Origin of the sequence: Pseudomonas sp. Pdm06 (assembly GCF_014851795.1) — a bacterium.
GTDB lineage: Bacteria > Pseudomonadota > Gammaproteobacteria > Pseudomonadales > Pseudomonadaceae > Aquipseudomonas > Aquipseudomonas fluorescens_AA.
This window is the reverse complement of record NZ_JACVAH010000006.1, coordinates 1-56,294: the sequence shown is the minus strand read 5'-3', so window position 1 is coordinate 56,294 and position 56,294 is coordinate 1. Positions and strand designations below refer to the sequence as shown.

Below are 56,294 nucleotides of genomic sequence, written 5' to 3'. Positions count from 1 at the left end.
AATATGGCGATGACCAGGCCCGAAGTCGCCCAGGCCAACAGCATGGAAAAGCTGTAGGGCAGGCTGCCGGCGGGAAACAAAGGCAGGCGCAGCAGCGGCGCGTCTTTGATTTTCAGCGCCGGGTCCGGTAGCCGCCAGACCACGACAATCGCCAGGGCGGCCAACAGCAACTGCAACCAGAAGCTGCCGGGCGTGGCGCTGGGATGGACGAACAGGAACAGACTGGTCAACGCCGCCCCCAGGCCAAAACCCAGGGAGGTGCTGGCGGTGACCCGGTTGGCTGGCGAGCGGGTATCGCGAGTTGCCATGAGCTCTGTCATATAGGCGGTCGACGTGGCCGAGGCCAGCCCCGTGCCGACCCCCATCATCAAGCGCGCCACGCCCAGCGCCACCAGGCTCGGCCAGAGCAACGTCACCAGCGTCGCCAACATCGACAGCCCGAGCGCCACCAGGATCAACGGCTTGCGGCCCACCCGGTCGGCCAGTCCACCGAACGCCAGCAGGACCGGCAACACCCCCAGCACATAACCGGAAAACGCCACCGCCGTGGCCCCGGCCCCGGAGCCGGACAATTGCGCGTAGGTGGTGTACAGCGGCGCCTGCAGGTTGACCGCAAGGGTGATCAGGCAGAGGCCGAAAGCCAGCCCCCAGGAATGTCGATGCTGTGGGTTCAAGAGTGTTCCTTAAAGGGTGCGCATGAAGTCCCGGGGACTATCGCCGCCGGGCACAACGCAAACAAGGAACAGACGCCGGTCATTTGTGTTTAACTGTTTTCTAGAAAATCGAGAACACTTGGCCAAGAGTGCCCGCCGTGGACCTGAAGATTGATCGCAACACTGCCGAGCCCATGATCCGGCAGCTCGTGACGCACCTCACGGGCTGGATCAACGCCCATGGCATTCGCCCCGGCGCGCGAATGCCGTCCATTCGCCAACTGGCCCGGGAAAATGGCCTGAGCCTGTCGAGCGTGATCAAGGCCTATGACCAACTGGTTGCCAGCGGGGTGCTGGAGTCTCGCCATGGCGCGGGCTTTTTTGTCGCGCAACAGGTGGCCCTGCCGGTGGAGCCGATAGCTGAAACGGATAACCCGTCGTGGCGGTTGTTCGACAATGAATCGACGCAGCTCAAGCTCGGTTGCGGCTGGCTGCCCGATGCCTGGCGCGACGACACCGACCTGGGCCAGGCGATCCGCCAGGTGGTGCGCAGCGACAACCACGCGTTGTTCAACTACAGCACCCCGTTGGGTTCGCCTCATCTGCGCCTGCAGCTTCAAAAACGCCTTGGCCTGATCGACATTCACGTCGACCCGGCACAGATCATCACCACCCAAGGCGCCAGCCAGGGCCTCGACCTGCTGGTGCGAACCCTGCTCAAGCCCGGCGACCTGGTGCTGGTGGAAAGCCCCGGCTACTACAACCTGTTCAATCTGCTGAAGCTGCAGGGGGTCAAGACCGTGGCGGTGCCGAGGACTGCCCAGGGCCCGGACATCGCCCGCCTGGAACAGCTTCTCGGCGAGCACAAACCCTCGTATTTCTTCATCAACAGCATGTACCAGAATCCCACCGGCACCAGCCTGGCGCCGAGCGTGGCCTATCGTCTGCTGCAACTGGCGACGGCCCATGACTTTCGCCTCATCGAGGACGACATCTACGCCGATTTCCAGAATGGCCCGACGTCCCGCCTGGCTTCCCTGGATGCCCTGGACCGGGTGATCTACCTGGCGAGTTTTTCCAAGACCTTGTCCAGTTCGCTGCGCATCGGTTATGTGGTCGCCCAGCCCGACATCATCCGACGCCTGGCCGAAGTCAAGATGATTACCGGCATCGGTTGTTCGCTGCTGGCGGAAAACGTGGTAGCGACGTTGCTGGCCAACGGTGCTTATCGCAAGCTGATCCAACGCTTGCGCCAGCGCCTGAACAAGCAGATGGCAAGTACGCTGCGCCAACTGGACCCGGCCCACTGGGAGGTGTTTGCCGAGCCGATGGGGGGGATGTTCGTCTGGGCCAGGCCTCGGTGCCTGGCGGCACAACGGGTGCAGCAGATCGCCCGGGAGTTGCAGATCCAACTGTCCCAGGGCTCGACGTTCCTGCCCCAAGGGGAGGCGTGCGATTGGTTGCGGTTGAACGTGGCCTATACCCAGGATCATCGTGCGCAGACGTTTTTCCAGCGGGTCGCACAGGAATCGATTGGGGCGGGCCAGTAGAGTGTGGGGAGATTGTTCTGGCGCTATCGCGAGCAAGCTTTGCTCCCACTGAGGGAGAGTAGCGGCCAATCATAAGACTTGTACGCTGAAGATCCCTGTGGGAGCAAAGCTTGCTCGCGATGGCTGACTAAATAGTTACGAAATATCCGACGTTAATGGGAATAAATATCAAACAGCAATGAGTTGCTGTATCTTTCGCGACACATTCTTGTCAGCCTCCCGATGTGGAGGCTTTTTTCCATTAGGATTGTGCATCGATGCGTCGGATTCTCGTTTCACTGTGTGTGTTCCAGGCTTACTCCGTTTCCACCTGGGCTGAACAGCCAGTCCCTGCCAAGCCGGCCTCCCTTGAGTTGCAAGCCACGGATATCGTCGGTAACGCCGACTATGAATCAGCACAGGGACCGGTGAAGGGCTATCACGCCACCCGTTCGGCCAGTGCCACCCGTACCGACACGGCGATCCATGAAACCCCGCAATCCATTTCCGTGGTGTCCCGCGACGTGGTCGAAGACCTTGGCGCCACGCGCCTGCAAGATGCCCTCGATTACGCCGGCGGCGTAGGCCGGGCCAACAACTTTGGCGGCCAGGGCCTGACCACCTTCACCGTCCGCGGTTTCACCACCGGGGAGTTCTACCGCAACGGTTTCCCGATCAACCGTGGCTACCCAAATATGCCGGACGCCAACACCATCGAGCGGCTGGAAGTCCTGCGTGGCCCGGCCACCATGCTCTATGGCCGTGGCGATCCGGGCGGTACCTTCAACGTGGTGTCCAAGCAGCCGTTGGCCGAGCGCACGGTGACCCTGGGCAGCCAGGTCAGCGACCAGGGGATGCGTCGCGGTACGCTGGATGCGTCCGGCCCATTGGACGAAGAAGGGCGCCTGGCTTATCGCCTGAACGTGATCGGCGAGGGTGGCGATACGTTCCGCGACCACGTCGAAACCGAACGCTACGGCGTCGCGCCGGTGGTCTCCTGGCAGGTCAACGACACCACGCGACTGACCTTCGAAGGCGATTTCATGCGCAACAACCATCCGCTGGACCGGGGCTTGACCCATTACGCCGGCCAGCGCGGCACCGCCTCGCGCGATACGTTCTTCGGTGAAAAAGACGCCGGCAAGCTGCACAACGACAACAACATGCTGCAGGTGCGCTTCGAGCACATGCTCAACGACGACTGGACCCTGGCCGGCGGAACCCAATGGCTCGACGGCACCCTGCAGGGCAATGCCGTCGAAGGCAACGGCATCGCCGCCGATGGCCGCACCCTGGGGCGCAACTTCAACTACCGCAAATTGGAATGGACCGACCGCGACACCCAACTCAACCTCACCGGGCATTTTTCCACCGGCGGGTTTGAGCACACGTTGTTGACGGGCATCGAGTATGAAGACTACGACTACCAATCCATCATCCAGCGTTCCTCCGGCGCTGTCGGTGCCTACCCGATCGATATCTTCGACCCGGTGCATGGCCAGCCACGCCCGGCACTGACGCGCAAGCCCACCGATGACCAGGAAAACCTCAAGACGTTTGGCGTGTTCGTCCAGGATCAGGTGGCGCTGACGGAGCGTTTGAAGTTGTTGGCGGGGGCGCGTTTCGAGCGATTCGAGCATCAGTATGAGAGTTTCGTCCCCCAGAACCCGCCTGGTAGTCGGAACTGGGACGTCACCGACAGTGCCGTCACCCCACGCCTGGGTATGATCTACGACCTGACTGACACCGTGGCGGTCTATGCCAATACCGCACGCTCGTTCAAGCCCAACACCGGTGCCAGACTCCAGGGTGGAGGGTTCAAGCCGGAAGAAGGCAAGTCCTACGAAATGGGTGTCAAGTGGGAAGCGCTGGATCGCCAGTTGAGCGTCGACGCGGCGATCTACCAGATTGAAAAGCGCAACGTCCTCACGCCCGACCCGCAGGATGCAACATTCAACGTGGCCGCTGGCGAAGTGCGCAGTCGCGGATTTGACTTGAACGTGGCGGGCAATTTGACGCCGCAATGGCGGGTGATCGGTGGCTATGCCTATGTAGATGCCGAAGTGACCAAGGACATCAGCATCCCGTCCGGCACCCGCTTGCTCAACGTGCCCAAGAACTCCTTCAGCCTGTTGAACGTCTACGAGTTCCAGGACGGTGGCCTCAAGGGCCTCGGTCTTGGCGTAGGTGCCAAGTACGTCGATGAGCGGGCCGGCAATACTGCGGCCAGCACCTTTACCATGGACAGCTACACCGTCGTGGACTTGCTCGGCTACTACAAGGTCAACGAGCGAATCCGCCTCAACCTGGACCTGAAGAACCTGTTTGACGCCGACTACGAAGAGGGTGCATTCGGTGGCGTCTATGCTTACCCGGGTGCACCGCGGACGGTACAGGCCGGAATTTCCTACACCCTTTGAAGCCGCGCGCAGTCGCAGTCCAAGTGGGAGCGAGCTTGCTCGCGATGGCGTCGGGTCAGTCAATGAGAGGCTGACTGACTGGACCTCATCGCGAGCAAGCTCGCTCCCACAGTTTTTCCTACCACTTACCGGTGCTCATCCCGCCGTCCACCGGCAGTATCGCGCCAGTCGTGAAATCAGCGCCCGCCAGGTACAACACGGCCTCGGCAATTTCCTCGATGGTGCCCACGCGACCGGCCGGGGCCAGGTTGTCGAGGAAGTCGCGGTGCGCCGGGTCATGCATGGGTGTGTCGATGATGCCGGGGGCGACCGCGTTGACCTTGATGTTGTGGGGCGACAGTTCCAGGGCCAGCGCACGGGTCATCTGGTTGACGCCGCCCTTGATCAACACGGGCAGCGCAGCCGGCACCTGGATGTTCGGTTGCAGCGCCACGGCGGCTGAAATGTTGATGATGAAGCCGCGCTGGCGCCCGATCATGTGCGCCGCTGCGGCCTGGCTGGCGTAGACGAGGCCTTTGAGGTTGGTGTCCAGCAGCGCGTCCAGGTCCTGGGGGCTGTATTCGACGAAGGGTTTCGGCAGGAAGAAACCGGCGTTGTTCACCAGCCCGTCAACGGCGCCAAACGCCTCGACAGCTTGGGCGATGAGGGCGGTTGAAGTGGCCGGGTCAGCGATGTCGCCGGCCACGGCCATGAAACCGGCCGGGTGGCCGAGCTGGGCGGCGGCAGCGTCCAGCCCGGACTGAGAGCGGGCATTGCCCACCACGTTATACCCCCGGGCCAGGAACGCCTTGACCAAACCCAGGCCGATCCCGCTGGAAGCGCCGGTGATGATGACGGTTTTGTTGAGGCTCATGATTGACTCCTGATCATTGAATGGAACCGATGCGCCTGTATGGCGGTGGTTGAGCTCAGGGTATTGATGCCTCAGGGTTTGATAAATAAGGCTTCTGGTACTTGAGTTGATACGTCATGTAATCAATGGCAAGGGCAGCACCTAACCCCTGTGGGAGCGAGCTTGCTCGCGATAGCGTCAGGTCGATCGGGAGTGATGTTGACTGACACGCCGCCATCGCGAGCAAGCTCGCTCCCACAGTGTTGTTGGGTTGTTGGGTTGGCAGGCAGAAAAAAGCCCGGTCAGTTGGACCGGGCTCGGGAGGGGCAGAGCGTTTATTCCTTGGGAAGACTTCGATACTCCGTCGTGGTCATGCCCGCGTAGCCCCAATTATCTGTATCCACTTCCTCGATCACGATATGGGTCAAGTGAGGGTCCTTGCCCAGCACGCGCTGGAGGGTTTCGGTGATTTCGGCAATCACCTGGGCTTTCTGTTCACGGGTGACGCCATCTCGGGTAATTCGCACATTGACGAAAGGCATGTTGCACTCCAGCTGATGGGAAATGGACGCAGGACAACGCCTGCGTGTTGCAAGACCACTGTATTTATACGCCACGGGCTGATAAACAGGCCTTTGGAAACTTCAGTTGATACGCGGTGTAACGAATCATGAAGCGGCATTTCGAAGACCTGCAGTTGGGTAGCATAGAACTGTTCTGCCTCGCGGCGGAGGCGGGCAGTTTCACGGCCGCGGCGCAGTTGGCGGGGGTTACCCCGGCGGCGGTGAGCCGCTCGATCTTTCGCCTGGAAGAGCGCCTGGGCTCACGGCTTTTCGTGCGCACCACCCGCAGCATCCGCCTGACCGAAGCCGGCAAGACCTATTTCGAACAATGCCGGCAAGCGCTGACGCAACTGGTCGAAGCGCAACAGGAAATGATGGGCGCGCAATCGGTGCCGTCTGGGCAGTTGCGTATCAGCCTGCCCACCACCTACGGTCATCACCGCATCCTGCCCTTGCTCCCGGCTTTTCGGGCGCTGTACCCGCAGGTCAGCGTGGACCTGCACCTGAGCAATCGAAACATCGATTTCGTTGCCGAAGGTTATGACCTCGCCATCCGGGTACGGGCCCAGCCGGACTCATCGATGATCGCCCGGCTGCTGGAAGACGCGAAACTGGTGGTGGTCGCCTCCCCGGATTACCTGCGCAAGGCCGGCACGCCGCAGGTTCTTGAAGACCTGGACGACCACGAGTGCATCCAGTTCGAATTGCCCAGCAGCGGGCGACGGATTTCCTGGTTGTTCAATGTCGAGGGCAGGGAAAAGGAGGTGTTCGGCGAAGGAGGGTATTGCTGTTCCGACGATGTGCTCGGCGGCGTGACGCTGGCCAAACATGGCGCCGGCTTGTTCCAGACCTACAAATTCATCGTGGAGCAGGAGCTGGCCAATGGGCAATTGGTGGAGGTACTTGCGCCTTTTTCGGGGCGCTCGCGTCCGTTTACCTTGCTGTATCCCCATGGCCGGTATGTGCCGCAACGGGTGCGTGCCTTCGTGGACTTCCTGTTGGAGTACCGGCAGCACTGGTCCGGAGCCTGACAAAACCCCCTCCCCACAATGAATCACATCAGTTTTGCGTTCAGCCAGCGATCAGAACCGAAACGCCTGACGACCGATCAACAGCCACTTGCCATCTTTCTGCTTCTGCCAGATCTGGAAGTTCTCGATTTCCGTCGGTACCACCTCAGTGCCTTTGAGCGCCTGTGCCGAGAAATGATTGCGCACTAGCGCAGTGTCCCCGGACAAGGTGATTTTCTGGTTCTGCATTTCCAGGGTCTTGAATGCGCTCTTGCCCGTTTCGATGTCGGCGATGAAGGCTTTCTTATCCTGAATGTTGCCGCTGGAGTGCCCGTAGGTGAGGTTCTCGGCGGCCAGGGCCTGGAGTTGGGGGATGTCTTTATGCAGCATGGCCTGGGTCAGGTGGTCGACGGCCTGGGCCACTTCCTGCTCGGCCGATGACGTGGCTGCCGCTGCGTAACCGCTGAACAGGCAAAAGAAGCTGACGATCAATGTCGCTTTTTTCATGGGGATTTCCTTGTTGTTGTAGGTATCAGGAACGCGAGCGATGCGTGCTCGTCTGTCATCGTACAACTTGTCTCTGAATAGGGAAACTGCCGAGTGAATGTACGTTGCGTTTTCAATAAAGAGATTACGATCAGGTTCCTTGGCATGCCCAGCCGTTATCATCTCGCTGGTTGTACGCCGCTCCTGCGCGGACGAACTCGAAACAGAAGGAATCAGGATGTCCCCGACACTTTCAGACCGCTATCGCGGATGCTTACTGGGCTTGGCGTGTGGTGACGCCGTTGGCACTACTGTTGAATTCCATCCACGGGATTCCTTTACCCCTGTGACCGACATGGTTGGTGGCGGCCCCTTCAGTCTCAAACCTGGCCAATGGACCGATGACACATCGATGGCTTTGTGTCTGGCTGAGAGCCTGTTGCAAAAGCGTGGTTTTGATGCGGCAGACCAGATGGGCCGATACCTCAATTGGTGGCATTGGGGTTATCTGAGCTCCACTGGTGATTGCTTTGACATTGGCATGACCGTTCGCGGTGCACTGGAACGCTATCAGTCCCATGGCGACCCATTCGCGGGGGATACCGCTGCTGATACGGCTGGCAATGGCTCGCTTATGCGCTTGGCACCGGTTGTGTTGTTCTTTTATCCGGATCGCAAACGCATTCGCGATTTTGCGGCTCTGAGTTCGCGTACAACCCATGGGGCAACAGAGGCGGTGGAGTGTTGCCAGGTGTTGGCTGATGTCATTGCCAACGCATTGACCGGTGCTTCAAAGGCGGATGTGCTGCGTGTGTTATCCGAGCAACTGACCGAGGCTAAAGTGATAGCGCTCGCCCAAGGGGCGTATCAGGGAAAAGTTCGGAGTGAAGTGTCAGGCACCGGTTATTCGGTGGCTTCCTTGGAAGCGGCGCTGTGGTGCTTTCATCAGACGGACAGTTTCACTGATGCGGTGCTGGCCGCGACGAACCTGGGCGACGACGCTGACACCACCGCTGCCATTGTAGGTCAGGTGGCGGGGGCATTTTATGGGGTGCAGGCTATTCCCTCCGATTGGTTGCAGAAGTTGTGGATGCGACAGGAGATCGAAGCCATGGCAGAGGCGTTCCACTCGCAGGTCTGAGCCGCTTTTCAAGTAAAAGGTTTTACGGCTCGATGTGGATCTTGCGGAGTCAGCCAGCAGCATGGGCAATGTGGCTCCGCCTTCACAACCCTTCGCGAACCGCCCCACGAATCCCCTCCAGCAACATGGTGAACGCCGGATTATCGTTGTCCTCGCGCCACACCAGGTGCAACTCGCTCTGGACCCCTTCGCCCAGGTCGATCTCACGAAACACCACCTGCTTGAACACCACGCTGGTGGCGCACCGCGGTACCAGGGCCAGGCCCATGCCGGCGTTGACCAGGGCCAAGATCGTCAGCGACGACCCCAACCATTGGACGAATTGTGGCGCGACCCGGGCCGAGCGGAGCATGCCGGTGAGCAGTTCGTTGAAGGGCGGGTAGGCGGAGTGCGAGTACATGAGGAACGGCTGGGCGTCCAGGTCCTGGACGCTCACCGTGTCGGCAGTCGCCAGGGGATGTCCGGCGGGTACCGCCAGCACGAAGGGCTCGCGCACCAGGCACTCGGTGGCATAGCCCGTTTCCAGCAGCGGCGAGCGGACGATCCCCAGGTCGATGCGCCGGGCGCGCAAGGCTTCGTGCTGCTGGTAGGTGTTCATCTCCGCCAGGACGATTTTGACTTGGGGCTGTTTCAGCCGGGCCTCGGCAATCACTTTGGGCAAGAACTCGTACACCGCGCTGCCGACGAAGCTGATGGTCACCGAACCGATGTCGCCCTGGGCGAAACGCCGGGCCGCCACGGCGGCTTGTTGCGCCTGTTCCAACAGGTTCTGCGCTTCGATGAAGAACGCCCGGCCGGCGGCGGTGAGTGCCACGCTGCGGGTGCTGCGGGTGAACAGTTCGACGCCCAGGTGATGTTCCAGCAATTGGATCTGCCGGCTCAGCGGTGGCTGGGTCATGTTCAGGCGTTCGGCGGCGCGACGGAAGTTGAGTTCGGTCGCCACAGTGGTGAAGCAGCGCAACTGGGCCAGTTCAAACATTGATTCAATCCAGGTATCAATCAAGTGCCAAGTTAGATTAGACGGGAACAATCCACCGCGTCCATCATCGTCCCGTTCCCCACAAAAACAATGATCGGGAGGCACCCCTTGAATAACGTAACGGACTCCACCCATGACAGCACCCTGGCGCTCGCGGCGGCCAAGGTCAAACGTCATGTACTGCCGTTGGTGGTGGTGATGTTCATCGTCAACTACATCGACCGGGTCAACATCGGTTTCGTGCGCAGTCACCTGGAAACCGACCTGGGCATCGGCGCCGCGGCCTATGGGCTTGGCGCCGGGTTGTTCTTCGTCGGCTACGCGCTGTTCGAAGTCCCGTCCAACATGCTGTTGCAACGCTACGGCGCGCGGGCCTGGCTGACGCGCATCATGTTCACCTGGGGCGCGGCGGCGATGGCCATGGCCTTTGTGCAAGGTGAAACCAGCTTCTATGTGCTGCGCTTCATTCTTGGCGCCGCGGAGGCGGGCTTCTTTCCCGGCATCATCTACTACTTCACCCAGTGGCTGCCCGCCAACGAGCGCGGCAAGGCGATGGCGATCTTTCTCAGCGGTTCGGCCATCGCCTCGGTGATTTCCGGCCCGGTGTCTGGCGCCTTGCTGCACATCAGCGGGATGGGCCTGCATGGCTGGCAATGGATGTTCCTGATCGAAGGTTTTGCCTCCATCGTGCTGTGCGGGTTTGTCTGGTTCTGGCTGCAATCGCACCCGAGCCAGGCCAAATGGCTGACGGCTGAAGAGAAAGCCGTATTGATCGCCGCCATCGCCGAAGAGCAGCGGGCCCGGGAAGCCGCGCAAGTGATCAAGCCGTCGATGTTCAAGTTGTTGGCCGACCGACAGATCGCGCTGTTTTGTTTCATCTACTTTTCCATCGCCCTGACCATCTACGGTGCCACGTTCTGGCTACCGAGCATGATCAAGAAAATGGGGAGCCTGGGGGACTTCCAGGTCGGTTTGCTCAATTCCATTCCGTGGATCATTTCCATCGTCGCGATGTACGGCTTTGCCGCCCTGGCCGGTAAATGGAAATTCCAGCAGGCCTGGGTCGCGGTGACGCTGGTGATCGCTGCGTTCGGCATGTTCATGTCCACCACCGGCGGGCCGATCTTTGCCTTTGTCGCGATCTGTTTCGCGGCCATTGGCTTCAAGGCCGCGTCGGCGTTGTTCTGGCCGATTCCCCAAAGTTACCTGGATGCCCGTGTCGCGGCGGCGGTGATCGCCTTGATCAACTCCATCGGCAACCTCGGCGGCTTCGTCGCGCCCACGGCTTTCGGTTTCCTGGAACAGACCACGGGCTCCATCGAGGGCGGCTTGTATGGGTTGGCCGCCACCTCGCTTGTCGCCGCCGTGGTGATCTTTTTCGCCCGCACCGCGCCGAAGCGCGACACCCCGAACTCACTGTCCGGCCGGCCCGAAACCGTTGCCGAAGCGAATCAGCCGGAAAAATCGCAAGCCTTGAAACCTGGCCCATCGGGAGCCGCTGTATGAAGATCAAACGCGTCACCGTGACACCCATCGCTTTTCGCGATCCACCCTTGCTCAACGCCAGCGGCATCCATGAGCCGTTCGCGCTGCGCTCGATCATCGAGATCGAGAGCGACAACGGTTACATCGGCCTGGGGGAGAGCTACGGCGATGCCCCGGCCCTGGCAATCCAGCAGCAGTTGCAGAGCCAATTGATCGGCCTGGACCCGTTCAACCTCAATCAGTTGCGGGCCATCGTCCAGGCGACCGTCGCCGCGCAGAAACCGGCCAGCGTTGCCGGTGCCGAACTGGCGCCGGGTTCCCATGCGAGCAAGGCGGTGAGCAATGCCTACTCGGCGTTCGAAGTGGCCTGCCTGGATTTGCAGGCCCACTCCCTGAACGTGCCACTGGTGGACCTGCTGGGCGGCGCGATTCGCGATGAGATCCCGTTCAGTGCCTACCTGTTTTTCAAGTACGCCGAGCACATCGATTCGCCGTACCCGCCCGACAGTTGGGGCGAGGCGCTCAACGAGCAGCAGATCGTCGCCCAGGCCCGGCGGATGATCCAGGACTATGGCTTCAAGAGCATCAAGCTCAAGGCCGGCGCCCTCGATCCGGAACATGAAGTGGCGTGCATCAAGGCGCTGAAACAGGCCTTTCCCGGCTACCCGTTGCGCATCGATCCCAATGCCAACTGGTCCCTGGAGACCTCGATTCGCATGGCCGAGCTGCTGGGGGATGACCTGCAGTATTACGAAGACCCGACGCCAGGGCTGGAAGGCATGGCCGAGCTGCACAAGCGCACGGGGCTGCCGCTGGCGACCAATATGGTGGTCACCGATTTCGATGAGTTCCGCCGTAGCGTGGCCCTGGACAGCGTGCAGATCGTCTTGGCCGACCACCATTACTGGGGTGGTCTGCGGGACACCCAGGCCCTGGCGAAAATGTGCAGTACCTTCGGCCTGGGTGTGTCGATGCATTCGAACTCGCACTTGGGCATCAGCCTCATGGCCATGGCCCACGTGGCGGCCGCAGTGCCGAACCTGGACTACGCCTGCGACACCCATTACCCGTGGCAGGAGCCGGATGAAGAAGTGATCAAGGGCGGCAAACTGCCGATTGTCGACGGCTGCGTGAAGATCACCCGGGCGCCTGGCCTTGGCTTGGAACTGGACCGGGATCAACTGGGCAAGCTGCATGACCAGTTTCTCAGTTGCGGTATCCGTCAGCGCGACGATGTGCGGCAGATGCAGCGCTACCGGCCGGAGTGGAAGACCGTCAAGCCGAGGTTCTGAGCTGATAGCGAGGGGGCCTGCTGCGCAGCCCAGCGGGAGCAAGCTCCCTCGCCACAAAAGCAATACGGTGCAAACCTGTGGGAGCGAGCTTGCTCGCGATAGCGGTGAGTCAGCTTGCATCGATGTTGGATGCACTGTCGCCATCGCGAGCAAGCTCGCTCCCACAATAAGCAGGACAACCGGCCCACACCCAAAGTATCGCACCCGTCGGCAAGGCAGTCTTACACCCAAGCTGTCGCGCCCCTCGACCTCGCCGTCTTACACCCAAACTGCCGCGCCGGGCCGGCGCTGCCAAAGCATTCGCCAATTGCCTCCAAGGCAGCGTATGACGCGCCCTGGCACCTTTCGATAATCGCCTCCGACATCCCGTCCCCTGTTGCGGAGCGCGCCATGCACAACAATAAAAATACCTGCCTGCGTTTTTTGCCTGCGGTCATCGCCGGTCTTTCCAGTCTGGGCCTGACGTCTTGGGCCAACGCTGAAATCATGCTGTACGACAAGGACCAGACCACTTTTTCCACCGACGGCTACATCAACGCCTTTTACGTCAACAGCGACGTGGACCGCGCGGGTGAGCAGTACGACCGTCGGCAGGCGCGGGTCAAGATGGGCTTTTTGCCCAACTACCTGGGCTTCAACATGGGCAAGCAGGTCGATGACCTCAAGCTCGGCGCCCGGGCTTCGTTCTGGGTGACCATCAACGACAGTGAAACCAATGGCACCGATACCGCCATCGACGTGCGCCAGTTCTACGGCACCGTGGCCAACCCGGAGTGGGGCGAGGTGCTGATCGGCAAGGACTTCGGCCTGTTTGCCCGCTCCAACATCCTGCTGGACGAACTGCTCGCCGGTTATGGTCAGGTCAGCGACACCTTGGGACTGGTGGACGGCGGTGGCGTGTCGTTCGGCAACATCGGCAGCGGTTACCCGTACCCGTTCCCGACCTCGCAGATCACCTACCGCACACCCGTGATGGACGGGCTGCGGGTGGCGGTGGGGATCATGGACCCGGTGGACACCAACGACAACAGCGCTACCGGCAAGGCCTATCAGGAAAACCCGCGCACCGAGAGCGAGATCACCTACCAGTTCGACCTGGGCGGGGCGAAGATCTACAGCTGGCTCAACGGCAGCTACCAGACCTCGGACAACACCGATTCCACCGTCGAGTCGGTAACTTCCAAAGGCCTGGGGTATGGCGTACAGGCGAAGATGGGTGGGTTGTCCCTCACCGGTTCGGGGTTCCAGGCCAAGGGCATTAACCCGTTCTTCACCAACAACGCCGGTGAAGCAACCCTGCGCAATGTCGACAGCAAGGGCTACCTGTTGCAGGGCTCGTACAAGCTGGGCAAGAACCGTCTGGCGCTGTCCTATGGCAAGACCGATGACGACGGCAACGGCGTGGTAGGCAGTGGCGCCGATTACGAAACCCGGGGCATCGCGCTGTTCCACGATATCAACGACAACCTCAAGCTCGTGGCCGAGTACAACCAGTTCGAAATCAACGGCCACGACACCAGTGCGCAGAACGAAGACACCGACACCTTTGCAGTAGGTGCGGTGCTTACCTGGTAAGGGTGACCCCCTGGCTGCGCACATAACCCTGTGGGAGCGAGCTTGCTCGCGATGGGTCTAGTCAGTCGGCATGGATGTTGACTGACCCGCCGCTATCGCGAGCAAGCTCGCTCCCACAGGATGTTTCACTGATGTACCCCTCCGATCGCTTTTGTGGCGAGGGAGCTTGCTCCCGCTGGGCTGCGCAGCAGCCCTGAGGCCTGGTGCCTCGGGTCGATTGATATTGGGGCTGCGCATCAGCCCCCTTTTTTCAGTGGGATGTCCCCTCGGCGAACTCGATCTTGTTGCCGACGTTGTACTTGCCCGAAGGCTTGTTCATGGGCAGGCGCTTGATTTCCTTGAGGGTGTTGCTGTCGTAGACGATCAGCGCGCCATCGGTGTCCCAGATACTCAGCAGCAAGTAGCGCCCGTCGCGGGTGAACTCGACGTGGGCGGCGGTCTTGCCGGGCATCGGCCGCAAGGTGTGGGCGATTTCCAGGGTCTGTTTGTCGATCAGGTGGATGGCGTCGTTGTCGGGGCCGAAGAACACATCGGTCCAGGCGTAGCGAGAGTTGGCATGGCTGCGCAGGAAGAAACCCGGCCCCAGGGTGGGGATCTGCTTGATGACTTTCCAGGTGTCGAAGTCGATCACCGAGATCAGCCCCTTGCTGATGTTGGGTGTGGCGAACACCCAGTGCCCATCGCGTTTCCAATAGGTCCCCGAGCCCAGGTGCGGCATGCCTGGCAGTGCGATGTCGGTGACGATCCGCCCTGTGTCGAGGTCGATCACCTGGCCGCCCTGGGCCTTGCGCGAGGTGGCGAGCAACTGCCGGTAATCGGGCGAGAAGGAAAAGTCGTCGAGATAATCCTCGGCCTCGATCCGCCTGGGCACGAAGTCCGGGTTCGGCCCGGTGGACAGCTCCCAGACCTCTTTCACATCCTTCAAGGCCACGATGAAGCTGTTGCGCGGCGGCGCGGTATAGACCGCACTGACCCGCGAGGTCTGGCCGCCCAGTCCCACCGTTGCAACCGTCTTGACCAGCGACAGGTCGCGGGCATCCAGCACCACCACGTTGCCCGGCAGGGTGTTGCCCACCAGCACCCAGCGCCCGTCCTTGCTCACCGCCAGGTTGCGGGTATTGAGCCCGGCCCGCACCTCGGCGATGAGCGTGAGGTTGTGCAAGTCATACAGACTGATCCAGCCATCCCGGGAGGCGAAATAGACGAAGCGTCCGTCCGGCGAAAATTTCGGTCCGCCATGTAGCGCAAAGTGTGAGGCGAAGCGCGCCAGGACCTTGAAGCGATCCCCGTCGACGATATCGACGTGATGGTCGCCAGCCTCCACCACCACGAACAGGTTCAGCGGATCGGCGTGGTGCTGGGGTTTATCGGGCAGGGTGGCGACATCCGCCAGCAGGCGATGGCTGCGGCGAGTGTCGTCCTCGCTCCAGGTCGGTTCGACGGCGGGCGGACGTTGGAGATAGTGGGTCAGGCCATCGATCTGCGCGGGCTCCAGCACCGCGCCGAATGCCGCCATCTGGCTGGCTGGGCGTCCATGCTCGATCACCTGGCGAATCTCGTCGGGCTTGATCCGGCTCAGGCTCTGGGGCAACAACGCCGGCCCGGCAGCGCCGATGCGATTGACCCCGTGACACTGCTGGCAGTGTTGCTGGTAGTTGTGTTCGGCCAATGCCAGGTCCGGTTCAGGCGCCGTGGCAGCGTGGACGGCACCGACCCACAGCAACGGGGCAAGCCAGCCGAGGTTCATGATGCCACCCTCGCGATACCGGGCTGGAGCGGTATGGCCGGGTGCAGGCGCGCCGGATGCTCCAGCAACTGATGGGCAAACAAGCCGACCACCTTGCCGATTACCGTCAAGGTCGGCAGGCCTTCGGCGCACGTCAGTGCCATCTCCGGCAATTGCTGGAGGGTGCCACGCAGGACCTGTTGGTCGGGTCGCGTGCCGTTGCTGATCAAGGCCGCCGGCGTGTCGGCCGCCAGGCCCGCCGCGATCAGCCGCGTGGCGATGGTGCCGAGGTTCGACAAGCCCATGTAGAACACCAGGGTCTGACTGTCATCCGCCAGGCTTTGCCAGGGCAGGTTCAAGTCGCCTTCGCGTTGCAGATGACCGGTGATGAAACGACAGGAATTGACCATATCGCGATGGGTCAGGGGAATGCCGGCATAGGTGCTGCAACCGGCCGCGGCGGTGATGCCGGGCACCACCTGGCAATCGATACCCCGGGCCAGCAGATACTCCAGCTCCTCGGCACCGCGACCGAAGATGAACGGATCACCGCCCTTGAGCCGCACCACCCGCTGACCCTGGTCGGCCAGGTCGGCCAGCAGTTCGTTGATTTGTGGCTGGGGCAGGCTGTGGCAGCCGGCGGCCTTGCCGACGTAGTGCCGGGCGCAGGGCAGGGGGATCAGGTTGAGCAGTTGCGGGCTGATCAAGCGGTCGTAGACCACCGCGTCGGCCTGCATCAACAGGCTCCAGGCGCGCAACGTCAGCAGGCCCGGGTCACCGGGGCCGGCGCCGACCAGGGCGACTTCACCCGGTCTGAAGGGCGATTGCAGGGCAGCGGGCAAAACGATGGAGGCAGGCATGGGACTTCCTTGGTTCGTCATCAGGTTCGCCGTCGGTTTATCAGGCGCAGGGCATCGCAACGCTGGGAATCGCGTGCAGGCCAATTTCGTCATCGTTGAGGTGGCAGCCGGGGTCCTGGCCCCACAGGTCGCCGTCGGCCCAGGCGCGGGTGCGGGTATTGCCGTTGCAGATGTCCAGCCAGCGGCATTGCCCACAACGGCCGCCCACGGCCCGTGGATGTTCGCGCAGCTTCAGCAGAAGGGCATCGGGGCGGTCTGACCAGAGTGTCTTGAACGGCGTCTGGCGCACGTTGCCCACCGAGTGCTGCCACCAGTACGTGTCGGGGTGGACCTCGCCGGTATTGTCGATGTTGGCGATGCCGCTGCCCGACGCATTGCCGCCCCAGGCCCGCAGCATCTGCTCCAGTGCGGCGTAGTGCTGGGGCAGGCGTCGGGATACCCACTGCAGCAACAGGATCGCATCGGCGTCGTTGTTGCCGCTGACGAAGTCACTGTCGCGGCCCTGTTCGATGTCGTGCCAGGCTCGCTCGAAGATCAGGGTCATGGCCTCGCGGCTCATCTGCTGATGGGCATCGAGCTTGCGACTGCGCTTGCCCCGGCCGCTGTAGTTCAGATGCGACAGATAGAATTTCTGCACGTCGTACTCATCCATCAAGTCCAGCAAACGCGGCAACTGGGCGTGGTTTTGCTGGGTGAGGGTGGTGCGCAATCCGACCCGGATGCCTTGCTCGCGGCAAAGCCGGATGGCCGCCATGGAGCTGGCGAAGCTGCCCTTGAGCTGTCGGAACTCATCGTGGGTCGCTTCCAGGCCGTCGATGCTGATGCCGACGTAATCGAAGTTTGCCGCGGCAATCTGTTGGATATTGGACGTGTCGATCAGTGTGCCGTTGGTGGAAAGGGCCAGGAAAAAGTCCTTGCTGCGGGCATAGGCACTGAGTTGGAACAGGTCGTCGCGTAGCAGCGGTTCGCCGCCGGACAGGATCAGCACACGCACCCCGGCGTCATGCAAGTCATCAATGACCTTGAGCGCCGCCGCGGTGTCCAGTTCGTCGCGAAACACGCTGTCGGCCGACGTCGCATAGCAGTGCTTGCAGGTCAGGTTGCAACGCCTGAGCAGGTTCCAGATCACCACCGGCGGGCGGTGCTTGCCCGGTGGTGCGACGCGTGGGGCGGGGCATTGCCCGGCCAGGGCTCGCAGGTAGTGGCTGATCCTCAACATAAAGCGCTCCTTCGATTTCGATCGACGTGCGGGTTCAGCGCGGCTTGCTCCCGCGTTGTGGGAGCAAGGGTTGGTGGGAGCAAGGCTTGCCCGCGATGAAGCCGATGCTGTCCCTCATAAAACCGACGCCCCTGTTTCGCGAGCAAGCTTTGCTCCCACAGGTGTCAGGCGCAGGCCGGTTTTTTTCAGGATGCGGCTGCTCACCAGCATGTCGTCGGCGGCGCAGGCGTCCCCCAGCAGGTAGCGCAGGTGCTCGCGGTAGCTGTCGATTTCTTCGCGGCTGCGACCGTGGACCATGGCGAACAGGTTGTAGCGCCAGCCGGGCCGGCGCGGCCGTCGATAGCAGTGGCTGACGAAGGGCTGCGCCCCCAGCAGCGCGCCGAGGCGCGACATGTCGGCGTCGGCCACGTCCCAGACCGTCATGCCGTTGTGGCGATAGCCCAGGCGGTAGTGATTGGGCACGGCGGCGATCCGCCGGATCGCCCCTTCGGCCTGCAGGCGCTTGAGCAGGTCGAGGGTGGATTCCACGCTCAAGCCCAGTTGCTCGGCCAGCCAGGCCCAGGGGTCTTCGAGCAAGGGCAGGCCGGCCTGGGTCAGTTCCACCAGGCGCAACGCCAAGGGCGTTTCATCCAGCCGTGGTGGCGCTTGCCACGCAACCTCAGACGGGGAAATACAGGCCGACATGGTAGGTCTCCTCTTTGGGCAGGTTCAGTGGCACCAGGCCGGTCAGGTGTTCGATGCGCAGCAGGGTGTCGTCGATCGCCTGTTCGCTGGGGCAGGCGAGCACGAACCACATGTTCCAGGTGTGCTCGCGGCGGTAGTTGTGGGCCACTTCGGGCATGTCGGCGAGCAGCTCGGCGATGGCTTCGAAGCGTGGTTCGGGCACTGCCAGTGCCGCCAGGGTGAACGCGCCGCCCAGGCGGTCGATGTCGAACATCGGGCCGAAGCGGGTGAGTACGCCGTCGTTGAGCAGTTCGTGCAGGCGGTCGAGCAATTCAGTGCTGCTGCTGTCCAGTTCCTGGGCCAGGGCTTGCCAAGGATGGCGGACCAGCGGCAGGCCCAATTGCAGGCGATTGATCAGGCGGCGGTCGAGGTCATCCATCGATACGGGCTCCGACCGGTGCGGCGTAACGTGCGCCGCATTGCTTGAACAGGTGCGTGCTGAACAGCAATTGGTGGGGCAGGTCGTCCAGCAAGTGTTCTTCCAGCAGCGCCTGGACCTGTGCTTCGACGCGGTCGCGCTGGCGACCGTGGATCATGCAGAACAGGTTGTATTGCCACTGGGGCAGGCGCCGCGGGCGCTGGTAGCAAAGGCTGATGCCGGGGGCCTGGCCGAGGCGCCGACCGACTTCATCGACCAGGGCATCCGGCACGTCCAGCACCAGCATGGCGTTGGCGGCAAACCCCAGGGCGCGATGGTTGACCACCAGGCCGACGCGCCGGAACAGGCCCTGTTCGTGCCAGCGCTGCACCTGCTCGAGCACCTGGGGCTCGCTGGCCTCGATCTGCTCGGCCAGGGCCTGGAAAGGCCGCGATGTCAGGGGCAGGCCGGTTTCCAGCAGACGGCGCAGTGCCAGTGACTGTTGCTCGCTCAGGGCGTTTTTCATGGGGTGGCCTCCAGGGCAAAGCCCAGGTCGATGCGGTAGGCGGTGAGCATGGGCAGGTCCAGTGGCGTGAGACCGGTGTCGTGTTCCAGTTCCTGGAGGATGTTGTCCAGGTGGGCCCGGTTGGGGCCGGTCAGTACGAACCAGAGGTTGTAGCGATGCTCCCGGGCATAGTTGTGATTGACTTCCGGGTATTGGCTGACGCGTGCCGCCACCTGGTGCAAGCGGTCTTCGGGCACGGCCAGGGCGGCGAGGGTGCTGGCCCCGGCCCGGGTGTGTTCGAACACCGGGCCGACGCGCGATAAGGTCCCGGCCACTTGCAGATGGTGCAGGCAGTCGATGACCTGGGCTTCGCTGCAGCCCAAGGCCTCGGCCATGGCTTGATAGGGCTCGGCGCACAGCGGCAGGCCATGCTGGAATCGATCGATCAGGCGCCGGGCCAGTGAGTTGAGTGTCATGGTCAGTACCCCGGCTTGTGGGCGCGGCTGCTGAAGAAAATGCCGCTGGGGCTCAGGGCCGGCAAGCTGCCCAGGCGTTCGAGGCGATAAGGGTCCCAGACCTGCACCTGACCGCCATCCCGGGCGGACAGCCACAGTTGGTCGCCCCGGGCGGTGAACTCCATGTGCAGCACCGCCGGGCCGGGTCGCAGGTCGGCGACGATGGCGTGGGTCTGGGTGTCGATGACCTGGACGCGGTCGTTGTCCGGGTAGGCGAAGTTGACCCACAACTGCCGGCCATCCGGTCGCGCCGTGACGAACACCGGTTGACCGGCCACGGCGATGGCGTCGGTCTGTTGCCAGTCCTGGGCGTTCATCACCAACACTTGGTGATGCCCGACGGCGGGCACGAAGGCTTGCCGGTCGGCGAGGGCCCAGCCTTCCAGGTGCGGCATCTTGTACACCGGGAGTCGCTCCTGGCCGCGCCCGTAATGCCCCAGCACCCGTTTCACCCCGCGTTCCGGGTGCCAGAGATCGAGTTGGGCCATGCCGTCTTCACCGAACAGTCCGGCCATGTAATAACGCCCGTCCGGGGTGATCAGGGCGTCGTAGGGTTGTTGGCCAATGGCGGTGAAACGCTCGATGCGCGGGGTGAGGCCCAGGCTGAAATCGGCGGTCCAGATTTCGCCGGTGTCGAACAGACTGAACACGAAGCGTTGTCCTGGCGCATCCACCAAGCCCACCACCCGTGAGCGCTTTTGGCCACCGGGCAATGGCGTGGCCGGGATGTCGGCGACCTGTTCCAGGGTCTGGGCATCGAACACCTTGACGCCGCCGGGCTCGTAGTTGGAAACGGCGATCAGCATGCCGTCCTGGCTGATCGCGCCGCCGATGCTGTTGCCGCCCTGGATGATCCGGCGTTCGATGCGCGCACTCAGCAGGTCGACCTTGCTCAGGCCGCCATCACGGCCGAAGACATAGGCATAGCGCTGGTCGCGGGAGAACACCACCGAGGCGTGGGACAAGTCGCCCAGGCCTTCGACGCGGCCCAGGGCGGTGCGGGTGTCGCTTTCGATGATTTGCAGGCTGCCGCTGGCGCGCTCCACCACCACGCCCAAATCGCCGGTACCGCGCAACGGTGTCTGGGCGCAACCGCAGAGCAGCAGGGCGATGGCCGTGGAGGACAGGAAGGAACGGATCATGGGGCGGGTTTTCCTTGAAGGAGCCGGTCCACCAGCCAGCGAATGTCGTCGGGCGCAAGCAACGCTGCCCAACCGGGCATGGCGCTGCCGGGCCGTCCGAGGGTGACGGTGGCGATGAGGCTGTCGCGGGATTTTCCGGCCAGGGCTTCGTGGGTCAGGGGCGGGCCGAGGCCGCCGGTCAGGTACAGGCCGTGGCAGGCGCCACAGTCCTGGTCCAGCAGGTGTTGCAATTGGGCCTGGCGCTGGTTGTCGGGAGCGGCCAGCACGCAGGAAGAGAAAGCGAAGAGGAGGGTGGCCATCGAGATTGCGGTGTTGTGTCGTTCCATGACGTCCTCCTGATCAAGAAATAAAGTTGAGCGCGGTCCCTGTAGTGGGGGAATTTATGTGGGAGCAAAGCTTGCTCGCGAAACAGCCGCCTTGATCTCTGAAGGACCGCACCGCCCCCATCGCGGGCAAGCCTTGCTCCCACATACAACCCCTTGCAACAGAGCTGGATTCCTTGAGCGTTATTTAAGGGTCAAGACCCACGCAGCCAGGATCTTGGCTTCCTCTTCCGTCACAGGGTTGGCCGGCATCGGCATCGGTCCCCAGTTACCTTGCGTGCCTTCCTTGATGTGCTTGGCGAGCACGTCCTGGGCCCCGGCGACGCCAGCGTTTTTCGCCGCGACCTCCTTGAGCGCCGGGCCCACCACCTTGGTGTCGATGGAATGGCAGGCGGCGCAGGGTTTGCTCTTGAACAGCGTCGGGCCGTCTTGCGCCAACGCCGGCAGGCTGTAGGCGGCAGTCAAGGCCAGGGCAATCAGAATAGGCTTCATGGTTTTTCCTCTTATTGATGGGGCTCAATAGATGTCGTGTTGGGTGTTGTAGACGTTGAATTTCCCGGTCGGGGTGATCAGGCGCTTGTCCTTGATCACGTTCTTGACCTTGAGGGTCTTGTCGTCGATCACCACCAGCGCCGACTCGTCCTCCTGACCACTCCAGACCGAGAACCAGACCTCGTCGCCGGCCTTGTTGTATTCCGGTTGCACCACGCGCAGCGCGCCTTTCTCGATGCCGGCGTATTCGGCGATCGGCAGCACGGTGTAGCCGGCGTCGAGCTTGTCGATGTTGAACACCGCCACCGACTGGCTGAGCTTGGCGTCCGGGCTGAGGGTGGTGTCGACATACAGGTGGCGCGAGGCGGGGTGGGTCTTGATGAACAGCGAGCCGCCACCCTGGCCCTGGAGCGAACCGACCTGCTTCCAGGCGTATTGCGGATGCTTGATCGGGTCGGTGCCGATCATGGAAACCCCGGCGTCGCCCAAGTGGCTGGTGGCCCAGACCGGCCCGTAGAGTGGGTGGTTGAAGTTGGCGCCGCGCCCCGGGTGCGGGGTCTTGCCGACATCCACCAGGGCGGTGAGCTTGCGTTCCTTGGAGTCGATCACTGCGACCTTGTTGGAGTTGTTGGCGGCCGTCATGAAGTAGCGATGGCTGCTGTCCCAACCGCCGTCATGGAGGAACGGCGCGGCGTCGATGCTGGTGATGGTGAGGTTCTTGATGTCCTGGTAGTTGACCAGCATCACCTTGCCGGTTTCCTTGACGTTGACGATGAACTCCGGCCATTCGTGGGAGGCGATGATGGCCGCGACCCGTGGCTCGGGATGGTACTGCTGGGTGTCGACGGTCATGCCGCGGGTCGAGACGATCTGCTTGGGCTCCAGGGTCTCGCCGTCCATGATGGTGAACTGCGGCGGCCAGTACGAGCCGGCGATGGTGTACTTGTCTTCGTAGCCCTTGAACTTGGAGGTTTCCACCGAGCGAGCCTCGATGCCCACCTTGATTTCCGCGACCTTGGTCGGCTCTTTCGGCCACAGGTCGATCATGTCGATCTTGGCATCCCGGCCGATCACCAACAGGTAGCGACCCGACGCCGAGATGCGCGAGATGTGCACGGCATAACCGGTGTCGATCAGCTTGACGATCTTCTTGCTGTCGCCGTCGATCAGGGCAATCTTGCCGTCGTCGCGCAGGGTCACCGAGAACAGGTTCTGCAGGTTGAGCGTACTGATCTGTTTGGTCGGCCGGTCTTCAGGCTTGACCAGCACTTTCCAGGTCTTGCGGGTTTCCGCCATGCCCCATTCCGGTGGCGTCGGCGGGGTGTGCTGGATGAACTTGGCCATCACCGTGATCTGGTCTTTGGTCAGGGCATTGGAGGTGCCCCAGTTCGGCATGCCGGCGGCCGAACCGTAGGTGATCAGCGCCTCCAGGTAGGCCTGGCCGCGGGACTGGGTGATGTCGGGTGTCAGCGGTTTGCCGGTGGCGCCTTTGCGCAAGACCCCGTGGCAGCCGGCGCAGCGCTGGAAATAGATTTCCTTGGCCGAGTCGAAGTCGGCCTGGCTCAGGTCCGGCGCGCCTTCGGTCTTGACCACGCGGGACGGTTCCGGCGTGGTGGGTTGGTCGGCGAAGGCGTAGGGAGCGACCAGCGCTGTACACAGCGCCGTCACCCTCAGGGCCCACGTTTTTTTGTGGCTGATCAGCATTCCATTTCTCCTCAGGCATGACCCGCGCTGCGCTGTAATTGACGTTCGGCGCGCAGGTTCTTGGTGCGATGCAAGGCTATGCCCAGGGCGGTGGTGAGCCGCTTGACGGCGATCAAGTTTGCTGGCCGCCGCCCTTGCCAGGTTGTCGCAGGGCGCCGTAGCGTGGCCGGCAATCGTGTTGTCTGATCAGGCCCTCGCCATGAACGCTATCCACACTCTGCAGCACCCCGACGAACCCTTTTATCAACCCCAGGACAACGAGCAGGCGCTGTTCGAGCAGGCCTGGCATCACGGCATGCCGGTGCTGATCAAAGGCCCCACCGGCTGCGGCAAGACCCGTTTCGTCCAGCACATGGCTCACCGCCTGAAACTGCCGCTGTACACCGTCGCCTGCCACGATGATTTGAGTGCGGCTGACCTGGTGGGCCGTCACCTGATTGGCACCCAGGGCACCTGGTGGCAGGACGGCCCCTTGACCCGGGCGGTGCGTGAGGGCGGCATCTGCTATCTGGATGAGGTGGTCGAAGCGCGCCAGGACACGGCGGTGGTGCTGCACCCGCTGGCCGATGATCGTCGGCAGCTGTACCTGGAACGCACCGGCGAAGTGCTGCAGGCGCCGCCGTCCTTCATGCTGGTGGTGTCGTACAACCCCGGTTACCAGAACCTGCTCAAGGGTATGAAACCCAGCACGCGCCAGCGTTTCGTGGCGATGCGCTTTGGCTATCCGGCGGTGGCCGATGAAGAGCGCATCGTCGCCCGCGAGGCGGGTGTGGACCTGGCCCTGGCGGCCCAGGTGGTGCGGCTGGGGCAGGCGCTGCGCCGGCTCGACCAACATGACCTGGAGGAAGTCGCCTCAACGCGCCTGTTGATTTTCGCCGCGCGCATGATCGGCTCCGGCATGGACCCGCGCCAAGCCTGTCTGGCCTGCCTGGCCGAGCCGTTGAGTGACGACCCGCAGACCGTTGCCGCTTTGATGGATGTGGTCGATGTCCACTTCGGCTGAAACCGCTGGCGTGCCCCGGCGGTTGCCCGGGGATCTGGCGATGTGGTTTTTCATCCTCGCCGAGTTGTCGGTGTTCGCGCTGTTGATCCTGGCATTCACCGTCGCCCAGGCGTTGCACCCGCAGATGTTCAGCGAGGGCCGGCAGTTGCTGGACCGCTCCACGGGCCTGGCCATGACCCTGAGCCTGCTGACCGCCGGGCTGTTCGCCGCCCTGGCCCAGGAGCAAGTCAGGCGGGACCGGCCGCGTCGCGCCGCGCTGTTGTTGTGCGGGGCGTTGTTGCTCGCTTGCGGTTATGTGGCGATCAAGCTCACTGAGTATGCCCATCTGCTGGCGAACGGTTTGGGGATGGAGCACGACACGTTCTTCACCTTGTACTGGATCCTCACCACGTTTCATTTTCTCCATGTGCTGCTGGGCATGGTGATCCTCGCCTGGCTGGCCGAGGGTTGCCGGCGTCGGCGCTACGGTGCGCAGGAACACAGCGGGTTGGAGTCCGGCGTGCTGTATTGGCACATGGTCGATCTGGTCTGGGTGCTGCTGTTCCCGGTTGTCTACATTCTCGGTTGAGCGGAGGTGCTCATGTCGGCTTCCCGTGTCTTGATCACCTGCTGGATGGCGCTGGCCGTGCTGAGCACCGGCACCGTCGCCCTGGGCCAGGTCGCCGCCAGCGCACTGGTGTCCATCGCCATCCTGGCGGTCGCGGTGACCAAGGCCTGGCTGATCGCCGACGGCTTCATGGAACTGCGCCATGCGCCGCGCCTGTGGCGGCGGTTGATATTGAGTTGGGCCGCACTATTGGCCGTGCTGATTGCCTCGACACTCATGTCTGGCACATAACCGTGGCGAGGGAGCTTGCTCCCGCTGGGCTGCGCAGCAGCCCCAAGGCCAGGCATCCCGGTGTATCAGGCTGACCGCGATCAACTTGCCTGGGGCCGCTTCGCGCCCCGGCGGGAGCAAGCTCCCTCGCCACAAAAGCTCATCTGCCTTTTGGGCTGTGTTGGAACAACCTACCAAAACCATCGGAGATTCTTGATCGCCATCAAGCGGTTTCAGCCCCCTCGGTTCCTAAAATGGTCACGCCAAGCAATGAGGAAGTGACCATGTCAGATACCTTCACCAAAGGCATGGCCAGGAATATTTACTTCGGGGGAAGCATCTTCTTCTTCCTGATATTCCTGGCCCTGACCTACCACACGGAACAGACCTTTCCCGAACGCAGCAACCAGGCGCAATTGACGGAGTCGGTGATACGCGGCAAGGGCGTCTGGGAGCGCAACAACTGCATCGGCTGCCATACGCTGTTGGGCGAGGGCGCGTATTTTGCGCCGGAGCTGGGCAACGTCGTGAACCGGCGTGGTGGCGACGAGGCCTTCAAGCCGTTCCTGCAGGCGTGGATGAAAATGCAGCCGCTGAACGTTCCGGGTCGTCGGGCCATGCCCCAGTTCAACCTCAGCGAGCAGGAGGTCGACGACATCGCCGAGTTCCTCAAGTGGAGTTCGAAAATCAATACCAATGGCTGGCCGCCAAACAAGGAGGGCTGAGAGATGAGCATGGCTAATCCGCATCTGAAATTCGCCTCGCAGGCCGTCGCCAAACCCTATTTCGTGTTTGCCCTGATGCTGTTCCTCGGGCAGGTGCTGTTCGGTTTGATCATGGGCCTGCAATACGTGGTCGGCGACTTCCTGTTCCCGCTGATCCCCTTCAACGTGGCCCGCATGGTCCACACCAACCTGCTGATCGTCTGGCTGCTGTTCGGCTTCATGGGCGCGGCGTATTACCTGATACCGGAGGAGGCCGACCGCGAACTGCACAGCCCGAAATTGGCGCTGGTGTTGTTCTGGGTATTCGCCGCCGCAGGCGTGGCGACGATCCTGGGTTACCTCTCGGTGCCTTATGCCACGCTGGCGAAATTCACCGGCAACGACCTGCTACCGACCATGGGCCGGGAATTCCTGGAACAGCCGACCATCACCAAGATGGGCATCGTCGTGGTATGCCTGGGGTTCCTCTACAACATCGGCATGACCCTGCTCAAAGGTCGCAAGACCACGGTCAGCATGGTGATGATGACCGGGCTGATCGGCCTGGCAGTGTTCTTCCTGTTCTCCTTCTACAACCCGGAAAACCTCGCACGCGACAAGTTCTACTGGTGGTGGGTGGTGCATCTTTGGGTGGAAGGCGTCTGGGAACTGATCATGGGTTCGATGCTCGCCTTCGTCCTGATCAAGATCACCGGCGTGGACCGGGAAGTGGTGGAAAAATGGCTCTACGTGATTATCGCCATGGCGTTGATCACCGGGATCATCGGCACCGGTCACCACTTCTTCTGGATCGGCGCGCCCGAGGTCTGGTTGTGGGTCGGCTCGATCTTCTCGGCGATGGAACCGCTGCCGTTCCTGGCGATGGTGGTCTTCGCCTTCAGCATGGTGAAAAACCGCCGTCGGCAGCATCCGAACCGTGCCGCCACGTTGTGGGCCAAGGGCACCACGGTCACCGCGTTCTTCGGCGCGGGTGTCTGGGGTTTCCTGCACACCCTGGCACCGGTCAACTACTACACCCACGGTTCGCAACTGACCGCGGCCCACGGGCACCTGGCTTTCTACGGTGCCTACGCGATGATCGTGATGACGCTGATCAGCTACGCCATGCCGCGCTTGCGGGGCTTGGGTGAAGCGGCGGACGAACGCTCCCAGCGCCTGGAGATCTGGGGCTTCTGGTTGATGACCCTGTCGATGGTGATGATCACCTTGTTCCTCACCGCCGCCGGTGTGGTCCAGGTGTGGTTGCAGCGGTGGATGACGGATGGCAGTGCCTTGCCGTTCATGGCGACGATGGACCATTTGAAGCCGCTGTTCTGGGCGCGACTGGTCAGCGGCGTCGGGTTCCTGGCCGGGTTGCTCTGCTACCTGTTCAGCTTCCGTCAACGTGGTCGTGCGGCCCTTCGCGCACCGGCGGCGGTGGTGCCGTCATGAGTCGCCACAACGACTAAGCCGAACTCATTTGTGGTGAGGGGATTTATGTGGGAGCAAGGCTTGCCCGCGATGGGGGCGATGCGGTCTTCCAGAGATCAAGGCGCCTGTTTCGCGAGCAAGCTTTGCTCCCACATAAATCCCCTCGCCACAATGGGTTCGGCTTAAGAGGAGAACAACCATGGCATTCACCCTCGAGCTGGAAGAATGGGTCGGCAGTGTCTGGCACCGTTTCATCACCCGTCGGGCCAGCGCCGATTTTCCTGAAGCACGGGTCGAATTGGTCCCCCGGCAACGCGCGCTGCAGGTGCTGTTCCGCGCCACCGGCGGTGCGCCTCACCTGGGGGTGGAAGCGGTCAGCGACCGCGACCTGCTGCTGCGTCGCAACCTGTTGCAGCAGATCGCCGGCACCTGCAAGCAAGTGCCCCTGGCCTGTTGCGATGGCAATAACCTGCGTCTGCCGGCGAGCCTGGCGGCGTTCCCCGATGTCGGCCTGAACGAAGAGCTGTATCGCTGGCTGGCGTTGCTGGCCGCGCAGTCGGGGCCGATGAAACATTGGGGACGGGACAATCAGCGCTGGACCCAAGCGGTGTTGAAGCGCTACCCGGCGCTGCGCCCTCGCTACCGACGGCTGGTGGACGCGCACCTGTCCCTGCGCCCCGATCCCGCCACGCTCAACCCGGTCGAAGCCGCCCTGGAGCGGGCGTTGTGCCAAGCCTTGCGCGAACCGGGCAGTGTCGAACATTTTCCCCGCAGCGAGCGGGCCGCCTGGCCGTTGCCGCTGTGGCTCTACCCACCCCAACACCTGGCCAATCCCCAGGCCGCCAATCTCGAAGAGTCCGAGCAATACCTGGCGACGCCACCCGGTGAACAGCAAGGTGGGCGCAAGCGCGCCGAGCGAATCGATGACACCACCCGTGACGGTGGGCTGCTGATCGTGCGCCTGGAAAACCTGTTCAGTTGGACCGAACACGTGGACCTGGATCGCTGGGCCGATGACAGCGAAGACCCGGACGCCGCTCGCGTCGCCGAGGACCTGGACCAGTTGACCTTGTCACGCACCCGCATACGCAAGGGCGGTGGCTTGAAACTGCACCTGGACCTGCCTCCGGCCGATGTGGACGACATCCCGTTGGGCGCGGGCATCCTGTTGCCGGAATGGGATTATCGCAAGCAACGCCTGCAGGACGACTTCGTCAGCCTGCAAACCTTCACCCCGCGCGATTGCCTGCCCCAGCCGTTGCCCGCACGCCTGCGAAGCTCGGCCCAGCGCCTGCGTTGCCAGTTCGAACATTTGCGCAACGATCGCCAGTGGTTGCGCCAGCAAACCCAAGGTTCGGAGCTGGACCTGCAAGCCTGGCTGGATTTTCATGTCGAGCGCCAGCACGGCCAGTGCAGCGAACGCGGGCTGTTCATGGACCAGCGCCAGACCCGTCGCGACCTGGCCTGCCTGCTGCTGGCCGACCTGTCGATGTCCACCGATGCCCACCTCAATGACGAGCACCGGGTGATCGATGTGATCCGCGACAGCTTGTTGCTGTTCGGCGAAACCCTGTCGGTGCTGGGGGATGATTTCGCTCTGTACGGGTTCTCTTCCCTGCGCCGCCAGCAGGTGCGCATGCATGAACTCAAGGCTTTCAACCAGCGTTACGACGATCACACCCGCGGACGCATCCAGGGCCTCAAGCCTGGTTACTACACGCGCATGGGTGCCGCGATCCGCCAGGCCACGCAACGGTTGGCGGGCTGCAAACGCCGGCGCAAATTGTTGTTGCTGCTCAGTGACGGCAAGCCCAATGACCTGGACCTCTACGAGGGACGTTATGGCGTGGAAGACACCCGCCAGGCGGTGCTCGAGGCGCGGCGCCAAGGGTTGACGCCGTTCTGTATCACCATCGACCGCGAAGCGGGGGATTACCTGCCGTACATGTTCGGGGCCAACGGCTACACCTTGATTCGCCAGCCCGAGCAATTGCCGCTGCGTCTACCGCAGTTGTACCGGCAATTGACTCAGGATTGAGGGTTCAGACGATGCTGCGAGGCAGCCAGAAGAACATGACGATGCAGAAGATCGTCAGCCCGCCACAGAACCAACCGAAGCGCCGTAGCCGGCGCTCGTCGGCCCTTGCCGCCTCGGCTGGCAACGGCATGCCGCACTGGCGGCATTCGGTGGTATCGACAGGGTTGGCCAGTTGGCAATACAGGCAAGTGGGCTGCGCGCTCATTCGAATTGCTCCAGGCGCAGGCGATCGAGAATAGCGATCTGGCGACCGTCCTGGGTGATGATTTTTTCATCGATCAGGCGCCGGATGATCCGCGAAAAGGTTTCCGGCTGGATCGACAAGTGCCCGGCGATCAGTTGCTTGGCCATCGGCAGTTCGAACTGACTGTCCACGGTTTGCAGGCGCACCAGTTGCGTCAGCAGGTAGCGCACCACGCGGTGAGTGGCGTTTTTCAGCGACAGGGTTTCAATCTCGTTGACCCGCTGGTGCAGGCGTACGCAGAGCTTGCCGAGCAGGGCGAAGGTCAGCCGGCTATTGCTTTGCAACAGGCGCATGTAGGTGGCGTTGGACAGTCGATACAGCTGGGTCGGGCCCACGGCTTCGGCGGACGCGACGTAGTTGGGCGTGTCCATCAGCATCATCGCTTCGGCAAAGGTCTGGCGCTCGCCGATGACCTCGAAGACTTTTTCCTGGCCGTCCGGGGTCAGCCGGTAGATTTTCACCGCGCCGGAAATCACGAAGTAAAACGCCTGCGCCGGCTCTCCCTGACGGAACAACGGGTCGCCCTTGTCGATGCTCAGCAGTTGGCTGTTGCTCATCAATTCGTCGAGCTGTTCTTCGTTCAAGGGCTCGAACAGATGATGGCTGCGCAGAATCTGGTGATGGACACGGTGGAGCACCATGGCATGGATCCTTGTAATGGCTAAAAGAGGTGTTCGGGGTCAGACCAGACTCAGGGACAGGCCGCTGGCAAGCGCCACGATGCAGGAGAGCACGACGAACCAGGTGAGCGGTAGAACGACGGATTTCATGGATGGCCCCGGCAAGAAAGGTGATGCCGTGGCTGAGCAAGAGCCGGGCCAGGGCTGGAGGCGTTGATTGGTGGGGCGTTGGGGGTGGTGAGGGTAGAAATGACCCTGGCGCGATAGGGTAAAAACAACCATTAAAGGGTCATAAATACCCCATTCAGCTACAGTCCTTGTGGGAGCGAGCTTGCTCGCGATGACGGCCGCACATCCAACATCTGTGCAACTGAGCCACCGCCATCGCGAGCAAGCTCGCTCCCACAGGGGGGCAGAGGTATTTGGCGAGCGGCTCGACCCGGTTCGGCAAGCCCCTTGCAAGTGTCTGGCCGAGGCACCTGGTTGGCTTGATCTGAGACAAGGCCTGCCAGCGTCGATAGCCGATCATTCGAACCCTGGTTTGTCGTACCTCGCTGACGGTTCAGCGAGGCAAAGGAGTGGTGTATGCAAGTGCTTGACCGTCGCAAGGCCATGGCCATCGCGCCGCTGTGGCGCCTGGCGTTTCGGCCGTTTTTTCTGGCCGGTTGCGTGCTGGCGCTGCTGGCCATTCCCTTTTGGCTCGCCGCGTTTACCGGGCGCTTGTCGGCCTGGCAGCCAGCCGGCGGTTGGTTGGCCTGGCACCGGCATGAACTGTTGTTCGGTTTCGGCCTGGCGATCATCGCCGGGTTCCTGTTGACGGCGGTGCAGACCTGGACCGGCACCCCGGGGCTCAGCGGCAAGCGCTTGGCCACGCTGGCGCTGCTGTGGCTGGGCGCGCGGCTGGCCTGGCTGGTCAATGCACCCTGGCCGTTGCTGACGCTGCTGGAGCTGGGGTTTGCCCTGGCGGTCGCCGCGTTGATGGGGCTGACGTTGTGGCGTGTGCGGCAGAAACGCAATTACCCGATTGTCCTGGTATTGCTGCTGTTGGCTGCCGCTGATGGGTTATCCGTGTACGGCCTGGTGCAGCACAACGAGGGCTTGCAGCGCCAGAGCGTGCTCACCGGTCTGTGGCTGGTGGCCGCCATGATGGGGTTGATCGGCGGGCGCGTGATTCCATTCTTTACCCAGCGTGGCCTCGGTCGAGTCGAGGGCGTGGCCCCTTGGCCGTGGCTCGATCGCCTGTTGCTGGCGGGGTCGGCGCTGGTGGCGGTGTTGTATGCCTTCGGCCCGGCACTGGTGGTCAGCGCCTGGGTCGGCCTGGTGTTCGCCGCATTGGCGGTGGGGCATGGGGTTCGACTGGTGCGTTGGCATGATCGGGACTTGTGGCGGGTGCCGCTGCTGTGGTCGTTGCACCTGGCCTACGCTTGGCTGGCGGCGGCCTGCCTGGGTATGGCGCTGTGGCACTTCGGTGTGCCGGTGAGCCCGAGCCTGGCGGTGCACAGCCTGACCATCGGCGCCATGGCCGGGTTGATCCTGGCGATGATTGCCCGCGTTAGCCTGGGCCATACCGGGCGAGCGCTGGAGCCACCGGCGGGCATGACCCTGGCGTTCATCCTGCTGAACCTGGCATGCCTGAGCCGCGTGCTGTTGGTGCTGCTGTTGCCGCTGGCCGGGCTGTGGCTCGCGGGGTTGTGCTGGACGTTGGCGTTCGGTCTATACGCCTGGCGCTACGGGCCGATGCTGCTGAAGGCCCGGGTGGATGGGCATCCGGGATGAGTCGTTGGGGCGCAGGGGAACGATGATGTACGGGGTCTTGCTGGTCACGCATCTGCTGGCGGCTATCGCCTTCATTGGCACGTTGTTTTTCGAGGTTTTTATCTGGCATGCCGCCCGCCGGCCCCTGGCCCAAGGTGTCAAGGACGCCGCCGACCAGGCCATCGCCAAGCGCTCGCGACACGTACTGCACGGCGTGGTGCTGTTGCTGTACGGCGCCGGCATGGCCCTGGCCTGGCAGCATCGCGGCGCATTGAGCCAGCCGCTGAGCAACAGCTTCGGCCTGCTGCTGAGCCTGAAGATCCTGCTGGCGCTGAGCATCATCGGTCACTATTTGTGGCTGGCGTACTGGCTCAAGAGCGGCCGCCTGACGCCGAACCGAGCCTGCTGGTTGCGCCGCAGTATCCTGGGGCACATGGTGTTGATCGTGGTGCTGGCCAAGGCGATGTTCTATTGGCAGTTTTGAGCTGGAGGGTAAGAGCCGGCATTTGATTCAAGGGCTTTGCAAAATAGGTCGAACACCATCAATCCCTTGTGGGAGCGAGCTTGCTCGCGATAGCGGTGGGTCAGGCAACTCAATATTGACTGATCCGGCGCCATCGCGAGCAAGCTCGCTCCCACAGGGGGAAATGCGGTGTTTGAGGGTTAGCGGGTGGGCTTCATCGCATTGACGAACAACACATTGTTTTCCAGGTGGATGTGCTGCATCAGGTCGTCGCGAAACTCCACCAGCCCGCGATACAGGGCGCGCCAGGTGTTGCAGGCGTCGGAGGGCGGGGTGATCTGGTCGGTCAGGGCGAGCATGGTTTCCAGGGCTTCACCGTGCTGATCGTGTTCGTAGCGCAACACCTGGATCGGCGCCGAGGCCCGTTCGCCCAGGCCCTGTTGCAGCATCGGGAACAGCACCTGTTCTTCCTTGAGCATGTGGCCTTCAAGTTCCTGATACATGTCCTGCAAGTGATCGGCCAGGCCGTTGGGGCAACTGGACCGCGCACCATGGACCTGCTCGACGCGCCGGGCCAGGCGGATCAGTTCCGGCAGTTGTTCGCGATGGCGCGCGTGGTAGCGTTCCAGGATGTGGGCGATCAACAGTGCCTGGGGCTCGTCGCGCCAGTCATGGCCCAGTTCGCCGGCGGCTTGCAGGGTGTTGAGGGCATCGGCGATCAGCAGCGGGTTCAGGCCTTTGCCCAGCGCGGCTTCGCGCAAGGATTTTTGCCCGCCGCAACAGAAGTCGAGGTTGTAATGATGGAAGGTACGGGTGGCACCGGGAATGTCGCAGGCCAGTTGGCCGAGGCTTTGGTCCAACAATTCGAGGCTCATCATGTTTCCTTGGGTTGAATCCCGGGAGGGACAGACGAGTGGACTTTGCAGCCGGCGTGCCAGATTTAACTGGCTGAAAATAAACGAATAATTTTTTTCAGGGTGATTGTCACCCTGACTGCGAAGGGTCAAACGAACCCTGGAGGGTCACCACTACCATGCTGCGTGAAAGCCTGGCCGCCGACCTGATCGTCGAGCTGCCCAATGCGGTGCGATTGCAGCGCCTGGTGCAGACCCTGCGCGAGTACTTCAACAGTGGCGCCGTGGGGTTGCTGCGCCTGGACGATGACAGCCTCAGGCCCGTGGCCACCGTGGGCCTGGTCCACGAGGCGCTGGGACGGCGCTTCGTGATTGCCCAGCACCCGCGCCTGGCGGCGATCATGGCCTCGCGGGAGCCCACCTGGTTCGAACCGGACAGTCGCTTGCCCGATCCTTATGACGGCTTGCTCGACAACCACGTTGGTGAACCGCTGCCGGTGCATGACTGCATGGGCGTAAGCCTGTACGTGGAAGGCCGGCTATGGGGCGCGATCACCCTGGATGCGCTGCACGCCGGCACCTTCGACAGCCGCGCCCGGGACGAACTCAAGCGCTGTACCTTGCAGATCGAGGCGGCGGTGCGAGTCACTCGACTTGAACAGGAAAACCGTAGCCTGCGGGCATCGCGCAGCGACCAGACGGACCTGCGCTTGCCAGCCGAGGAGGGCGAGATCCTTGGGCGCAGTGAAGGTTTGCAGCAACTGCTCAACGAGCTGGATGTGCTGGCCGACTCCGAACTGCCGGTGCTGTTGCTGGGGGAAACCGGGGTGGGCAAGGAGCTGTTCGCCCGCCGTCTGCATCGCCTGTCCCGGCGCGGTCACAAGCCGCTGGTCCAGGTCAACTGCGCGGCGTTGCCCGAGTCCCTGGCCGAAAGCGAGTTGTTCGGCCACGTCAAAGGCGCGTTCTCCGGGGCGACCACCGACCGCGCCGGGCGTTTCGATGCGGCCAACGGTGGCACGCTGTTTCTCGATGAGGTCGGTGAATTGCCGTTGAGCGTACAGGCCAAGTTGTTGCGCACTCTGCAGAACGGCGAGATCCAGCGCCTGGGGGCGGACAAGCCGCTGCACGTCGATGTGCGGATCATCGCCGCCACCAACCGGCACTTGCCCGACAGCATTCGCGACGGGCTGTTTCGCGCCGACCTGTACCACCGGCTTTCGGTCTACCCGGTGCCGATCCCGCCGTTGCGCGAGCGCGGCCACGATGTGTTGATGTTGGCCGGGCACTTTCTCGAACTGAACCGCACGCGACTGGGCCTGCGCGGCTTGCGCCTGTCACCGGCGGCCGAACAGGCGCTATTGGCGTACAGCTGGCCGGGTAATGTGCGGGAACTGGAACACGTGATCAGTCGCGCCGCGTTGAAGCAACTGAGTCGTGGCGCCAGTCGCAGCCTGATCATGACCCTGGAGCCGCAGGTGCTGGACTTGGATGTCAACGCCAATACCGCCACGGTCCATGCACTGCTGGAGGCACCCCTGGAGGCGCCCGATGTACCGATCCAGCCGTTGAGCGAAGCGGTCGATGGTTGCCAGCGACAGGCGATCCTCAACGCCCTGGAGCGTTGCGGGCAGAACTGGGCGGGGGCGGCGCGGCTGTTGGAAGTGGATCCGAGCAACTTGCATAAGCTGGCGCGGCGGTTGGGGCTCAAGTAGCTGTTGATCTGTTGGACCGCGTTGCCTTCATCGCGAGCAAGCTCGCTCCCACAGGGATCTTGTGAACACAGCAGATCACCTGTGGGAGCGAGCTTGCTCGCGATAGCGCCCTACAACTCACCACAAGAACCGGCATTGACAACGATCAAGGCCCGCCAACGCAGTCGACTCCACACTGGCCCAAACCCATAGTGGAGATCACCCTCATGCCCCTTTCCTTGGCCAAAATGCGCCGCCAGTACACCCTCGACGGCCTGGATGAAGCCCAGGCACCGGACGATCCCCTGGTCCTGTTCGGGCTCTGGATGCAACAAGCCCGCGAGACCGAAAGCCCACCGGTGGAAGCCAACAGCATGGCCCTGGCGACGGTGGATGAGCAGGGCCGGCCCCATTGTCGGGTGCTGTTGCTCAAGGGTTTCGACGCCCAGGGTTTTTCGTTTTTCGGCAACTACGAAAGCGCCAAGGGACAGGACCTGGCGACGAATCCCTGGGCGGCCATGGCGTTTTTCTGGCCGGGGCTGGAGCGGCAAGTACGCATCGAAGGGGCTGTCCACAAACTCGATCCGGCGCTGTCGGATGCCTATTTCGAGTCGCGTTCCGCAGGCAGTCGCCTGGGTGCCTGGGCGTCGCCACAAAGTCGCCCACTGGCAGATCGGGCCGCGCTGGAAACCTTGCTGGCGCAGGCGGAACAACGCTTCGCCGATCACCCCGTGCCGCGTCCCGACCATTGGGGCGGTTATTGCCTGCGGCCCGAACGCCTGGAGTTCTGGCAGGGCCGCGCCGACCGTTTGCACGATCGCCTCGACTACCGCCTGCGCGATGGCGCCTGGCAGCGCAGCCGCCTGGCACCCTGACACCCTGACACCAAGGGAGGTACCTCCAAGGAGGAATAGGCCCGGCAACGATTGCGGTTCAGGCTGGGCCATCTTTTCTGACAGGACGGCTGATCATGGCCCATCTGACGCAACGCCTCTTTCAACCGCTGAACATCGCGGTCCTCACCATCAGCGATACTCGAACCTTCGACACCGACACCTCGGGCCAGACCCTGGCGGACCTGCTGCAGACGGCTGGACACGTGCTCATCGACCGTGGGCTGGTGAAGGACGATATCTATCAGATCCGCGCCCAGGTCTCCCAATGGATCGCCGACCCCAAGGTGCAGGTGGTGTTGATGACCGGCGGCACTGGTTTCACCCCGCGTGACAACACCCCCCAAGCGGTGGCGCCGTTGCTGGACAAGCAGGTGGACGGTTTCGGCGAGCTGTTCCGCCAGGTGTCGCTGGCGGAGATTGGCATGTCCACCCTGCAATCGCGGGCATTGGCGGGCATGAGCAATGGCGTGCTGGTGTGTTGCTTGCCAGGCTCGCCGGGGGCTTGTCGGACCGGTTGGGAGCAGATCCTGGCCGGGCAACTGGACAGTCGCACCGGCCCGTGCAATTTCACTCCGCACCTCAAGCCCCAGGACGGCATCGCCCCTGCCGCATGCGAGACGCGCTCGTGAGCGGTCGGGTGTGCGACAGCGGCGTGCTGATGCCGGTGGATGAGGCGATCCGGCATTTGCTCGACCAGGCACCGCCGCCACCGCCCGTGCAACGGGTCGGCCTGGACCAGGCCCTGGCGCGTGTGTTGGCTGCCGATATCCTGTGCCCGATGAATCTGCCGGCCTGGGACAACAGCGCGATGGACGGCTATGCCCTGCGGGCCGCTGACCTGCCGGTTGATGGCGGCTACCTGGCGTTGGCCGGGCGCATCGCCGCCGGTGACGAGCCGGGCGAACCGTTGCAGGCCGGGCAGGTCGTGCGGATTTTTACCGGTGCGCCGCTGCCACCGGGGGCCGACACGGTGGTGCCACAAGAGAGCTGCCAGGTCGATGGCGAGCGGGTCTGGTTACCGTCGGTCAACGGCGGTGACCATGTGCGCAAGGAAGGTGAGGAACTGCGTCGAGGAGACCGGCTGCTTGAAGCCGGCACGCGCCTGCGCGCCCAGGAGTTGGGTTTGCTCGCCGGTGCCGGAGTCCCTCAGGTGGACGTCTATCGCCCCTTGCAAGTGGGCTTGCTCAGCAGCGGCGATGAGCTGCGCGAACCGGGCGAGCCACTGGCGCCGGGGCAGATCTATAACAGCAATCGCCATAGCCTCGCCGCGCTGTTGCGCGGCTGGGGCGTCGAGGTGCATGACTTCGGGGTCATGCCCGACCAGTTGTTGGCCAGTCGGCAAGCGTTGCGCCTGGCCGCGGCCGAATGCGATGTGCTGATCACATCGGGCGGTGTTTCGGTGGGTGAAGAGGACCACCTCAAGCAAGCCATCGAAGCCTTGGGCAGCATCGACCTCTGGCGTTTGGCGATCCAGCCGGGCAAGCCCCTGGCCTTTGGCGATGTGGAAGGCAAGCCTTGGCTCGGGCTGCCGGGCAATCCGTCGGCGGCGTTGATTACCGCGCTGATCGTCGTGCGGCCGTTCCTGTTTCGGGCCCAGGGCATGGGCGATGTCCTGCCGGTGCCGTTGCAGCTGCCGGCGGGGTTCGACTGGCTCAAGCGCAACCGGCGTCGACAGTACTTGCGCGCCAGGTTGGTGGCGGATGCCAACGGTCACCTGTGCGTGACGCTGCACCCGCAGCAAAGTTCGGCGATGCTGACGGCCGCGTGCTGGGCCGATGGGCTGGCGGTGGTGGAGTGCGAGGCGCAGTTGCACAAGCACGACAAGGTGCTTTACCTGCCATTCACTGACCTGATGCATTGACGGCAATTGATTGCCGTCAAGGTCGCCGGCCGAGGGCTGGCTAGACTGGCGGCGGCCTTAGTTTTCTCACGAGGATGCCCCATGCAACTGGTTTGCCCGGCAGGGAATCTGCCTGCCCTCAAAGCGGCGGTGCGCCAAGGCGCCGATGCCGTCTATGTCGGCTTTCGCGATGACACCAATGCCCGGCACTTCGCCGGGCTGAACATGGACGACAAACAGTTCGATGCGGCTGTCGCGCACATCCGTCAGCACCAACGCAAACTGTACGTGGCGGTCAATACTTACCCGCAACCCAAGGGCTGGGAGCGCTGGCAACGGGCCGTGGACCGTGCCGCCGATTTCGGCGTGGACGCCCTGATCGCCGCCGACCCCGGCGTGCTCAGCTACGCCAGCCAGCGCCATCCGAAACTGGCGCTGCACCTGTCAGTACAAGGCTCGGCGACCCACGCCGCGGCCCTGGCTTTTTACGCCCAGCGCTATGACATCCGCCGCGCGGTGCTGCCGCGGGTGCTATCCCTGGCCCAGGTGCGGCAGGTGGCGGCGGGCAGCCCGGTGCCTATCGAAGTCTTCGGTTTCGGCAGCCTGTGCATCATGGCCGAGGGCCGTTGCCACTTGTCTTCCTACATCACCGGCGAATCGCCGAATCTGTGCGGCGTCTGCTCGCCCGCCAAGGCGGTGCGCTGGAGCGAGGACGCCCAAGGCCTCAGCGCACGCTTGAGCGAGGTGCTGATCGACCGCTACACCCCCGAAGAACCGGCCGGTTACCCGACCCTGTGCAAGGGCCGCTTCCTGGTGGGTGGCAAACGCTTCCATGCGCTGGAAGAACCCACCAGCCTCGACACCCTCGACCTGCTGCCGGAACTGACCGCCATCGGCGTTGAAGCGGTGAAAATCGAAGGCCGCCAGCGCAGCCCTGCCTACGTTGAGCAGGTAACCCGGGTCTGGCGCGCCGCGCTGGATGCCCACCAGGCCGCGCCGCAGCGGTTCCGGGTGCGGGAAGAATGGCGCCAGGTGCTGGCTGGTCTGTCCGAAGGCAGCCAGACCACCCTGGGCGCCTACCATCGATCATGGCAATGAGAGGAGGCCAGATGAAACTCAGCCTGGGACCGGTCCTGTTTTATTGGGACAAAGCGCAACTGGGGAATTTCTATGCCGAGATGTCGGCCTTGCCGCTGGACGTGATTTACCTGGGGGAAACCGTGTGCTCGAAGCGCCGGGCGTTTTCCCTGGATCAATGGCTGGGCCTGGGGCGCGAGCTGCAAACGTGTAGCCAGGCGCAGATTGTGTTGTCGAGCCTGACGTTGATCGAGGCGGCTTCGGAGCTGTCTTCGCTGCGACGCCTGTGTGACAACGGCCAATTGTTGGTGGAAGCCAACGACATGGGTGCGGTGCAGTTCCTGGCCGAACGCAAGCTGCCCTTCGTGGGCGGCCCGGCGCTGAACCTGTACAACGGCCATGCCCTGGGGCAATTGCTCGACAGCGGCATGATCCGCTGGGTGCCACCGGTGGAGTGCTCGGCGGCGCTGATCGGCGACGTGCTGGAGCAGGTGCGGGAGATGGACCGCGAGGTGCCTGAAGTGGAGATTTTTTCCTATGGTCATCTGCCCTTGGCGTACTCGGCGCGCTGCTTTACCGCCCGGGCCGAAAACCGACCCAAGGACGACTGTCAGTTCTGTTGCATCAACTACCCCGACGGCCTGGCGTTGAGCAGTCAGGAAGGCCAACAGTTGTTCACCCTCAACGGCATCCAGACGATGTCCGGCGAGGTGACCAACCTGCTGGCCGATTACCAAGCGCTGCTGGCCTGCGGTGCCGACCTGCTGCGGCTGAGCCCGCGCGCCCAGGGCATGGCCGAGGTGGTCGCGGCCTTCGACAAGGTTCGCCAGGGCGAGGCACCGCCGCTGTTCGTCGAAGGGTGCAACGGTTACTGGCACGGCCATGCCGGCATGTTGAAGGTAGAGGAGGCAGGCCTGTGTTGAGTCCGAAGAAGTGGGTGCTCAAGGGCGCTGACCGCTTGCTGCCCCTGGTGGGCAAGGTGCCGTTCGTGGTGCAGCGCTTGGCGTTGCAGCAGGCGCTCAATCGCTGCCTGGCCGAGCCGCTGCGCGATGGCGGGTTCGATGTGCTACGCGGGCGCTGGTTGTGCCTGCGGGTGCCCGACTTGAAGTTGTGCTGGTACCTGACCCTGGCGCGGGATGGATTGCGCATCGCCGAGCGCGCCGAGGCCCAGGTCACCATCAGTGGCAACTGGCGCGAATTCCTGTTGTTGGCCAGTCGTCAGGAGGACCCCGATACGTTGTTCTTCCGGCGGCGGTTGGTGATCGAGGGCGACACCGAACTGGGGCTGGCTTTGAAGAACCTGATCGACAGCCTCGACCCGGACGTATTGCCGCCGTGGTTATGGCGCAATCTGGAACGGGCGGGCAAGGGGTTGGCAGCAGTGTGATGAAAGCCCCAAGCGTATTGCCCTTGGTGTACTCCTGTTCCGGCTGTTCCAACGTGGCGCAACTGGCCAACACCGTCGCCCTGCGCCTGGACCGCGCCGGCCTGGCCGAGATGTCCTGCATCGTTGGCGTGGGTGGGCATGTGGCGCCACTGGTCAACAAGGCGCGGTCGGGGCGACGGATCATTGCCCTGGACGGTTGCCCGTTACAGTGCGTGCAGGCGTGTTTGCAGCAGCATGACCTGGAGGCGGATGTGCATGTGATTTTGAGTCAGTTGGGCTGGCGCAAGCGTTTTGGGGTCGATTGCTCGCAAGAGGAGGGCGATGCGTTGTTCGAGCGGTTGATAGCGATGATAGGGGGTGATCAAAGCCCCTGAGCCAAACACCGATCCCGTGGCGAGGGAGCTTGCTCCCGCTGGGTCCTGTAGGAGCTGGCGAAGCCTGCGATCTTTTGCTTGAGACTCAAGTGTCTGGGGAAAGATCGCAGCCTCGTTGCACTCGACAGCTCCTACTGCTGGTAAGCCTCCAGCGCCTCTTCGGCCAGGATGCGAATGTTGCGCCGCTCCATGGCGATCAGGCCGCCGTCCACCAGACGATGAAGAATCCGCGAAAAGGTTTCCGGCTGGATCCCCAGTTTGGAGGCCACCAGGCGTTTGGAAACCTGCAGGACCACCTGGCCGTCCCGTGGGTCGCGCTCCTGGAGCAAAAAGTTGATGACCCGCCGACTGGCGCTGGCCAGTGTGAGGTTATCGATGTCCTTGAGGCGCTGGTGCAGGTGGATGCTCATGCTCGCCAGAATCGCCAGGCAGACCTTGGGCTGGTCCTCCAGGGCCTTGCGGTAATGGGTGCCTTCGATACTCACCAGCACACTCTCCTTGATCGCCGATGCGCTGACCGGGTAGCAACGGGCCTGGCTGAACAGCAGGGCCTCGGCGAAGGTCTGCCCGGGCTGGATGATTTCCACCAGGTTCTCCTGGCCCTCGCCAGTGACCCGGAACAGCTTGATCTGGCCGCTGACCAGCAAGAAAAACCGCTTGGCCGGGTCGCCTTGGTGCATGAGCGTGCTGTTGCAGGCCAGGCGCTTGAGCACGGCGAGGTTGCAGACATCCTCAAAGACCCGCTCCGGCAACTGGCTGAACAGGTGATGACGACGCAACAGTAAAACGATGGAAGGGTGGGTCAGCATGGCGTACCTCCGCGTGCCGTCATGGTAGGGCCCAATACGCCGCCGGCCTATGCCTCCGCAGGCCTACCTCGGAAGAGGGAGGGCCTCTCGATCAAGGCAAAAACCCCTGTGGGAGCGAGCTTGCTCGCGATGAAGACGGCACAGACGACATCGCCGTAGGCTGACCCACCGCTATCGCGAGCAAGCTCGCTCCCACAGGGGGAAATGTGTTGAGTTGATCTAACCGGCCCCGCGCAAATGTTCCATCGCCCACACCGCCGCCTCCACCCGCGAGCGCAGGCCGAGCTTGTGCAGCAGGTTCTTCACATGGACCTTGACCGTGCCTTCGGTGATGCCCAGCTTGTGGCCGATGACCTTGTTGCTGTAGCCACCGGCGATGGTCTTGAGCACCTGGCGTTCGCGTTCGGTCAGTTCCACATCGGCCTGGCGCGGTGGCGAGCGCAGGGCCTGGGCCATGACGCGGGTCAGCCCGGGGCTGATCACCAGGGCACCGTTGAGGGCGTCGCGGATGTACTGGATCAGCAGCTCCGGCTCCATATCCTTGAGCAGGTAACCGTTGGCGTCCAGGCGCAGGGCATCGCGGATGTCGTCCTCGGCATCGGACACGGTGAACAACAGCACCTTGCCGGTGTAGTGCATGGCGCGCAGCCGGCGCAGGGTCTCGATGCCGTTCATCTGCGGCATGTTGTTGTCCAGCAACACCAGGTCGGGCTTGAGCGGTTCGATCAGGCTCAGGGCTTCTTCGCCGTGGCTGGCTTCGCCAACGATCTGCAAGTCGTCTTCGAGCTCGAGCATCTGGCGGATCCCGCGACGCATCATCGGGTGATCGTCGACCAGTAGCAGGGTGTGACGCAGGGGGGCGTTCATGTTGCGATGCCTTCGGTGGGTTGGCCCAGGAATTCCGGTTGGAAATGCACCTGGATACGGGTGCCCTGGGGTGTACGGGAGTGAATCTGCAGTTGGCCGTGCAGGCTGCGGGCCCGCTCGTTCATGATGTTCAGGCCATGGTGTTCGCGCTGGTCGACCTCGCCACTGAAGCCCCGGCCATCGTCTTCGATCGACAGGCGTACGGTCTCGCCTTCCTGGCGCAGTTCGAGCCAGGCGTTCTCGGCATGGGCGTGGCGCAGGCAGTTGGACAGGGCTTCGCGGGTGATCTGCAGGATGTGGATCTGCTCGCTGGCCGACAGCTCGAAGGCCAGGGTGTCGACGAACAGGTGCACCTGGAAGTCCCCGCGGTTGGAGAACTCTTCGGCGGTGTCCTTGAGTTCCTCGACCAGCCCGTCGTCGTGGATTTGCAGGCGGAAGGTGGTGAGCAGTTCACGCAGTTGCCGATAGGCATTGTTCAGCCCCTCGCGCAGCTCGCCGGTGACGGTCTCCAGGGTTTGCACCGGTTCGCCCCGGCGCATCAGGGTCTGCATGCGGCTGACTTGCAGCTTCATGTACGACAAGGCCTGGGCCAGGGAGTCATGCAGCTCGCGGGCAATGATCGTGCGTTCGTCAAGCAGCAGCAGGCGATGGTCCTGTTCGCGCTGGCGCTTGAGGGACAGCGACGTGCCGATCAGGTTGGCCAGGGCCTGGATCAATGCGGTTTCCCAGGGTTGCGCCGCGTGGCCATCGACGAAATGCGCCTTGAGCTCACCCAGTTCGGTGCCCTGGTTGCTGATGCTGAAGGCCTGCGGGCGGGCGGCGTTATGCCGGTGGCAACTGGCGCAATCGCTACTGGCGCAGACCTGGCGGCTGGCGGCGCCATGCAGGGCCAGCAGGTGCCTGGCCGGGGCCTGCAATTGCCCTTGCAGGCACAGCGTCAGGCGCAACCCCGGCAAGCGCTGCTGGAATCGGCGGATCAGCTCATCCAGGCCTTCGGCATTGGCCTGTCGCGTCGCCAGGCTGCGACTGCTCTGGTACAGCAGTTCGAGGGCAGCGTTGGCCTGTTGCAGGTTCAAGGTCTTTTGCTGGACCTGGTTTTCCAGGGTGCGGTGGGATTGCTCGATGGTCTCGGCCATGGTGTTGAAACTGGTCGCCAACTGCCCCAGTTCATCCTCGGACTGATGGTTGACCCGCACCTGGAATTCGCCACGGCGAAAGCGCTGGGTGGCGTCCACCAGTTCCTGCAAGGGCGTGACCACGCCGTACTGCAATTCATACAGGCCGATCAGCAGGATGATCATGGTGCTGAACAGCGCCATGCCCTGGATCGTCTGTTGCCAGCCTTGTTTGTGTTCGCTCTGGCGTTGCAGCAGGGTGACGAACTGGTCCAGTTGCTCAACGAAAGAAGGGGCGCTGCTTTGGAAAAACGCCGAATCGCCGCGCTCGATGGCCGGACGCAAGGTCTGGTTCCAGCGCTGGATGAGGTCGCGATAGCTCTTGTGCAGGGAGGTTTCCGGCCCATCTTCCAGCACAGCGCGCAGGGCCGGGCTGTCGAGGCGTTGTTGCAGGCTGTCGATGATCGCCGGGATGTCGTCGTTGGCCCCTGCCGCCAGTTTCCAGCTCAGGTGGTAGGTCTCCATGCGCACGGAGCCGGCGGTGTTGATGGCCGCGGCGTCGCCCTGGCTGAACCAGGCGATCAACCCGGCGCTCAAGGAACTGGCGAGGGCCAGGATGGCGATCAGGATCACCGCCAGCCCGGCGCGAGCGGGCAGGGAACTGCGCAGCCAACCCATCATCGACGTGGGCCGGGAAGGCAAAACGGTGAACCGAACATAGGGGGCGCCCTGGACCTGGGGGTGTAGCAGCCGATCCTGGGCGCACTACCTCTAAAGAGTTGCTGGCCGTTCCGTTTCCATAAAAGCCTCGGCCAACTGGGTCAAGATATTGATAAACAAGGGGTTTCATCGATATCCAGGTCTACCTCCTTGGAGGTAGACGGGCCAAGCATAGGCCTGTACCGCCCCGAGGCACGTTGACCCAGGTCAAGTTTTCGCGGGGTTCCTGTCACTAGGCTGCGCTCAATCGAACTGACGGAGTGCATCGTGATGCGAGCGCAAGTGCAACAAGGGCTGGTACTAGGGATGAGTACCCTGGCCTTCACCGTGTGCTTCATGGTCTGGATGATGTTTGCCGTGCTCGGCGTTCCGATCAAGGAACTGCTGGCCCTCAACGAAACCCAATTCGGCCTGCTGGCCGCCACGCCGGTGCTGACCGGTTCGCTGGTGCGCTTGCCCCTGGGGCTTCTGACCGACCGCTTCGGCGGACGAATCGTGTTCTTCCTGCTGATGCTGGCCTGTGTGTTGCCGCTGTACTTGATCACTCTAGCCACGGCCTTCTGGCAATTCCTGGTGCTGGGCCTGTTCGTCGGCCTGGCCGGCGGGTCGTTCTCGGTGGGCATCGCCTACGTCGCCAAGTGGTTCGACAAGCAGAACCAGGGCTTCGCCATGGGCGTCTTCGGTGCCGGCAACGCGGGTGCGGCGGTGACCAAGTTCCTCGCCCCGGCCCTGATCGCGTTCGGCTCCTGGCACCTGGTGCCCAAGGTGTTCAGCGCCATCCTGTTCATCACCGCGCTGTTGTTCTGGTTTCTCACCACCGAGAAAAAGGAACACAGCGGCACCGGCGGCGCCACCTTGCGCGAGCAGTTGAAAACCCTGAAAGAGCCGGCCGTGTGGCGCTACTGCCAGTACTACTCGATCGTGTTCGGCGGCTACGTGGCCCTGGCCTTGTGGATGACCAAGTACTACGTGCAGGAATACGGCTTCAGCCTGCAAAGCGCCGCGCTGTTGGCGGCCTGTTTCTCCCTGCCTGGCGGCGTGCTGCGGGCCGTCGGTGGCTGGATGTCCGACCGCTGGGGCGCCCAGAGCGTGACCTGGTGGGTGTTGTGGGTGAGCTGGATCTGTCTGTTCCTGCTGTCCTACCCCCAGACCCAACTGCAAGTGCAAACCGTCAACGGCATCGTCGACTTCCATATCGGCCTCAACGCCACGCTGTTCACCGTGCTGCTGTTCGTGATGGGCATCGCCTTCGCGTTCGGCAAGGCCTCGGTCTTCAAGTACATCGCCAATGATTACCCGAAAAACATGGGCGCAGTGTCCGGCATCGTCGGCTTGGCCGGCGGCTTGGGCGGGTTCGTGCTGCCGATCATGTTCGGCGCCCTGGTGGACCTCACCGGCGTGCGCTCGTCCTGCTTCATGTTGATGTACGGCGTGGTCTGGGTCTCCCTGACCTGGATGTACTTCAGCGAAATGCGCAAGCGCCCGCTGCTGGGTAAACAGTCGCCGGCCAGCCAATCCCCGTTTTCCAGCATTGCCCAAGGAGAAGAACATGTCCGTTCTGCAAACGCCTGAAAAAGGCCCGGTCATTCATGACTGGCGTCCGGAAGACCCTGCTTTCTGGGGCAGTAGCGGCAAGCTGACCGCCCGGCGCAACCTGTGGATCTCGATTCCTGCGCTGCTCTTGGCCTTCGCGGTCTGGATGGTCTGGAGCACAGTGATCGTGCGCCTCAACGCCATCGGCTTCAGTTTCACCACTGACCAGTTGTTCTGGCTGGCGGCGTTGCCGGGGCTGTCCGGCGCGACCTTGCGCATCTTCTATTCGTTCATGGTGCCGATCTTCGGTGGCCGTCGCTGGACGGCCCTGAGCACCGCGTCGCTGCTGCTGCCGGCGCTGTGGATGGGCTTCGCCGTGCAGGACTCGACCACGCCCTACAGCGTGTTCGTGCTGATCGCGCTGCTCTGCGGTTTTGGCGGCGGCAACTTCGCCTCGAGCATGTCCAACATCAGCTTCTTCTACCCCAAGTCCCAACAGGGTACCGCCCTGGGCCTGAACGCCGGGCTGGGTAACCTGGGCGTGTCGGTGATGCAGTTCAGCGTGCCCCTGGTGATCTCTTTCGGTGTGTTCGGCTTCATGGGCGGCCAGCCTCAGGTGCTGGCCGATGGCAGCTCGCTGTGGCTGCAGAACGCCGGTTTCATCTGGGTGCCGTTCATCCTCGCCGTCACCTTGATTGCCTGGTTCGGTATGAACGATTTGTCCAGCGCCCGCGCGTCGTTCAGCGAGCAGGCGGTGATCTTCAAGCGCAAGCACAACTGGCTGATGTGCTGGTTGTACCTGGCGACCTTCGGTTCGTTCATCGGTTTCTCCGCCGCGTTCCCGCTGCTGATCAAGACTTCGTTCCCGGAAGTCATCGCCCTGAAATTCGCCTTCCTTGGCCCGCTGGTAGGCGCGCTGGTGCGGCCGCTGGGCGGTTGGCTGGCGGACAAGCTCGGCGGTGCGAAGGTCACCCTGTGGAACTTCGTGCTGATGATCGTGATGGTGTTCGGCGTCTTGCACTTCCTGCCACAAGGCGGCCAGGGCGGCAGCTTCTACGGCTTCCTGGGCATGTTCATGTTGCTGTTCATCACCACCGGCGTGGGCAACGGTTCCACATTCCGCATGATCCCGGTGATCTTCCGCACCCTGCATGAAAAAGCCGCCCTGGGGAAAAAGCCCGAGGTGCGCGAGCAAGCCATCAAGGACGCGGGCAAGGAGTCGGCGGCGGTGCTGGGTTTCAGCTCGGCCATGGGCGCCTTCGGTGCGTTCTTCATTCCTAAATCATTCGGCTCTTCGATGGCCCTGACCGGCGGCCCGGAGATGGCCTTCTACATGTTCGTCGGCTTCTACCTGAGCTGCATCGTGGTGACCTGGTGGTGGTACGCCCGCAAAGGCGCGGCGACACCCTGCTAAGACGAATTCAACTATTGCGTGGGCGGGGCGTAGACCCCGCGGAGCAAGCCTGAGAGGAAGACACTGTGAGTCATTTACTGGATCAACTGCGGTTCTTCAACCGCAAGCAAGGCGAGTTTTCAGACGGCCATGGCGAGACCCGCAAGGAGTCCCGCGACTGGGAAAACGTCTACCGTTCCCGCTGGCAGTACGACAAGATCGTGCGCTCCACCCATGGGGTGAACTGCACCGGTTCGTGCTCATGGAAAATCTACGTCAAGAACGGCCTGATCACCTGGGAAACCCAGCAGACCGACTACCCGCGCACCCGCAATGACCTGCCCAACCACGAACCACGGGGCTGCCCGCGTGGCGCTAGCTACAGCTGGTACATCTACAGCGCCAACCGGCTCAAGTACCCGAAGATCCGCAAGCCATTGCTCAAGCTGTGGCGCGAAGCCCGGCAGACCTTGCCGCCAGTGGAAGCCTGGGCCAGCATCGTCGAGGACAAAGCCAAGGCTGACTCGTACAAGAGCAAGCGCGGCATGGGTGGTTTCATCCGTTCCAACTGGGAAGAAGTCAACGAGATCATCGCCGCCGCCAACGTCTACACCGTCAAGGAACACGGCCCGGACCGGGTGGTGGGCTTCTCGCCGATCCCGGCCATGTCGATGGTCAGTTATGCCGCCGGCTCGCGTTACCTGTCGCTGATCGGTGGCGTGTGCCTGAGCTTCTACGACTGGTATTGCGACCTGCCGCCTGCTTCGCCAATGGTGTGGGGCGAGCAGACCGACGTGCCGGAATCGGCCGACTGGTACAACTCCAACTACATCATTGCCTGGGGCTCCAACGTCCCGCAGACCCGTACCCCCGACGCCCACTTCTTCACCGAGGTGCGCTACAAGGGCACCAAGACCGTGGCGATCACCCCGGACTACTCGGAAGTCGCCAAGCTCACCGACCTGTGGCTCAACCCCAAGCAGGGCACCGACGCCGCCCTGGCCCAGGCCTTCAACCATGTGATCTTCAAAGAATTCCACCTGGACAAGCCCAGCGCCTATTTCACCGAGTACGCCAAGCGCTACACCGACCTGCCGGTGCTGGTGATGCTCAAGCCGATGCTTGGCGCGGCGCCGGGCGCGGGTTACCAGCCGGACCGTTTCCTGCGGGCCAGTGACTTGACCGACAACCTCGGCCAAGAGAACAACCCGGAATGGAAAACCATCGCCCTGGATGCCAGCGGCGAACTGGTCTCGCCCCAAGGCTCCATCGGCTATCGCTGGGGCGAGAAGGGCAAGTGGAACATCCTCCCCCGTGAAGGCGGCGAGGGGCGTGAGATCGACCTCAAGCTGAGCCTGATCGGCGGCGACGTCGCCGAGGTGGCGTTCCCGTACTTCGCCGGCGAAGCCCAGGAGTACTTCCAGCATGTGGCCGGTGACGCGGTGCAGTTCCGGCGGGTGCCGGTGCACAGCGTGGTGCTGGCCGACGGCAGCGTGGCGAAAGTCGCCACCGTGTTCGACCTGTCGGCCGCCAACCTGGCCATCGACCGTGGCCTGGGTGGCGCCAACGTCGCCAAGGACTACGACGACGCCTCGGTGCCCGGCACCCCGGCCTGGCAGGAGCAGATCACCGGTGTGAGCCGCGAGAAGGCGATCCAGATCGCCCGCGAGTTCGCCGACAACGCCGACAAGACCCGTGGACGCTCGATGATCATCGTCGGTGCGGCGATGAACCACTGGTACCACATGGACATGAACTACCGCGGGCTGATCAACATGCTCATGCTCTGCGGTTGCGTCGGCCAGACCGGCGGCGGCTGGGCCCACTATGTGGGCCAGGAAAAACTCCGTCCGCAATGCGGCTGGCTGCCCCTGGCCTTCGGCCTGGACTGGAACCGTCCGCCACGGCAGATGAACGGCACCAGCTTCTTCTATGGCCACAGTTCGCAATGGCGCCACGAGAAGATGAGCATGCACGACGTGCTCTCGCCCCTGGCCGACAAATCGCAGTTCCCCGAGCACGCCCTGGACTACAACATCCGCGCCGAACGGGCTGGCTGGTTGCCGAGCGCGCCGCAACTCAACACCAACCCGCTGCACATCTGCCGCGATGCCGCCGCCGCGGGCCTGGAGCCCAAGGACTACGTGGTCAAGTCGCTGCAGGACGGTTCCCTGCGCTTTGCCTGCGAACAGCCGGACAGCCCGGTGAACTTTCCGCGCAACATGTTCATCTGGCGTTCCAACTTGCTGGGCTCCTCGGGCAAGGGCCACGAGTACATGCTCAAGTACTTGCTGGGCACCAAGAACGGTGTGATGAACGAAGACATTGGCCATGGCACCGAGTGCAAGCCCACCGAAGCCGAATGGGTCGACGAGGGCGCCATTGGCAAGCTCGACCTAGTGACCACCCTGGACTTCCGCATGTCCTCGACCTGCGTGTATTCCGACATCGTCTTGCCGACCGCGACCTGGTACGAAAAAGACGACATGAACACCTCGGACATGCACCCGTTCATCCACCCACTGTCGGCCGCCATCGATCCGGCCTGGGAGTCGCGTTCGGACTGGGAAATCTACAAAGGTATCGCCAAGGCGTTTTCCGCCATGTCGGTCGGCCACCTGGGCGTGGAAAAAGACCTGGTCACCGTACCGTTGATGCACGACAGCGTCGGCGAACTGGCCCAACCCTTTGGCGGCACCGACTGGAAAAGTGCCGGTGTGGCGCCGGTCCCGGGCAAGAACGCACCGAACCTGCAGGTGGTGGAGCGCGACTATCCGAACATCTACAAGCAGTTCACCTCCCTGGGCCCAATGCTCGAGAAGCTCGGCAATGGCGGCAAGGGCATCAACTGGAACACCGAGACTGAAGTGAAATTCCTCGGCGAACTGAACCACAAGGAAGTCGAGGCCGGCATCAGCCAAGGGCGGCCAAAAATCGACAGCGCCATCGACGCCGCCGAAGTGATCCTGTCCCTGGCCCCGGAAACCAACGGCCATGTCGCGGTGAAAGCCTGGGCGGCGCTGTCGGAATTCACCGGTATCGACCACAGCCACCTGGCCGTCTCCAAGGAGCACGAGGCCATTCGTTTCCGCGACATTCAGGCCCAGCCGCGCAAGATCATTTCCAGCCCGACCTGGTCCGGCCTGGAAGACGATCACGTGAGCTACAACGCCGGCTACACCAACGTCCATGAGTCGATCCCATGGCGCACCATCACCGGTCGCCAGCAGTTCTATCAGGATCACCCGTGGATGCAGGCGTTCGGCGAACAGCTGATGAGCTACCGGCCACCGGTCAACACCCGCACCATCGCCGGCGTGAAGGGCAAGCGCAGCAATGGCGAGACCGAGATCGTCCTGAACTGGATCACCCCGCACCAGAAGTGGGGCATCCACAGCACCTACAGCGACAACCTGCTGATGCTGACCTTGAGCCGTGGCGGGCCGATTGTCTGGCTCTCGGAAATCGACGCCAAGCGCGCCGGTATCGAGGACAACGACTGGATCGAATGCTTCAACGTCAACGGCGCATTGACCGCTCGTGCGGTGGTCAGCCAGCGGGTCAAGGAAGGCATGGTGATGATGTATCACGCCCAGGAACGGATCGTGAATGTACCCGGTTCGGAAACCACCAAGACCCGTGGCGGCCACCACAACTCGGTGACCCGTGTGGTGCTCAAGCCTACCCACATGATTGGTGGCTACGCCCAACAGGCCTATGGCTTCAACTATTACGGCACGGTCGGATGCAACCGCGACGAGTTCGTCGTGGTGCGCAAGATGTCCAAGGTCGATTGGCTCGACGGTTCCAGTGGCGATGATCTGCCGCGTCCACTGCCGACTGATATCGAGGAGAACTGAGATGAAGATTCGCTCACAAATCGGCATGGTCCTGAACCTGGACAAATGCATCGGCTGCCACACTTGCTCGATCACCTGCAAGAACGTCTGGACCAGCCGCGAAGGCATGGAATACGCCTGGTTCAACAACGTTGAATCCAAGCCGGGCATCGGCTATCCCAAGGAGTGGGAAAACCAGGACAAGTGGAAGGGCGGCTGGGTCCGTAACGCCGACGGTTCGATCAACCCGCGCATCGGCGGCAAGTTCCGCGTGTTGGCGAACATCTTCGCCAACCCGGACCTGCCCAGCCTGGACGATTACTACGAACCGTTCGACTTCGACTATCAGCACCTGCACACCGCGCCACTGGGCGAGCATCAACCCACCGCACGCCCGCGTTCGCTGGTGTCTGGCAAGCGCATGCAGAAAATCGAATGGGGCCCGAACTGGGAGGAAATCCTCGGTACCGAGTTCGCCAAGCGGCGCAAGGACAAGAACTTCGACAAGATCCAGGCGGACATCTACGGCGAGTACGAAAACACTTTCATGATGTACCTGCCGCGCCTGTGCGAGCACTGCCTGAACCCAGCGTGCGCCGCATCGTGCCCGAGCGGGGCGATCTACAAGCGCGAAGAGGACGGCATCGTCCTGATCGACCAGGAGAAATGCCGCGGCTGGCGCATGTGCATCAGCGGCTGCCCGTACAAGAAGATCTATTTCAACTGGAAAAGCGGCAAGTCGGAAAAATGCATCTTCTGCTACCCGCGCATCGAAGCCGGGATGCCGACGGTCTGCGCTGAAACCTGCGTCGGCCGCATCCGTTACCTCGGCGTGCTGCTGTATGACGCCGACCGCATCAGCGAAGTGGCGAGCACCGCCGATGAGAAGGACCTGTACGAGAAGCAACTGGAGATTTTCCTCGACCCCAACGACCCGGCGGTGATTCGCCAAGCCCTGGCCGATGGCGTGCCGCAGTCGGTGATCGATTCGGCGCAACGTTCGCCGGTCTACAAAATGGCCGTGGACTGGAAACTCGCACTGCCACTGCACCCGGAATACCGCACCTTGCCAATGGTCTGGTACGTGCCGCCACTGTCACCGATCCAGAACGCTGCCGCCGCCGGTACCGTGGGCATGAACGGGGTGATCCCGGATGTCGACAGCCTGCGCATTCCGCTGCGTTACCTGGCGAACATGCTCACCGCCGGCGATGAAAAACCGGTCAAGCGCGCCCTCAAGCGTCTGCTGGCGATGCGGGCCTACAAGCGCTCCGAACAGGTCGACGGCGTGCAGGACTTGCAAGTGCTGGCCGACGTCGGCTTGAGCGTGAACCAGGTGGAAGAGATGTACCGCTACCTGGCCATCGCCAACTACGAAGACCGTTTCGTCGTACCGAGCGCCCACCGTGAAGACGCCATGAGCGATGCGTTCGCCGAACGCTCCGGTTGTGGTTTCAGCTTCGGCAGCGGCTGCAGCGGCAGCTCCGACACCAATATGTTCGGCGGCAAGAAGGCCAATCGTCGCGACGTGATCAAAACCGTGCAGTTGTGGGAGGAATGAACATGCGCATTCTCAAGGTGATTTCGTTGCTGCTCGATTATCCGACCGAGACCCTGGTGGCCGGTCGCGACGAGCTGGAGCAGGCCATTGCGCAAGCGCGGGAGATCAGTCCCCAGCAGCGCGCCGGGCTGTTCGAATTGCTGGAAGTGATCTGCGGCAAGGACTTGATGGACGGCCAGGAACACTACGGAGCGCTGTTCGGCCGGGGCCGTTCGCTGTCGCTGCTGTTGTTCGAACATGTCCATGGCGAGTCCCGCGACCGGGGCCAGGCCATGGTGGACATGATGGCGCAGTACGAAGAGGCCGGTTTCGCCATCGGCGTCAAAGAGTTGCCTGACTACATCCCGCTGTACCTGGAGTTTCTTTCTACCCGCGAAGACATCGAGGCCCGCGAGGGCCTGGCGGATGTGGCGCATCTGCTGGCCTTGCTCGCGGCGCGCCTGGACGAGCGTGAAAGCGTCTACGCCAGTTGCTTCCGGGCGTTGTTGCAAATCGCCGGGGCCGAACCCCAGGTGGCGGTGGCCGAGTTGCGCGAGCAAGTGAAAGCCGAGCCTCGGGACGACTCCCTCGAAGCCCTGGACAAGATCTGGGAAGAAGAGCAGGTGGATTTCATGAAGGCCGAACAGCAGGACCGTTGCAGTTCACTGCCCAGCGCGCCAGGCAAGGCGCGGGACGAAAGCGCGGTGCCGTTGCACTGGGTGGATTTTCAGCATGAAGGGCGGGCCGCAGCGCCAGCCGGGGAGGTGGGCAATGTCTAAATGGGATCTGTTGTTGTTCGGGGTCTACCCCTATGTCGCTTTGGCGATTTGCCTGCTCGGCAGCTGGGCACGGTTTGACCTGTCCCAGTACACCTGGAAGGCCGGTTCCAGCCAGATGCTGAACAAGCGTGGCATGCGCGTGGCGAGCAACCTGTTTCACGTTGGCGTGCTGTTCGTGTTGGCCGGGCACTTCGTCGGCCTGCTGACGCCGGCGGCGATCTATCACCATGTGCTGAGCACTGAGAACAAGCAGTTGCTGGCGATGGTTTCCGGTGGGTTCTTCGGCGTGCTGGGCCTGATCGGCCTGGTGATGCTGCTCAACCGCCGCTTGACCGACCCACGGGTGCGCGCCACCTCCAATGTCTCGGACATCCTCGTGCTGGTGGTGTTGCTGGTGCAACTGGTGCTGGGGCTGATGACCATCGTCGCATCCACCGCCCATATGGACGGCTCGGTGATGGTGATGCTGGCCGACTGGGCCCAGAACACTGTGCTGTTGCGGCCGGTGGAAGCCGCTACCGCGATAGCGCCGGTGGGCCTGGTCTACAAGCTCCACGTGGTGCTGGGCTTGACCCTGTTCGTGCTGTTCCCGTTCACCCGTCTGGTTCACATCGTCAGTGCGCCGGTCTGGTACCTGGGGCGTCGTTATCAAATCGTTCGGCAGAAGTTCTGAGGAGAAGATCATGGCGAGTGGATGCGGATGTGGCGGTGGTAGCGGTGGCGGTGGTTGCGGTTCCTCGGCAAAAGTGCCGCCGGTGGTCGATGTGGAGCCCCTAGGGGCGGTGCAGTTCGAGCCGGCCCAGGCCGGGCCGGTGGTGGAAGATCAAGCGCCCGAGTTGATCGCCAGCAGTGAGCAGGAGTGGCCGATCATCAGCGTCAACGGGGTGTCGATCACCCCGCAGGCGATGGCCCAGGAGCTGCAATATCACCCGGCCGACAGTCGCGAGGACGCGGTGTACCAGGCCGCTCGGGCCCTGGTGATTCGCCAATTGCTCCAGCAGCGTATCGCCGAGCTGGGCCTGGCGTTGCAGGTCGGTGCCGGTGAAAACGAAGAAGAGGCAGCCACGCGGCTGTTGCTCGAGCGCGAGGTGCAGGTGCCGCAGTGTGACGAGGCCACCTGCCAGCGTTACTACGAAAGCAACCGGGCGCGCTTTCACAGCGCGCCGTTGCTGGCGGTGCGGCACATCCTGCTCGAATGCGCGCCGGACGATGCCGAGGCCCGCAGCCTGGCCCATGTCCAGGCCGAGCTGCTGCTGGAGCGGCTGGACCAGTTCCCGGGCAGCTTCGCCGAGTTGGCGCTGAAATATTCGGCGTGTCCATCCAAGGCGCAGGGCGGCTCGCTGGGGCAGATCAGCAAGGGCCAGACCGTGCCTGAGCTGGAGCGCCAGTTGTTCACCCTGCCGGCGGGCCTGGCGGGCAAGCCGCTGGAAAGTCGCTACGGCTGGCATGTGATCAGCATTGACCAGCGCATCGATGGCCAGCCGTTGCCGTATGAGGCCGTGGCGACAGCGATTCGTACGCAGTTGCAGCAGGGCGTTTGGCAAAAGGCGCTGGTGCAATACCTGCAAACCCTGATCGGTGCGGCGGATATTCGCGGTATTCACCTTCAGGGCGCCGACTCGCCGCTGGTGCAGTGAGCACAGGTTCAATCGGGAGATCTTCATGAACGCGGTGTTGCAGGACGGATTTGGGCGCCAGATCGATTATTTGCGGATGTCGGTGACCGATCGTTGTGATTTTCGTTGTGTGTATTGCATGGCGAAAAACATGACCTTCCTGCCGCGTCAGCAAGTCTTGACCCTGGAAGAATTGCAGCGCCTGGCGCGGTTGTTCGTCGGCCTGGGGGTGAAGAAAATCCGCCTGACCGGTGGCGAGCCGCTGATCCGCCCGGGCATCGTCGGGCTATGTCGCGACATCGCGGCACTGCCCGGCCTGCGGGAACTGGTGATGACCAGCAACGGCTCGCAGTTGGGGCGTCTGGCCCAGCCGCTGGTCGAGGCTGGGGTCAAGCGCATGAACATCAGCCTCGACAGCCTCGACGGTGAGCGTTTTCGGGCGATCACCCGTAACGGCAACCTCGATCAAGTGCTGGCAGGGATTGAAGCGGCGAAGGTCGCCGGGTTCGAGCGGATCAAGCTCAACTGCGTGGTCATGAAAGGGCGCAACTTCGATGAAGTCCCGGCGCTGGTGCAGTACGCCATCGACCAACACATCGATATCAGCTTCATCGAAGAAATGCCGTTGGGGGAGGTTGGGCGTTCCCGGGGGGAGTCGTTCTGTTCCAGCGATGAGGTCCGGGCCGAGATCGCTCGCCATCACCGGCTGCTGGACAGCGCCGAAAACAGCGGCGGGCCGGCGCGTTATGTGCGTTTGGAACAGCATCCGGATACCCGGATCGGTTTCATTTCCCCTAACACCCACAACTTCTGCGCCAGTTGCAACCGCGTGCGCATGACTGTCGAAGGGCGCTTGCTGTTGTGCCTGGGGCAAGAAGACTCCCTTGACCTGCGCGGTTTGCTGCGACGTTATCCGCTGGACGATCAACCGGTGATCCAGGCGGTGCAGCAGGCGTTGCGCGGCAAGCCATTGCGGCATGACTTCAACCCGGGTGGGGAGGTGCAGATTGTGCGGTTCATGAATATGAGTGGGGGTTAAGGGCTTGCGCGGACCCCGTGGCGAGGGAGCTTGCTCCCGCTGGGCTGCGTAGCAGTCCTGTTCTGGGTGCTGGGGTGCTGGGGTGCTGGGGACATATCCGTTTCTGCGGTAACGGCCACTTAGGGTTCCGCCCTGACGGCGGCTCACTTTTGAGAAGCCTGCGCGGCCCGGCGAAAAGTAAGCAAAACGCTTTTGCCCCACCACTCGGCACCTCGCCTAGGCTCGGTGTGCCCTCACTCCGGCATTGCTCCGTGGGCCGCCGCGAAGGGCCATCCATGGCCCAGCGCGGCTATCCCGGCATCCATGCCGGGATGCCCA

53 protein-coding genes (1 of these 53 running past the window's edge) are annotated in these 56,294 nt (G+C 62.9%); 31 read left to right on the top strand and 22 right to left on the bottom strand.

All coding sequences use genetic code 11. From position 1 onward, the window contains the following. Positions 1-674, bottom strand: partial view of an MFS transporter gene (locus IB266_RS11990; RefSeq protein ID WP_192261306.1) — the 5' portion only. Its footprint begins 493 nt before the window's first position; 674 of the gene's 1,167 nt are visible here — the first part of the coding sequence; its start codon is at positions 672-674; its stop codon lies beyond the left edge, outside the window. A 137-nt stretch (positions 675-811) separates the two neighbouring features. On the opposite strand from IB266_RS11990, the gene IB266_RS11985 reads away from it, so the two are divergent. Next, positions 812-2,203 (top strand): PLP-dependent aminotransferase family protein, encoded by a 1,392-nt coding sequence (locus IB266_RS11985; RefSeq protein ID WP_192261305.1) that lies wholly within the window; start codon positions 812-814, stop codon positions 2,201-2,203. Between the two features lie 257 nt (positions 2,204-2,460). Then, positions 2,461-4,602 (top strand): TonB-dependent siderophore receptor, encoded by a 2,142-nt coding sequence (locus IB266_RS11980; protein ID WP_192261304.1) that lies wholly within the window; start codon positions 2,461-2,463, stop codon positions 4,600-4,602. A 118-nt stretch (positions 4,603-4,720) separates the two neighbouring features. On the opposite strand, the gene IB266_RS11975 is transcribed toward IB266_RS11980, so the two are convergent. Then, positions 4,721-5,455 (bottom strand): SDR family NAD(P)-dependent oxidoreductase, encoded by a 735-nt coding sequence (locus IB266_RS11975; protein ID WP_060742058.1) that lies wholly within the window; start codon positions 5,453-5,455, stop codon positions 4,721-4,723. 314 nt (positions 5,456-5,769) lie between these two features. Then, positions 5,770-5,976, bottom strand: coding sequence for a tautomerase family protein (locus tag IB266_RS11970; protein WP_092172994.1), 207 nt, complete (start codon positions 5,974-5,976; stop codon positions 5,770-5,772). A gap of 128 nt (positions 5,977-6,104) precedes the next feature. Here IB266_RS11970 and IB266_RS11965 point away from each other — a divergent pair, with 128 nt between their 5' ends. Then, on the top strand, positions 6,105-7,028 hold the full coding sequence (locus tag IB266_RS11965) for a LysR family transcriptional regulator (protein WP_192261303.1): 924 nt from the start codon (positions 6,105-6,107) through the stop codon (positions 7,026-7,028). A 51-nt stretch (positions 7,029-7,079) separates the two neighbouring features. Here IB266_RS11965 and IB266_RS11960 read toward each other — a convergent pair whose 3' ends face one another. Continuing rightward, positions 7,080-7,514: a nuclear transport factor 2 family protein gene (locus tag IB266_RS11960; RefSeq protein WP_192261302.1), complete on the bottom strand. Its 435-nt coding sequence runs from the start codon at positions 7,512-7,514 to the stop codon at positions 7,080-7,082. Positions 7,515-7,731: 217 nt separating this feature from the next. On the opposite strand from IB266_RS11960, the gene IB266_RS11955 reads away from it, so the two are divergent. Next, a complete protein-coding gene (locus IB266_RS11955; RefSeq protein WP_192261301.1) occupies positions 7,732-8,634 on the top strand; it encodes an ADP-ribosylglycohydrolase family protein in 903 nt (300 codons plus the stop codon). A gap of 82 nt (positions 8,635-8,716) precedes the next feature. On the opposite strand, the gene IB266_RS11950 is transcribed toward IB266_RS11955, so the two are convergent. Beyond that, a complete protein-coding gene (locus IB266_RS11950; protein WP_060742062.1) occupies positions 8,717-9,613 on the bottom strand; it encodes a LysR substrate-binding domain-containing protein in 897 nt (298 codons plus the stop codon). 108 nt (positions 9,614-9,721) lie between these two features. Between IB266_RS11950 and IB266_RS11945 the strand changes: the two genes are divergently transcribed. The 3 genes from IB266_RS11945 to IB266_RS11935 all read left to right on the top strand — a co-directional run bounded on the left by IB266_RS11945 (position 9,722) and on the right by IB266_RS11935 (position 13,965). Next, the gene (locus IB266_RS11945; RefSeq protein ID WP_225613506.1) at positions 9,722-11,119 is read left to right on the top strand and encodes an MFS transporter; all 1,398 of its coding nucleotides are present in this window, start codon (positions 9,722-9,724) and stop codon (positions 11,117-11,119) included. Next, entirely contained in the window at positions 11,116-12,390 is a 1,275-nt protein-coding gene (locus IB266_RS11940) for a glucarate dehydratase family protein (RefSeq protein WP_192261299.1), read from the top strand. Before IB266_RS11945 ends, IB266_RS11940 begins: the two co-directional genes overlap by 4 nt. A 390-nt stretch (positions 12,391-12,780) precedes the next feature. Further along, positions 12,781-13,965, top strand: coding sequence for a porin (locus tag IB266_RS11935; RefSeq protein ID WP_060742065.1), 1,185 nt, complete (start codon positions 12,781-12,783; stop codon positions 13,963-13,965). Between the two features lie 250 nt (positions 13,966-14,215). Here the strand turns inward: IB266_RS11935 and IB266_RS11930 are convergent, their stop codons facing one another. The 11 genes from IB266_RS11930 to nirS all read right to left on the bottom strand — a co-directional run bounded on the left by IB266_RS11930 (position 14,216) and on the right by nirS (position 23,532). After that, positions 14,216-15,712: a nitrite reductase gene (locus IB266_RS11930; protein WP_192261298.1), complete on the bottom strand. Its 1,497-nt coding sequence runs from the start codon at positions 15,710-15,712 to the stop codon at positions 14,216-14,218. After that, entirely contained in the window at positions 15,709-16,551 is an 843-nt protein-coding gene (gene cobA / locus IB266_RS11925) for a uroporphyrinogen-III C-methyltransferase (protein ID WP_192261297.1), read from the bottom strand. The genes IB266_RS11930 and cobA overlap by 4 nt, the downstream gene beginning before the upstream one ends. A gap of 40 nt (positions 16,552-16,591) precedes the next feature. Further along, on the bottom strand, positions 16,592-17,770 hold the full coding sequence (nirJ, locus tag IB266_RS11920; RefSeq protein ID WP_192261296.1) for a heme d1 biosynthesis radical SAM protein NirJ: 1,179 nt from the start codon (positions 17,768-17,770) through the stop codon (positions 16,592-16,594). Positions 17,771-17,884: 114 nt separating this feature from the next. After that, positions 17,885-18,454 (bottom strand): Lrp/AsnC family transcriptional regulator, encoded by a 570-nt coding sequence (locus IB266_RS11915; RefSeq protein WP_192261295.1) that lies wholly within the window; start codon positions 18,452-18,454, stop codon positions 17,885-17,887. After that, positions 18,429-18,872: an Lrp/AsnC family transcriptional regulator gene (locus tag IB266_RS11910; protein ID WP_103309378.1), complete on the bottom strand. Its 444-nt coding sequence runs from the start codon at positions 18,870-18,872 to the stop codon at positions 18,429-18,431. The genes IB266_RS11915 and IB266_RS11910 overlap by 26 nt, the downstream gene beginning before the upstream one ends. Further along, complete coding sequence (locus tag IB266_RS11905) at positions 18,865-19,377, bottom strand: AsnC family protein (RefSeq protein WP_192261294.1); 513 nt, start codon at positions 19,375-19,377, stop codon at positions 18,865-18,867. The genes IB266_RS11910 and IB266_RS11905 overlap by 8 nt, the downstream gene beginning before the upstream one ends. Next, on the bottom strand, positions 19,374-19,832 hold the full coding sequence (locus IB266_RS11900; protein ID WP_192261293.1) for an Lrp/AsnC family transcriptional regulator: 459 nt from the start codon (positions 19,830-19,832) through the stop codon (positions 19,374-19,376). The genes IB266_RS11905 and IB266_RS11900 overlap by 4 nt, the downstream gene beginning before the upstream one ends. A gap of 2 nt (positions 19,833-19,834) precedes the next feature. Beyond that, positions 19,835-21,013: a cytochrome D1 domain-containing protein gene (locus IB266_RS11895; protein WP_192261292.1), complete on the bottom strand. Its 1,179-nt coding sequence runs from the start codon at positions 21,011-21,013 to the stop codon at positions 19,835-19,837. Then, complete coding sequence (locus IB266_RS11890) at positions 21,010-21,339, bottom strand: c-type cytochrome (protein WP_192261291.1); 330 nt, start codon at positions 21,337-21,339, stop codon at positions 21,010-21,012. Before IB266_RS11890 ends, IB266_RS11895 begins: the two co-directional genes overlap by 4 nt. A 180-nt stretch (positions 21,340-21,519) precedes the next feature. Then, a complete protein-coding gene (locus tag IB266_RS11885; RefSeq protein ID WP_053119574.1) occupies positions 21,520-21,828 on the bottom strand; it encodes a c-type cytochrome in 309 nt (102 codons plus the stop codon). Between the two features lie 24 nt (positions 21,829-21,852). Continuing rightward, the gene (gene nirS, locus IB266_RS11880; RefSeq protein WP_192261290.1) at positions 21,853-23,532 is read right to left on the bottom strand and encodes a nitrite reductase; all 1,680 of its coding nucleotides are present in this window, start codon (positions 23,530-23,532) and stop codon (positions 21,853-21,855) included. A 199-nt stretch (positions 23,533-23,731) separates the two neighbouring features. Between nirS and IB266_RS11875 the strand changes: the two genes are divergently transcribed. The 6 genes from IB266_RS11875 to IB266_RS11850 all read left to right on the top strand — a co-directional run bounded on the left by IB266_RS11875 (position 23,732) and on the right by IB266_RS11850 (position 29,525). After that, entirely contained in the window at positions 23,732-24,535 is an 804-nt protein-coding gene (locus IB266_RS11875; RefSeq protein ID WP_192261289.1) for a CbbQ/NirQ/NorQ/GpvN family protein, read from the top strand. After that, positions 24,519-25,103: a cytochrome c oxidase subunit 3 family protein gene (locus IB266_RS11870; protein ID WP_192261288.1), complete on the top strand. Its 585-nt coding sequence runs from the start codon at positions 24,519-24,521 to the stop codon at positions 25,101-25,103. The genes IB266_RS11875 and IB266_RS11870 overlap by 17 nt, the downstream gene beginning before the upstream one ends. Before the next feature lie 12 nt (positions 25,104-25,115). Beyond that, positions 25,116-25,373 (top strand): cytochrome C oxidase subunit IV family protein, encoded by a 258-nt coding sequence (locus IB266_RS11865; RefSeq protein WP_060742077.1) that lies wholly within the window; start codon positions 25,116-25,118, stop codon positions 25,371-25,373. A gap of 263 nt (positions 25,374-25,636) precedes the next feature. Continuing rightward, entirely contained in the window at positions 25,637-26,077 is a 441-nt protein-coding gene (locus IB266_RS11860) for a c-type cytochrome (RefSeq protein WP_003202495.1), read from the top strand. 3 nt (positions 26,078-26,080) lie between these two features. Beyond that, positions 26,081-27,508 (top strand): cbb3-type cytochrome c oxidase subunit I, encoded by a 1,428-nt coding sequence (locus IB266_RS11855; protein ID WP_072404347.1) that lies wholly within the window; start codon positions 26,081-26,083, stop codon positions 27,506-27,508. Between the two features lie 178 nt (positions 27,509-27,686). Then, complete coding sequence (locus tag IB266_RS11850; protein WP_192261287.1) at positions 27,687-29,525, top strand: nitric oxide reductase activation protein NorD; 1,839 nt, start codon at positions 27,687-27,689, stop codon at positions 29,523-29,525. 4 nt (positions 29,526-29,529) lie between these two features. Here the strand turns inward: IB266_RS11850 and IB266_RS11845 are convergent, their stop codons facing one another. Further along, positions 29,530-29,730 (bottom strand): hypothetical protein, encoded by a 201-nt coding sequence (locus IB266_RS11845; RefSeq protein WP_060742080.1) that lies wholly within the window; start codon positions 29,728-29,730, stop codon positions 29,530-29,532. Beyond that, the gene (locus IB266_RS11840; protein WP_060742081.1) at positions 29,727-30,410 is read right to left on the bottom strand and encodes a Crp/Fnr family transcriptional regulator; all 684 of its coding nucleotides are present in this window, start codon (positions 30,408-30,410) and stop codon (positions 29,727-29,729) included. Before IB266_RS11840 ends, IB266_RS11845 begins: the two co-directional genes overlap by 4 nt. Positions 30,411-30,974: 564 nt before the next feature. On the opposite strand from IB266_RS11840, the gene IB266_RS11835 reads away from it, so the two are divergent. Together IB266_RS11835 and IB266_RS11830 are read left to right on the top strand one after the other, a co-directional pair. Beyond that, entirely contained in the window at positions 30,975-32,165 is a 1,191-nt protein-coding gene (locus IB266_RS11835; protein WP_192261286.1) for an NnrS family protein, read from the top strand. Between the two features lie 25 nt (positions 32,166-32,190). Then, the gene (locus IB266_RS11830; RefSeq protein WP_170866790.1) at positions 32,191-32,628 is read left to right on the top strand and encodes a hypothetical protein; all 438 of its coding nucleotides are present in this window, start codon (positions 32,191-32,193) and stop codon (positions 32,626-32,628) included. Between the two features lie 179 nt (positions 32,629-32,807). On the opposite strand, the gene ytfE is transcribed toward IB266_RS11830, so the two are convergent. Next, positions 32,808-33,482, bottom strand: a complete 675-nt coding sequence (gene ytfE, locus IB266_RS11825) for an iron-sulfur cluster repair protein YtfE (RefSeq protein ID WP_192261285.1) — start codon at positions 33,480-33,482, stop codon at positions 32,808-32,810. Between the two features lie 158 nt (positions 33,483-33,640). On the opposite strand from ytfE, the gene norR reads away from it, so the two are divergent. The 8 genes from norR to IB266_RS11785 all read left to right on the top strand — a co-directional run bounded on the left by norR (position 33,641) and on the right by IB266_RS11785 (position 40,726). Continuing rightward, complete coding sequence (norR, locus tag IB266_RS11820) at positions 33,641-35,173, top strand: nitric oxide reductase transcriptional regulator NorR (protein WP_192261284.1); 1,533 nt, start codon at positions 33,641-33,643, stop codon at positions 35,171-35,173. A 206-nt stretch (positions 35,174-35,379) separates the two neighbouring features. Further along, positions 35,380-36,027 carry a pyridoxamine 5'-phosphate oxidase gene (gene pdxH / locus IB266_RS11815; RefSeq protein WP_192261283.1) on the top strand — a complete coding sequence of 216 codons (648 nt, stop codon included), beginning with the start codon at positions 35,380-35,382 and terminating at the stop codon, positions 36,025-36,027. Between the two features lie 95 nt (positions 36,028-36,122). Then, positions 36,123-36,677 carry a molybdenum cofactor biosynthesis protein B gene (gene moaB / locus IB266_RS11810; protein ID WP_192261282.1) on the top strand — a complete coding sequence of 185 codons (555 nt, stop codon included), beginning with the start codon at positions 36,123-36,125 and terminating at the stop codon, positions 36,675-36,677. Further along, positions 36,674-37,909, top strand: a complete 1,236-nt coding sequence (gene glp, locus IB266_RS11805; protein WP_192261446.1) for a gephyrin-like molybdotransferase Glp — start codon at positions 36,674-36,676, stop codon at positions 37,907-37,909. Before moaB ends, glp begins: the two co-directional genes overlap by 4 nt. Positions 37,910-37,990: 81 nt before the next feature. Then, on the top strand, positions 37,991-38,986 hold the full coding sequence (gene ubiU, locus IB266_RS11800) for a ubiquinone anaerobic biosynthesis protein UbiU (RefSeq protein ID WP_122566490.1): 996 nt from the start codon (positions 37,991-37,993) through the stop codon (positions 38,984-38,986). Between the two features lie 11 nt (positions 38,987-38,997). Then, positions 38,998-39,888: a U32 family peptidase gene (locus IB266_RS11795; protein WP_192261281.1), complete on the top strand. Its 891-nt coding sequence runs from the start codon at positions 38,998-39,000 to the stop codon at positions 39,886-39,888. Beyond that, the gene (gene ubiT, locus IB266_RS11790) at positions 39,882-40,352 is read left to right on the top strand and encodes a ubiquinone anaerobic biosynthesis accessory factor UbiT (RefSeq protein ID WP_060742091.1); all 471 of its coding nucleotides are present in this window, start codon (positions 39,882-39,884) and stop codon (positions 40,350-40,352) included. Before IB266_RS11795 ends, ubiT begins: the two co-directional genes overlap by 7 nt. Continuing rightward, positions 40,352-40,726, top strand: coding sequence for a putative zinc-binding protein (locus tag IB266_RS11785; RefSeq protein ID WP_192261280.1), 375 nt, complete (start codon positions 40,352-40,354; stop codon positions 40,724-40,726). Before ubiT ends, IB266_RS11785 begins: the two co-directional genes overlap by 1 nt. A gap of 131 nt (positions 40,727-40,857) precedes the next feature. Here the strand turns inward: IB266_RS11785 and IB266_RS11780 are convergent, their stop codons facing one another. The 3 genes from IB266_RS11780 to IB266_RS11770 all read right to left on the bottom strand — a co-directional run bounded on the left by IB266_RS11780 (position 40,858) and on the right by IB266_RS11770 (position 44,198). Next, entirely contained in the window at positions 40,858-41,535 is a 678-nt protein-coding gene (locus tag IB266_RS11780; protein ID WP_060742093.1) for a Crp/Fnr family transcriptional regulator, read from the bottom strand. Positions 41,536-41,754: 219 nt separating this feature from the next. Beyond that, entirely contained in the window at positions 41,755-42,402 is a 648-nt protein-coding gene (gene narL, locus IB266_RS11775) for a two-component system response regulator NarL (RefSeq protein ID WP_057451904.1), read from the bottom strand. Then, complete coding sequence (locus tag IB266_RS11770; protein ID WP_060742095.1) at positions 42,399-44,198, bottom strand: HAMP domain-containing protein; 1,800 nt, start codon at positions 44,196-44,198, stop codon at positions 42,399-42,401. The genes narL and IB266_RS11770 overlap by 4 nt, the downstream gene beginning before the upstream one ends. 309 nt (positions 44,199-44,507) lie before the next feature. On the opposite strand from IB266_RS11770, the gene IB266_RS11765 reads away from it, so the two are divergent. From IB266_RS11765 to moaA, 8 genes are all read left to right on the top strand, one after another. Further along, positions 44,508-45,809 carry an MFS transporter gene (locus IB266_RS11765; RefSeq protein ID WP_219734580.1) on the top strand — a complete coding sequence of 434 codons (1,302 nt, stop codon included), beginning with the start codon at positions 44,508-44,510 and terminating at the stop codon, positions 45,807-45,809. Next, positions 45,787-47,184, top strand: coding sequence for a NarK family nitrate/nitrite MFS transporter (locus tag IB266_RS11760; RefSeq protein WP_192261279.1), 1,398 nt, complete (start codon positions 45,787-45,789; stop codon positions 47,182-47,184). Before IB266_RS11765 ends, IB266_RS11760 begins: the two co-directional genes overlap by 23 nt. Positions 47,185-47,249: 65 nt before the next feature. Continuing rightward, on the top strand, positions 47,250-51,023 hold the full coding sequence (locus tag IB266_RS11755) for a nitrate reductase subunit alpha (RefSeq protein WP_192261278.1): 3,774 nt from the start codon (positions 47,250-47,252) through the stop codon (positions 51,021-51,023). Between the two features lies 1 nt (position 51,024). After that, positions 51,025-52,563 (top strand): nitrate reductase subunit beta, encoded by a 1,539-nt coding sequence (gene narH / locus IB266_RS11750; protein ID WP_060742099.1) that lies wholly within the window; start codon positions 51,025-51,027, stop codon positions 52,561-52,563. A 2-nt stretch (positions 52,564-52,565) separates the two neighbouring features. Further along, complete coding sequence (gene narJ, locus IB266_RS11745; protein WP_158456000.1) at positions 52,566-53,321, top strand: nitrate reductase molybdenum cofactor assembly chaperone; 756 nt, start codon at positions 52,566-52,568, stop codon at positions 53,319-53,321. Next, a complete protein-coding gene (narI, locus tag IB266_RS11740; RefSeq protein WP_060742101.1) occupies positions 53,314-53,994 on the top strand; it encodes a respiratory nitrate reductase subunit gamma in 681 nt (226 codons plus the stop codon). The genes narJ and narI overlap by 8 nt, the downstream gene beginning before the upstream one ends. Positions 53,995-54,004: 10 nt before the next feature. Next, the gene (locus IB266_RS11735; RefSeq protein ID WP_192261277.1) at positions 54,005-54,958 is read left to right on the top strand and encodes a peptidylprolyl isomerase; all 954 of its coding nucleotides are present in this window, start codon (positions 54,005-54,007) and stop codon (positions 54,956-54,958) included. Between the two features lie 25 nt (positions 54,959-54,983). Continuing rightward, positions 54,984-55,976, top strand: coding sequence for a GTP 3',8-cyclase MoaA (gene moaA / locus IB266_RS11730; protein ID WP_192261276.1), 993 nt, complete (start codon positions 54,984-54,986; stop codon positions 55,974-55,976). Positions 55,977-56,294: the final 318 nt, after the last annotated feature.

Excerpts from the sequence above, each read along its gene's own strand:
- IB266_RS11980 (WP_192261304.1), top strand. The coding sequence starts at position 2,461 with ATGCGTCGGATTCTCGTTTCACTGTGTGTGTTCCAGGCTTACTCCGTT.
- IB266_RS11975 (WP_060742058.1), bottom strand. The coding sequence starts at position 5,455 with ATGAGCCTCAACAAAACCGTCATCATCACCGGCGCTTCCAGCGGGATC.
- IB266_RS11970 (WP_092172994.1), bottom strand. The coding sequence starts at position 5,976 with ATGCCTTTCGTCAATGTGCGAATTACCCGAGATGGCGTCACCCGTGAA.
- IB266_RS11965 (WP_192261303.1), top strand. The coding sequence starts at position 6,105 with ATGAAGCGGCATTTCGAAGACCTGCAGTTGGGTAGCATAGAACTGTTC.
- IB266_RS11960 (WP_192261302.1), bottom strand. The coding sequence starts at position 7,514 with ATGAAAAAAGCGACATTGATCGTCAGCTTCTTTTGCCTGTTCAGCGGT.
- IB266_RS11955 (WP_192261301.1), top strand. The coding sequence starts at position 7,732 with ATGTCCCCGACACTTTCAGACCGCTATCGCGGATGCTTACTGGGCTTG.
- IB266_RS11950 (WP_060742062.1), bottom strand. The coding sequence starts at position 9,613 with ATGTTTGAACTGGCCCAGTTGCGCTGCTTCACCACTGTGGCGACCGAA.
- IB266_RS11940 (WP_192261299.1), top strand. The coding sequence starts at position 11,116 with ATGAAGATCAAACGCGTCACCGTGACACCCATCGCTTTTCGCGATCCA.
- IB266_RS11935 (WP_060742065.1), top strand. The coding sequence starts at position 12,781 with ATGCACAACAATAAAAATACCTGCCTGCGTTTTTTGCCTGCGGTCATC.
- IB266_RS11930 (WP_192261298.1), bottom strand. The coding sequence starts at position 15,712 with ATGAACCTCGGCTGGCTTGCCCCGTTGCTGTGGGTCGGTGCCGTCCAC.
- cobA (WP_192261297.1), bottom strand. The coding sequence starts at position 16,551 with ATGCCTGCCTCCATCGTTTTGCCCGCTGCCCTGCAATCGCCCTTCAGA.
- nirJ (WP_192261296.1), bottom strand. The coding sequence starts at position 17,770 with ATGTTGAGGATCAGCCACTACCTGCGAGCCCTGGCCGGGCAATGCCCC.
- IB266_RS11915 (WP_192261295.1), bottom strand. The coding sequence starts at position 18,454 with ATGTCGGCCTGTATTTCCCCGTCTGAGGTTGCGTGGCAAGCGCCACCA.
- IB266_RS11910 (WP_103309378.1), bottom strand. The coding sequence starts at position 18,872 with ATGGATGACCTCGACCGCCGCCTGATCAATCGCCTGCAATTGGGCCTG.
- IB266_RS11905 (WP_192261294.1), bottom strand. The coding sequence starts at position 19,377 with ATGAAAAACGCCCTGAGCGAGCAACAGTCACTGGCACTGCGCCGTCTG.
- IB266_RS11900 (WP_192261293.1), bottom strand. The coding sequence starts at position 19,832 with ATGACACTCAACTCACTGGCCCGGCGCCTGATCGATCGATTCCAGCAT.
- IB266_RS11895 (WP_192261292.1), bottom strand. The coding sequence starts at position 21,013 with ATGATCCGTTCCTTCCTGTCCTCCACGGCCATCGCCCTGCTGCTCTGC.
- IB266_RS11890 (WP_192261291.1), bottom strand. The coding sequence starts at position 21,339 with ATGGAACGACACAACACCGCAATCTCGATGGCCACCCTCCTCTTCGCT.
- IB266_RS11885 (WP_053119574.1), bottom strand. The coding sequence starts at position 21,828 with ATGAAGCCTATTCTGATTGCCCTGGCCTTGACTGCCGCCTACAGCCTG.
- nirS (WP_192261290.1), bottom strand. The coding sequence starts at position 23,532 with ATGCTGATCAGCCACAAAAAAACGTGGGCCCTGAGGGTGACGGCGCTG.
- IB266_RS11875 (WP_192261289.1), top strand. The coding sequence starts at position 23,732 with ATGAACGCTATCCACACTCTGCAGCACCCCGACGAACCCTTTTATCAA.
- IB266_RS11870 (WP_192261288.1), top strand. The coding sequence starts at position 24,519 with ATGTCCACTTCGGCTGAAACCGCTGGCGTGCCCCGGCGGTTGCCCGGG.
- IB266_RS11865 (WP_060742077.1), top strand. The coding sequence starts at position 25,116 with ATGTCGGCTTCCCGTGTCTTGATCACCTGCTGGATGGCGCTGGCCGTG.
- IB266_RS11860 (WP_003202495.1), top strand. The coding sequence starts at position 25,637 with ATGTCAGATACCTTCACCAAAGGCATGGCCAGGAATATTTACTTCGGG.
- IB266_RS11855 (WP_072404347.1), top strand. The coding sequence starts at position 26,081 with ATGAGCATGGCTAATCCGCATCTGAAATTCGCCTCGCAGGCCGTCGCC.
- IB266_RS11850 (WP_192261287.1), top strand. The coding sequence starts at position 27,687 with ATGGCATTCACCCTCGAGCTGGAAGAATGGGTCGGCAGTGTCTGGCAC.
- IB266_RS11845 (WP_060742080.1), bottom strand. The coding sequence starts at position 29,730 with ATGAGCGCGCAGCCCACTTGCCTGTATTGCCAACTGGCCAACCCTGTC.
- IB266_RS11840 (WP_060742081.1), bottom strand. The coding sequence starts at position 30,410 with ATGGTGCTCCACCGTGTCCATCACCAGATTCTGCGCAGCCATCATCTG.
- IB266_RS11835 (WP_192261286.1), top strand. The coding sequence starts at position 30,975 with ATGCAAGTGCTTGACCGTCGCAAGGCCATGGCCATCGCGCCGCTGTGG.
- IB266_RS11830 (WP_170866790.1), top strand. The coding sequence starts at position 32,191 with ATGTACGGGGTCTTGCTGGTCACGCATCTGCTGGCGGCTATCGCCTTC.
- ytfE (WP_192261285.1), bottom strand. The coding sequence starts at position 33,482 with ATGAGCCTCGAATTGTTGGACCAAAGCCTCGGCCAACTGGCCTGCGAC.
- norR (WP_192261284.1), top strand. The coding sequence starts at position 33,641 with ATGCTGCGTGAAAGCCTGGCCGCCGACCTGATCGTCGAGCTGCCCAAT.
- pdxH (WP_192261283.1), top strand. The coding sequence starts at position 35,380 with ATGCCCCTTTCCTTGGCCAAAATGCGCCGCCAGTACACCCTCGACGGC.
- moaB (WP_192261282.1), top strand. The coding sequence starts at position 36,123 with ATGGCCCATCTGACGCAACGCCTCTTTCAACCGCTGAACATCGCGGTC.
- ubiU (WP_122566490.1), top strand. The coding sequence starts at position 37,991 with ATGCAACTGGTTTGCCCGGCAGGGAATCTGCCTGCCCTCAAAGCGGCG.
- IB266_RS11795 (WP_192261281.1), top strand. The coding sequence starts at position 38,998 with ATGAAACTCAGCCTGGGACCGGTCCTGTTTTATTGGGACAAAGCGCAA.
- IB266_RS11785 (WP_192261280.1), top strand. The coding sequence starts at position 40,352 with ATGAAAGCCCCAAGCGTATTGCCCTTGGTGTACTCCTGTTCCGGCTGT.
- IB266_RS11780 (WP_060742093.1), bottom strand. The coding sequence starts at position 41,535 with ATGCTGACCCACCCTTCCATCGTTTTACTGTTGCGTCGTCATCACCTG.
- narL (WP_057451904.1), bottom strand. The coding sequence starts at position 42,402 with ATGAACGCCCCCCTGCGTCACACCCTGCTACTGGTCGACGATCACCCG.
- IB266_RS11770 (WP_060742095.1), bottom strand. The coding sequence starts at position 44,198 with ATGATGGGTTGGCTGCGCAGTTCCCTGCCCGCTCGCGCCGGGCTGGCG.
- IB266_RS11765 (WP_219734580.1), top strand. The coding sequence starts at position 44,508 with ATGCGAGCGCAAGTGCAACAAGGGCTGGTACTAGGGATGAGTACCCTG.
- IB266_RS11760 (WP_192261279.1), top strand. The coding sequence starts at position 45,787 with ATGTCCGTTCTGCAAACGCCTGAAAAAGGCCCGGTCATTCATGACTGG.
- narH (WP_060742099.1), top strand. The coding sequence starts at position 51,025 with ATGAAGATTCGCTCACAAATCGGCATGGTCCTGAACCTGGACAAATGC.
- narJ (WP_158456000.1), top strand. The coding sequence starts at position 52,566 with ATGCGCATTCTCAAGGTGATTTCGTTGCTGCTCGATTATCCGACCGAG.
- narI (WP_060742101.1), top strand. The coding sequence starts at position 53,314 with ATGTCTAAATGGGATCTGTTGTTGTTCGGGGTCTACCCCTATGTCGCT.
- IB266_RS11735 (WP_192261277.1), top strand. The coding sequence starts at position 54,005 with ATGGCGAGTGGATGCGGATGTGGCGGTGGTAGCGGTGGCGGTGGTTGC.
- moaA (WP_192261276.1), top strand. The coding sequence starts at position 54,984 with ATGAACGCGGTGTTGCAGGACGGATTTGGGCGCCAGATCGATTATTTG.